Source organism: Pseudactinotalea sp. Z1739, from assembly GCF_049725055.1.
Taxonomy (GTDB): domain Bacteria; phylum Actinomycetota; class Actinomycetes; order Actinomycetales; family Beutenbergiaceae; genus CALKWS01.
The window spans coordinates 56419-113306 of sequence record NZ_JBMPQA010000013.1; the positions used below are offsets into that span (position 1 = coordinate 56419).

Sequence of the window (56888 nt, forward strand, 5' to 3'; positions counted from 1 at the left end):
TGCAAGCGTTCAACGGCCGCATCTAGAGGCAAGGACCAGCCATGACAGCCATGATCTCCACCATTTACACCCTGAGTGGCATCACCTCCAACGACGACGTGCTGGCCGTGCGCATGTCGGTCAGCAATGTCCAGGACGTGGGGGCCGTCGCTTTCGAGCGGCTCTCCGGCGATGAGACGAGAATGATCATCAAGCACAAGGACGACGTCGAGATCGACAAGGCCGCCCTGGCCAAGGCCGTCAAGGATGCCGGTCAGTACGGCTTGTCCTGACACCAGCGGGCCGGGCGTGGCCACAACCGCAGCACGCCCGGCCCCGCCCGGTTCCGAACCCGCTGCCCGCCCGTGATCGACGTGGGCCCGTCCATCGACATCCCGTCCCGAACGAGGAAGTTCTGCGATGAATGACTCCTACGGCATCCTCACCCCGGCCCAGATGGCCCGGGCCGCCGAGGACGCCGCCTACTCCAAAGCGGTCAACCGACCGCTGGCCTCGTTCCTGCTCGGGCTGACCGCCGGGGGTTATATCGCCCTGGGCTTCGTCTTCTTCGTCACCAGCCAGGTCGGCGCGGAGGCACTGCCCTGGGGCGTGGCCCGGGTGCTGGGCGGGTTGGTGTTCACCACCGGCCTGGTGCTGGTGGTGCTCACCGGTGCGGAACTGTTCACCTCCAACACTCTGACCCTGACCGCCCGCGCCTCCGGGCGCATCACGTGGTGGCAGCTGCTGCGCAACTGGGCCGTGGTGTACGTGGCCAACTTCCTCGGCGCGTTGACGATGGTGGTGCTGGTGTATGTGGCGGGCACCTGGCGGATGGTCGACGGCGGCTGGGGCACGGTGGTGCTGAACAGCGCCACCACCAAAGTCAGCCACTCCTTCGTGGAGGCGTTCGCCCTGGGCGTGCTGTGCAACCTGCTGGTCTGCCTGGCGATCTGGGCGGCCTACTCCGGGCGCACCACCACCGACAAGGTGGTCGCGGTGACGATGCCGATCGCGCTGTTCGTGGCCAGCGGCTTCGAGCACTCGGTGGCCAACATGTTCCTGATCCCGCTGGGGGTGATCATCAGGACCAGCGCCGATGACGCCTTCTGGGCCGATACGGGTCTGGCGCCGGAGGACTTCGGCGAACTGACCTGGGGCGCCTTCTACGTGGACAACTTGTTGCCGGTGACGCTTGGCAACATCGTCGGCGGCGGGGTGATGATCGGCGTGATGTACTGGACGATCTTCCACCGGCTGGTCCGTCGCTCCGCTGCGCAACCGGCGGTCGACGGCGAGTAGTCACCACCTGTCGGGGTGCTCCTGGCACCCGACGCGGCGCCGCTCATCCTGCGCCGTCGAGCGCCTCGTCGATGAACGTGGTGACCAGGGCCAGCACCTCGCCGCGATTGGTCTCGTTGAACACCTCATGCCGGGCCCCGGGCAGCACCTGTTCGGTCAGGTTCGCAGCCCCCAGCCCCTCGATCCCGAGACGGCTGTCGGCTACCGGGACCAGTGCGTCCTCGGCTCCGTGCACCCACAGCGTCGGCAACGTCCCGAGCGCTCCGCCGGCGTCGATCTGCTCGAGAGTGTCCAGGATGGCCTGAACCGTGGCGCGTTTGAACGGTCCGTGCCACACCAACGGGTCGGCGGCATAGTCGAGACCGACCTGCTCATCGCGCGAGAGTGTGGCCGGATCCAGCGGCTCGTCGGGGATCTGCTCAGCCGCTACGAGTTGCTCGGCGGCCCTCCAGCGGCCCAGTACCGGCCCGGACAGCACCAGGGCGCTGAGTTCACTGCCGTGCACCTGGGCGTAGCGAGCGGCGATCATGCCGCCCATCGAGTGGCCGATGAGAACCAACGGGATGCCCGGGTTCTCCCGCGCGGCGTGCCGGATCACGATGTGCAGGTCGGCCACGACGTCCTCGAAATCGGTGATGAGCACCCGCTCCCCGCTGCTGCGGCCGTGACCGGTGTGATCCAGGCCATAGACCTCGGCACCGGCGTTCACCAACGCACCGGCGACGTGTCCGTAGCGTCCGATGTGCTCGCCGTAGCCGTGGCACAGCACCGCGACGTAGCGGGTCGGGCGGCCCTCGACATCCCATGCCTCGGCGTGGATACGACCGCTCGTTCCGGTGAAGGACCAGGTCCGGGTGGGTTGCATCGGTGTGCTCCTTCGCGCGCGAGACCCGCAGACCCGCGGGTCTACCATCCTACCGGCCCGGGCGCACGGGGGTGAGGGGGGTGCACCACGGCGGGTTCCGCCGTCGGCCTTCCGCGGAGTGGCCTCAGCCGGACTCGACCTTGGCGCCGAGGGCGTCGAGTTTGCCGCGGAAGTCCTCGTACCCGCGGTCGATGAGTTCGATCCCGCGCACCTGGGAGACCCCGTCCGCAGCCAGGGCGGCGATCAGGTGGGAGAACCCGCCGCGCAGGTCGGGCACCTCGATGTCGGCGGCCCGCAGCGGGGCGGGTCCGGAGATCACCGCGGAGTGGTGGAAGTTGCGCTGCCCGAACCGGCACGGTCCCCCGCCCAGACACTCGCGGTAGACCTGGATCGTGGCGCCCATCCGCCGCAACGCCTGGGTGAAGCCGAACCGGTTCTCATACACCGTCTCGTGCACGATCGACAGTCCGGAGGCCTGGGTCAGCGCGACCACCAAGGGCTGTTGCCAGTCGGTCATGAAGCCCGGGTGCACGTCGGTCTCCAGCACGATCGACTTCAGCCCGGTGCCGGGGTGGTGGAACCTGATGCCCTCGTCGCGGATGTCGAACTCCCCGCCCACCTTGCGGAAGGTGTTCAGGAAGGTCATCATGTCCGGCTGGCGAGCGCCACGGACGAACACGTCGCCGCGGGTGGCCAGAGCGGCGGCGGCCCAGGATGCCGCCTCGATCCGGTCCGGAAGCGCCGTGTGGGTGAAACCGCCCAGGCGCGGAACCCCCTCGATCCGGATCACCCGGTCGGTGTCCACCGAGATGATGGCGCCCATGCGCTGCAGCACCGCGATCAGATCCATGATCTCCGGCTCGATGGCGGCGTTCCGCAACTCGGTCAGGCCGTAGGCGCGCACGCTGGTCAGCAGCAACTGTTCGGTGGCACCCACGCTGGGATAGGGCAGTTCGATCTTGGTGCCGTGCAGTCCCCGGGGGGCGGTGATCAGGATGCCGGAGTCCAGTTTGTCCACCTGAGCGCCGAACTGGCGCAGGATCTCCAGGTGGTAGTCGATCGGGCGATCCCCGATGTGGCAGCCGCCCAGGTCCGGGATGAACGCCTGCCCCAGGCGGTGCAGCAACGGACCGCACAACAGGATCGGGATCCGTGAGGTACCGGCATGGGTGTCGATGTCGGCCTTGTGCGCGGTCTCGACATTGCCCGGGTCCAGGCGCACGATCCCGTCCTCGACGTCCCACTCGACCACCACGCCGTGCAGTTTGAGCAGATTGCCCACGATATTGACGTCCCGGATGTTGGGCACGTTGCGCAACTCGCTGGTGCCCTCGCCGAGCAGCGCGGCCACCATCGCCTTGGAGACGAAGTTCTTCGCTCCGCGCACCGTGATCTCCCCGTGCAGCGGTGTGCCGCCGTGTACCTTCATCAGGCTCATCGGTACTCCTGGTCGTGTCCTGGTCGTGTCCGTGTCGTGGTGGGCAACGCGCGTGCCCGATCGATGCCCGTGGGGCACCCCTAGCGTACGGCGCCGGGCCGAGATCGGCCGTGCGGGAGACGGCGGCGTGGGCTTCGACGCAGAACGCTCACGAACTCTTCGCAGGACCGCCGTGACCGCTCAGCGTCCGGACGGTCCGCCGCGACGGGGCCGTCGCAGCAGTTCACCCGGCGTGGGTCGGCTGCAGTGCGCCGGGTACGCATCCGGCACCGCATCCACCGGGCCCGTACTAGCGGCCAGGTCATGCCGGCACGTCTTGCCGGCACGCCATGCCGGCCCGCTCACTGCAGCAGGGCGGCCGCCTCGTCGATCGTCCTCAGGATCTCCCCGACGGGTACCGGCGCGTGCCGGTCCCGGCGGTGGCCGCCACCGGGAAGCACCACCACCCGTGCCACACCCGCATCCATGTAGGCATCCCGGGTGCGCTGGTCGAACGGGACCTTCGGGGTGATGGTCACCTCCAGCGGGCCCAGGTACGCGGGCCGGTCCACCTCACCTGCCTCGGTCCGGATCAGCGTCGTCGCCTCGCGGGCCAGGTCCGCGTCGACGTTGAACACGTACCACCCCTGCCCCTTGGTCAATGCCCTCCGGCGGGCCGGCGCGCTGGCTCCGCCGATGATGATCGGCGGCCCGCCGCCCTGGTGCGGGCGTGGCCGGGCCTGGACTCCCGAGAAGGTGGTGAACGTGCCGTGGTACTCGGGATGATCGGCGGTCCACAACTCGCGCAGCACCTCCAGGTGCGCATCGACCCGGGCACCCCGGTCCGATATCGGCACGCCGGTGGCCCGGAATCCGGCCGGCAGGTACCCACCGCCCACACCGAGCATGAACCTCCCGCCGCTGACCACATCGAGGCTGGCCGCCTGCTTGGCCAGCAGCACCGGTTCGTGCTGGGGCAGGATCAGCACCCCGGTGGCCAGGCGGATGCGCTCGGTGTGCGCCGCGATCCAACTCAGGCCCACCAGCGGGTCGAGGAACGGCAGGTACGGGTCGAAAGGCACGCTCCCGGGTGCGGGATCGGGCAGCAGCAGGTGCTCGCCGGTCCAAACCGACTCCAAGCCCGCGGCCTCCGCGTGGCGGGCCACGCGCACCGCCGCCCGCGGGTCGGCGCAGGTACCGTAGGTGGCGGCAAGATCCCCAGTTTCATCTCGTGCTCCGTGCTGTCAGTGCAATCCGGTCGGGCTGAGTGCGCAACGGCTGACTCGCTTCGTGGCTGAGCGTGCGGTCACTGCGGGAACACGCAGAACTCATTGCCTTCCGGGTCGGCCATCACGGTCCACTCCGGTAACTCCTGCACGATCCGGGCACCCCGCTCGGTCAGGGTGGTCACCGCGGCAGTCCGGTCGCGGACCTCGATGTCCATGTGCATCCGGTTCTTGGTGACCTTGCCCTCGGGGACGCGGGTGAAGAAGAAGCCGGGGCCGGGGCCATCGACCGCGACACTCGGATCGGATTCCGGAGTGTGGCCGAGCGTCGCGAGCCTGTCGATCTCCGCACGGTCGTAGTCGCGGACCCGGTATCCGTCGAGTACACCGGCCCAGAACCGGGCGAGAGCGGCAGGGTGGGCACAGTCGATCACGAGGCTACGTAGCACGGCCATCACCTCAGGCTAGCCAGCCGCCGGATCCGCGGACAGGTGATTCCTCCGCCGGCTCGATCGCCGGGCCGGCGCAAACCTGTGGCGCGATCTGCTCCGGTGCGGCACGGTGAGGGCAGAGCCGACGCCGACCGAACCGAGGAGCCCCATGGTCACCATCGCCCAGAACATCGTGGACAACCTGGCTGCCAACGGTGTGCAGCGCATCTACGGCATCGCCGGGGACTCCCTGAACGGGATCACCGAGGCGATGCGCACCTCCGAGATGGACTGGATCACGGTCCGGCACGAGGAGGCCGGGGCGTTGGCCGCCGCCGCCGAGGCCGCCACGACCGGTGAGCTGGCGGTGTGCGCCGGATCGGCCGGACCGGGGAACCTGCACCTGGTGAACGGGTTGTACGACGCCCAGCGCTCGCGCGTGCCGGTGCTGGCGCTGGCCGCACACATCCCCAGCAGTGAGATCGGCTCGGGCTACTTCCAGGAGACCACCCCCACCGACTTGTTCGCTGAGTGCAGCGTCTGGACCGAGACGGTCACCAGCACCGAGCAGATGCCCCGGGCGCTACGGATCGCGATGCAGGAGGCGGTCTCGCGCCGGGGCGTGGCGGTGCTGGTGATCCCCGGGGACGTGGCCCTGCTCCAGGCCGCGGATGAGTCGATCACCAAGGTGCAGCACGCCCGGCCCCGGGTCCTGCCCACCGAGGACGACCTGGGCCGGGCGGTACATCTGCTGAACAACTGCGACAAGGTGACGATCCTGGCCGGCGCCGGTACCGCCGGCGCGCACGCGGAGGTGCTCGCCCTGGCCGACACCCTCGCCGCGCCGATCGTGCACGCGATGCGCGGCAAGGAACACATCGCCTGGGACAACCCCTTCGACGTCGGGATGACCGGACTGCTCGGGTTCGCCTCGGGGTACCGCGCGATGGCGGAGGCGGACACGCTTCTCATGCTCGGCACCGACCTGCCCTACCAGCAGTTCTATCCAGAGGACGCCACCATCATCCAGGTCGACATCCGGGGGGAGCAGCTGGGCCGGCGGACCCGACTGGATCTGGGCCTGGTGGGCGACGTGGGTGAGACGGCCCGCGCCCTGCTCCCGCTGCTGCGGTCCAAGAACCGGCGCCACCTGGAGTCCTCGGTCAAGCATTACCAGCGCACCCGCGAGCGCCTGGACGATCTGGCGACGCCGACCCGCGGCCGCAGGGCGATCCGGCCGCAGTACCTGACCCGGCTGCTCGATGAACAGGCCTCCGAGGACGCGGTGTTCATTCCCGACGTCGGCTCCCCGGTGGTCTGGGCGGCGCGGTACCTGAGCATGAACGGGCGACGGCGGTTGATCGGCTCCTTCACGCACGGCACCATGGCCAACGCGCTGTCACAGGCAATCGGGGTTCAGTTCGCCCATCCCGATCGCCAGGTGGTGGCGATGGCCGGTGACGGTGGCCTGGCGATGCTGCTGGGTGAGCTCCTCACCGTGGCCCAGCACCGACTGCCGGTGAAGATCGTGGTGTTCAACAACTCCTCGCTGAACTTCATCGATCTGGAGATGAAGGCGGCCGGCTTCCCGCCGTTCGGCACCGAACTGGTGAACCCGGACTTCGCGGTGGTGGCCGAATCGATGGGCATCCGGGGGTTCCGGGTGGAGAAGTCCGCCGCTCTGTCCGGTGCCATCGATGAGGCCTTCGCCCAGGACGGCCCGGCGTTGCTGGATGTGGTCACCGAACCCAACGAACTGACGATGCCACCGGCGGTGACCGCTGAGCAGGTCAAGGGCTTCACCCTGTACATGATCCGCACGGTGATGTCCGGTCGCGGTGATGAGTTGATCGACCTGGCGCGGGCAAACCTGCGCCAGGTGTTCTGAGGCCATGCGCGCCGCGGCAGCGGCCACGCCGCGCTTTGGCTGTGCTCAGGCCAGCGGCAGGTCCCCGTGGCCGAGCACGAACTGGTCGTGTCGCTGCAGGAGTTGCCGCTCCTGTGCTGACGGCGCTGTGCGGCCCGCGCGCAGGAGCCGGCAGACGGCGTAGTGGCCGGTGCGCTCCCGGTACCGGTCCAGCCACTGGGCGGCCGTGCCGGCCGCGCGCTCATCGAGCCAGGGCCAGCGCGGTTTGAGGGCCCGCATGCCGCACCGCCACGGTTTGGGAGTCAGCCGAGCGCGGTAGTTGCCGTGCACAGTGCACAACCGGACGTAGATCGGGTCGGACGCGAGGGCGGTGAGGATCTCGCCGGCCTCGGCCGAATCCGGTGCAGCGTGCACGCCGGTGATGAGCACCCGGAAGCCCGCGGCGGTCCGGTAGAGGTACACCCCCAGGTGCGGCCGGACCCGGGCGAACTCCTCGATCCGCGCCGGCACCGGGTTGTCCTCCGGTCCGGCCGGCTGGTCCCGCTTGCCACGGCCGAAGAGCCGGCCGAGGGTGCTCAGCAGCCCGGGTGCGGCCTGCGCGGCCGGATCGTCGACGTCGGCGATCAGGATCCGATCGGTGTTGAGGATGGCGGCGCCGTAGGCATTGCGCGTGATCACCCCGATCAGGTCGCCGCCTGAGTCGCGGATCTCCTCAAGCACCTCCTCCCGCAAGGGCGTGCGCGGGTAGTAACCTCCGCCGAGCGGCCGGCCCGTCCGGATCTTCTGCAGCACCTCCCCTAGTCGGCGGGCGGCGACCACGGCGGCATGGCTGGGCGAGGTGACCGACCACCCCCACAGGCGCAGCACGTAGGTCTTGCCCGCGGGGTCCTGGACCCGGTCCTCCGCCGGGCTCCAGTACTTCGGCAACGGTTCCATGCCAGGCATCCTGGCACGGCTGCTGCGCCATCGCCGATCACCGCACGCCACTCAGGGTGGGCCGCGCCCAGCGCGACGTCGGGCGATACCCGGCCGCCGGATCTGCCAGGTACGTCCGCCCCTTGCGCACCGCGGGTAATAGGCGCACTCTGTGCAGTAGGACGGGGACTGACCCGGAGGTGTGTCATGTCGCAGGAACGGAAGCGATCGCATTTCGGAGCGGGTCCCATCGGAGCCCTGGCCCTGTTCGTGGGTCTGGCGGTGCTGTCGGTCGACTTTCTCGGACCGAGCGCCCAACCGGTGATGGCGGAGCCGGAGACGAAGATCACCTATCCTGACGGTTCCTCGGCCACCAGGGCCGACGCCTCGGGCTTCGACACCTGTGCGGCGCCGCCCCTGTCCACCCTCCGGGCCTGGCGCCAGAGTTCCCCGTACCGCGTGGTGAACATCTACTTCGGCGGCCGCAACCGTGGCTGCGACCAGCCCAACCTCACCAAGGCGTGGGTGCGGGACGCCCACGCGATGGGCTGGCGACTGCTGCCCACCTATATGGGTGACCAACCCAGTTGCATGCACGGTGACAAGCCCTACCGTTACACCGCCTCGAACGCGACCTCGCGCGGCAACGCCGACGCCAAGGACGCGCTGGCCCGGGCACGGTCGCTCGGTCTGCTTCCGGGCAGCGCGCTGTACGCCGATGTCGAGCACTACAACCGCGCCGACGCCTCCTGCCGTACTGCCGTGCGCAGGTACGTGTCGGCGTGGACCAAGACCCTGCACGCCTCGGGCTACCTTGCCGGTGTCTACGTACACCAGGACTCCGGTCTGCGGGACCTGGCGGCCAGTTACACCTCCTCGACCTACGCGCGTCCCGATGCGGTCTGGATGGCCCGGTGGGACGGCAACTCCTCGCTGATCGGGTGGCCGACGGCGTCCAACTCCCAGTGGGCGGTGTGGCAGCGGGCCAAGCAGTACCGCGGTGGCCACAACGAGACCTGGGGCGGGGTGCGGCTCAACATCGACAGTGACCGCGTCCGGGGACCGGTGGCCACCGTCGCCCGGACATACCGGGTCACCAGCACCACCCCGCTCAACGCCCGCACCGGACCGAGCACGTCTTCCTCGGTGGTGCGCACCTACAACCCCGGCGCGACGCTGTCGGTGGTGTGCCAGGGCAGTGGCAGCAGGGTGGGCACCACCTCGGTGTGGAACCGGCTGACGTCCGGGGCCTGGGTCAGCGATCGGTGGGTCTCGACCGCCTCCAACACCGGCTTCACCTCCGCGCTGCCCAGGTGCATGTACCCCGGCCAGGTCACCACGGCCTCACTGAACGCTCGCACCGGCCCGGGTGTCACCTACCGGACGACCGGCAGCCCGCTGCCCCGTGGTGCCTTGGCCTACGTGACCTGCCAGAGGGCGGGCTCCCGGGTAGGCACCACCACGGTGTGGAACCGGCTGCGGGACGGCCGGTGGGTGAGCGATTACTACGTCTCGAACCGGTCGAACACCGGTTACAGCGCTCCCATCCCCCGGTGCCCGTAGTGGTCCGTGGCAGTCCGTCCTCCTCGACCGTCCGCACTCCCGTACATGGCCAGCGCGAGCAGGTCCTGCGTCACGTGCGCGTGAGCGGGACGGAAGGCGTACTGGCACGCCAGTCGTAGCAGGAGGAGACGGCGATAGGCGGTGGCCCGGTCCAGTTCCGCGGGGGCCGGGTCCCAATGCTCGACGACGGTGGTCCAGAAGTCCGTGGCCGAGTCGGCAGGCCAGTGGCCCAGCAGGCGCCGCAGGTCGGTGTGCGCCCACACGTTGGCGGCATCCAGCGCCCCCTCCCCGACCGCGACGGTATCCCAGTCCAGCACACCCACCGAGGCGGTGTCGTCATCGAGTGCCGGGCCGGTGGGTGTCCGGCCGGTGGGTGTCCGGCCGGTGGGTGTCCGGCCGGTGGGTGTCCGGCTGATGAGGACCTGTCCGTCATGCAGGTCGCCGTGGATGATTCCGGCGCCGGTCGCGGGCCTGCGGTCCAGGTGATCGGCGATGAGTTCCAGCCCAGCCGGGAGCCGGGAATGGATCCGGGGAAGGTGGTGCCGCACACGCTCGATCCAGACCCCGACCCAGGCCAGTTCGGCCGCCGCGTCGCGCACCGGGAGGTCCCTCGGGACCGGGGCCCCAGCCAGGTGGCGCAACAGATGGCCCAGACCAGCGGCTCCGGCGCGTAGCACCGCAGCGCCTTGTTCGGTGCCGAGCAGCGCACGCAGGCTCTCGCCGGGCAAGGAGGAGGTGACCACCACGCCGTCACCCTCCCGGTGCTCCAGCACCGCCGGGGCGGCGAAGCCTGGCAGGCCGCCGAGCACATGCACGCCCAACCGGGCGCTACGCACGACCGCCGCGGTGCGCCCGGGCCGGAACACCCGCGCGTAGGTTCCCGCGCCCGGCGCCTGGTCCGGTGCTCCGGCACCGGCAACCACCTCGGGGCCACCCGGCAGGTAGCCCACCGCGCGCCGCTCCGGACGGTGCACCAACAGGTGCGACCCCGGCTCGGTCAGCAGGTGCGGCAGTGCCTGCAGTCGCCGGTCCGCGCCGCGCGCCTGCACCAGGACCGTACCGACCTCGGCGCCGCGACCGTCCAGCGCCGGCGCCACCAGCACGTCGGCGCCCGCCCGCGCCCCGGCCGAGGTAGCGGCCATGACGCGGCGCCGGTCGCCGTCGTCCTCGATCAGCTGCCCGGCCAGCAACTCCCCCGCCGGGCCGAGCAGTTCCAGGCTCACGCTCCCCGGGCCCCGTGGCCAGATCCGGCTCACCGACAGGTCGCCGCTGATCCCCAACCCCTCAGCGTCTGGGTGCGTCGGTCTCACCAACTCCGGCAGCATGCGCTCCTCGGCCCCTCCTCAGGTCCGCGGTCCTGAGGATTCGGCCTCATCGACCCGGACCGGCTCATGCGGCGACTATCAGTGCGATCGCTCCCCGGGGTGACACCACTTCAGGTCATGCGGCTCGCTACCGGGCCGCGATCAGCCCACCGAGCGGGCTGCCTCGATCGGCACGCTCGGCAGGTGCTTGGCCGGCAGCGTCTTGGGACGCCAGTCCGCGCGCTCGGCCTCGAACGCGACGATGTCATCCTCGCGCCCCATGGTCAGGCCGATGTCATCGAGCCCCTCCATCAGCCGCCAGCGGGTGTAGTCATCGATGGCGAAGGACGCCACGATGTCGCCACAGATCACGGTGCGTTGCTCTAGGTCCACCGTGATCTCCAGGCCGGGCTGGGCCTCGAGGGCCTTCCAGATCAGTTCGATGTCCTCCTGGGCGACCTCGGCGGCCAGCAGGCCCTGCTTGCCGGAGTTGCCGCGGAAGATGTCGGCGAACCTGGCCGCCAGCACCACCCGGAAGCCGTAGTCCTTCAGCGCCCACACCGCGTGCTCGCGGGAGGAGCCGGTGCCGAAGTCCGGCCCGGCCACCAGCACGGAGCCGGAGCGGTAGACCTCGTGGTTGAGCACGAACTCGGGGTCATTGCGCCACGCGGCGAACAAGGCGTCCTCGAACCCGGTGCGGGTCACGCGCTTGAGGTAGACCGCCGGGATGATCTGGTCGGTGTCGATGTTGCTGCGCCGCAGGGGAACGCCGATCCCGGTGTGCGTCGTGAACTTCTCCATCGTTCTCCCTCTCAGACGTGCATCAACGCGTTGGGGTCCAACGGCGCCAGTGGGGTGCCGTCGAAACTGGTCAGATCCACCTCGGTGTCCCACTCCAGGTCGGCCACCGCAGACAGGGTGCCGCGTACCGCGGTCGCCGCAGCCACGAGCGGGGAGACCAGATGGGTGCGCCCACCCTTGCCCTGGCGGCCCTCGAAGTTGCGGTTGGAGGTGGAGGCCGCCCGCTCACCGGGGGCGAGCTGGTCGGGGTTCATACCCAGGCACATCGAGCAACCGGCGTTGCGCCACTCGGCGCCGAAGTCGGTGAAGATCTGATCCAGACCCTCGGCCTCGGCCTGCAGCCGGACGCGGGCCGAGGCAGGGACGACCAGGACGCGCACGTCGTCGGCCTTCTTGCGGCCCTTGATCACCTTGGCCACCGAGCGCAGGTCCTCGATCCGGCCGTTGGTGCACGAGCCGATGAACACCGTGTCCACCGCGACCTCCCGCAGCGGGCGCCCGGGCACCAGGTCCATGTACTCGATCGCCCGCTCGGCGGCGGTGCGCTCGTTGTCCTCGGCGATCTCCTCGGGCACCGGCACCGACGCGGACAGCGGCAGCCCCTGACCGGGGTTGGTGCCCCAGGTCACGAACGGCTCCAGATCCGATGCCTCGAGCACCACCTCGGCGTCGAAAGTCGCGTCGTCATCGGTGCGCAGCGTCCTCCAGTACTCCACCGCGGCGTCCCAGTCCGCACCCTCGGGGGCGTGCGGGCGGCCCTTGAGGTAGGCGAACGTGGTCTCATCCGGGGCGATCATGCCCGCACGTGCGCCGGCCTCGATCGACATGTTGCAGACCGTCATCCGCGCTTCCATGGACAGGTTGCGGATCGCCTCACCGCGGTACTCCAGCACGTAGCCCTGACCGCCGCCGGTGCCGATCTTGGCGATGATCGCCAGGATGATGTCCTTGGACGTGGTGCCCGGGGGAAGTTCGCCGTTGACGGTGATCGACATCGTCTTGAACGGCGTCAGTGGCAGGGTCTGGGTGGCCAGCACGTGCTCCACCTCGGAGGTACCGATGCCGAAGGCCAGCGCACCGAAGGCACCGTGGGTGGAGGTGTGGGAGTCACCGCAGACCACCGTCATGCCCGGCTGGGTCAGACCGAGCTGGGGCCCCACGGCGTGCACGATGCCCTGATCGGCATCGCCCAGGGAGTGCAGCCGGATCCCGAACTCCTCGGCGTTGTTGCGCAGCGTCTGGATCTGGGTGCGCGAGGTGGGGTCGGCGATCGGCAGGTCGATGTCGAGGGTGGGGGTGTTGTGGTCCTCGGTCGCCAGGGTCAGGTCCGGGCGCCGTACCTGACGCCCGGCCAGGCGCAGGCCCTCGAACGCCTGCGGGCTGGTCACCTCGTGCACCAGGTGCAGGTCGATGTAGAGCAGGTCCGGTGCCCCTGCATCGCCGCGGCGCACCACATGGTCGCGCCAGACCTTCTCAGCCAGAGTTCCGGCCATCGCCATCACCTTCCACTTCTTCCAGCGGGCGGTTCCGCCCGGTTCACCACAGGATCCTCGCCCTGCCGCGCAGCGGGACTTGCGTCTCACGTCCCGAGACGGCAGTATCGTCCTATGGACAACTCTAGCGGAGTCGGCGTGCTGGATAAAGCCGCCACCGTGCTCGGTGCCCTGGAGGCCGGGCCCGCCACCCTGGCGCAACTGGTCGCTTCCACCCATCTGGCCCGCCCCACCGCGCACCGCCTGGCGGTCGCCCTGGAGCACCACCGGCTGGTCGCGCGGGACATGCAGGGCCGCTTCATCCTGGGCCCCCGGTTGGCCGAACTGGCCTCGGCCGCGGGCGAGGACCGGCTGCTCGCCGCAGCCGGATCGGTGCTGACCGCCCTACGTGACCACAGCGGCGAGAGCGCGCAACTGTTCCGCCGCCAGGGTGATCAACGCATCTGCGTGGCCGCGGCGGAGAAGCAGATGGGGTTGCGCGACTCCATCCCGGTGGGGGCCACGCTGACGATGGAGGCCGGCTCGGCCGCCCAGGTCCTGCTGGCCTGGGAGGAACCGGATCGGTTGCACCGAGGCCTGCACGGCGCGAAGTTCACCGCCACGGTGCTCTCCGGGGTCCGACGACGTGGCTGGGCACAGTCGGTTGCCGAACGTGACGCCGGGGTCGCCTCGGTCTCCGCGCCGGTGCGCGGACCGTCGGGCCGGGTGATCGCCGCGGTGTCCATCTCCGGGCCGGTGGAGCGGATGACGCGCATGCCCGGCCGGCTGCACGCCAACGCGGTGATGGCAGCCGCAAACCGCCTCACCGACGTGCTGCGCTCCACCCCGGAGGACTGAACCGCGGCGGCGGGATCGCCGCTACGGCCTCCTGAGGTCCATACTCAGCCGCGCTTCGAGCGGGGATGCTCGATCCGGGTGGTGTCGAACAACTCGGCCACGGCATCCTTGATGGGCTGCTGACCGCCGACGACCTCCAGCACCATCCCGGCGGTGGCCGGGCTGTCCAGCAACGCGACGATCACTGCGGCCACATCGGCACGGGATACCTCGCCCCGGGCCACCGCGGACCTAAGTTCCACCAGGCCGGTGGCCTCATTGTTGGTCAGCATGCCCGGACGCAGGATGGTCCAGTCCAGATCCATCGCCTGGACCGCCTCCTCCGCGGCGCCCTTGGCGCGCAGGTAGGCGGCGAAGACCTCCTCCACGTCCGGTCCGGGGTCCCTCGTGGCCCGCATCGCCGAGATCAGCACGTGCCGGCGCACGCCGGCCCGGACGGCAGCCCTGGCGAACAACTCGGCCCCGGCCCGGTCCATCGTGTCCTTGCGAGCCGCTCCGCTCCCGGGGCCCGCCCCGGCGGCGAAAACCGCAGCATCGGCGCCGGCGAGAGCGTCGGCCACCAAGGCCTCATCGGTCTGCTCCAGGTCCAGCACCTGCGCCTGCGCGCCGATTCTCTCCAAGTCGCCGACATGATCGGGATTGCGAACCAGGCCAACTGGCGCATCACCGCGCTCAACGAGGCGGCGCAGTAGATGCATGGCGATCTGTCCGTGCCCTCCTGCAATGACTACTCGCATGTTCGCCACCGTAGGCACACCGGGCGCCGGGCGCTCGTTGAACCACCCCGGAGCCTCGGTCTCGCCGAGATCTCCGGGGTGGTCCCCTCACACGTGATCAAGCCAGATCACGCACGATCAACCGCGGTTCAGCCCCCCACCACACTGTCGGACAGTTCGGCGTAGGCCGACTCGGCGGCCTCCTCCGGAGTGGACTGGCCGAAGACCACCTCAAGGCCGATCCGCTGGATCAGTTCCTGAGCCACGCTGCCGCCCTCGGGCGGGATCGGCGGCGGGGAGTCCACGACGTCGGCGATGTCATCGATGTACTCCGACACCCGCACGTCGGCCTCGGTGAGATCATCAAGCATCGCCTCACGCACCGTCAGATTCGGCGCGATGCCCCGCTCGGCGAGGACGATCGGAGCCGCCTCCTCGCTGTTGAGCATGAAATCCAGGAACGCGGCAGCCTCCTCCTGGTGCGGGCTGGTCTCGGCGATGGAGAAGAACATTGAGGCCTTGTAGTACGTCCCGCTGGGTGAGTCCCCGGCGTTGGAACTGGGCCGCAGCGCGATCTCGATGTCGGTCCCGGAGGCGTCCTCCACCGCGGCCAACTGGTTACTCCACCAGAAACTCATCGCACTCTGCCCGGTGCCGAACAGGGACTGGTCCAAGGGTGCCGAGATGTCATCGGCCTGGGTCGCCGGGTCCGGTGCTGCGCCGCTCTCGGTGAGTTCCTCGATGTAGGCGTAGTACTCGGCCAGGTCGGCGGCCTCGAACCCGAGCCCGCCGTCGTCGGTGAACAGACTGAGCCCGCGCTGGTTGAGCCACGCCTCGGCAGCGTGGTCGGAGATGATCGGAGACGTGCCGTACCCGACTCCCGAGTCACTGATCTGCTGGCCGATCTCGAGGTAGTCGTCCCACGTCCAGGTGGTGTCATCAGGCAGGTCCACGCCGGCCTCCTCGAACACCGCCGGGTTGAGCAGGGCGACCTGGGCGTTGATCCCCGCGACCGCAGCGAACAGCCCGTCGGGCGTGCGCCCGTTGTCCACCGTGCCCTCATCCCATTCGCTGAAGTCGATCGGGAGGTTCTCCAGATCGGCCAGACTGCCACGGGCGGCGTACTCGGACAGGAACTGCAAGTCCATCTGGATGATGTCGGGCATGTCCCCGCCGGCGGTCATCGTGGCCAAGCGATCCCAGTAGGCCGACCAGTCGGCGTACTCGGCCTGAACCGTGACACCGGGGTTCTCGGCCTCATAGGCCTGGATGGCCTCCTCGGTGATCCGGTGCCGCAGGTCCGAGCCCCACCAGTACATCCGCAGTTCGACGTCCTCGCCGGAGGTTTCCTCACCGTCGGCCGCACCGTCCTCGGCGCCACTGTCCGGTTCCGGTTCATCCGAGGGCGCATCCTGGGCACACCCTGCCACGACCAACCCGGCCCCGAGCACGAGCGCGGTGGCAAACCGTAGCCGTCGTCTGCTTCTCACTGCTGTCATGACTCCATCGTCCTCTCGAAGGTCACGCTTTCATGCGGGCTGGGCGTGGCGCCGGGGTCGGTCGAGACCCAAGCCGCCGGAGCGCCCCACGTCACTGCTTCTGTTGCACCACGGGGTGTGTGGTGCTCCGCAGCATAAGCGGCTATGCACACACGCGGTAACGCTTTCGCAATCTGTGTCCGGATCGTGATGCACGGGACCGGCTGCGCGGACACCTCGAGGTGGGGGATGCGTTGACGTCGGTCAGTTGATGCCGTCGAGGAACTCTGCGACCAGCGGACCGGAGGTGGCCGCCCCGTACTCCCCGTCCTCGACGAAGGCCGCCACGGCCAGGTCGCCCTGGATGGCGATTACCCAGGTACGGATGGCTTCGCCGCTGCCGTGCTCGGCGGTGCCGCTCTTGGCCACCACCGGAGGGCCGTCGACATCGGCGAGCATCGGCGTGGTGCCATCGACGACGACGGCGCGCATCGCCTGGCGCAGCACAGCGGCTTCCTCATGAGTCAGCGGGGAGGTCTCGGTGGCCTGGGCACCCTCGCCGCCGTCGGTTCCGTCACCGTCGTCGCCGGGAACCCCGGTGGCTCCGTCCTCCTCGGACTCCCCGGCCGCTCCGTCGTCGTCGCCGGTGGCACCGGCCTGGTCCCCGGTGGCGCCGTCGTCGTCCCCGGTGGTGCCGCCCTCGTCCCCGGTGGTGCCGTCCTCGTCGTCAGCACCGCCGTCGTCGCCGTCGGTACTCGAATCCTGGGTGTCGCCCCCTTCGGGAACGTCATCGCCCTCGGCACCCTCAGCAGGGTCGGCGGTGAGGTCGGCAAGGTTGCGGATCAGGGTGGGACGCACCGTCTGCCCGGCGGACAAGGACGCGGCGACCACCGCCATGCCCATCGGGGAAGCGAGCACCTGGCCCTGACCCATCATGGCCGCCGCGTGGTTGGTGGCTCCCACCTCCTGTGGCACCGAACCCAGGAACAGCGGATACCCGAACTCCCCGGAGTCCAGCAGTCCCAGCGCCGTGGCGGCCGAGGCGAGATCGGCCGGACCGATCCGGTCGTGCTGGGCCAGGAACGTGGTGTTGCACGAGTGCGCGATCGCCTCGGTCATGGTGATGTCACCGAGCATCTCGTCCGGATAGCCCGGGTTGTTGGAGAACGTGCGCCCGTCCACCGTGAGCGTCTCGGGGCACTGCACGGTGTCCTCCAGTTCCATCCCCTCGCGCAGCATGGCCAGAGCGGTGACCATCTTGAAGGTCGAGCCGGGGGCGTACTGGCCCAGGGTCGCGGTGGACCAGCCCTGCGATCCCGGGCCGCTGGCCACCGCCAGGACGTGGCCGTCGGAGGGCCGCAGCGCCACCAGGGCACTGGCCGGCTCCACCTCGGCGAGGATCTTCTCGGCCAGGACCTGCATGTCGGCGTCCAGGGTGGTCTCAAGATCGATGCCGTCGCCCGCGTCGAAGGTGAACACCTGCGTGGGCTCGGCGCCCTCGGGCTGCCCGTCGCCGGCGGCTTCGGCGCCTGTTCCCCCGCCATCGGTCTCGCCACCGGCGCCGTCGTCGTCCTCGCCGGCACCCTCGCCGTCATTGGCACCCTCGCCGGCGTCGGAGACCGGGGCGCCGTCGACGACGGAGATGGCCACGGCAGGTCTGCCGCGCAGGACCTCCTCGTACTGGGCCTGCAGGCCGGACAGTCCGATGATGTCACCGGCCTCGATGCTTCCCTCGGAGTTCTCGATGATCTCGGCGGTGGCCTCCCCCACCCGGCCCAGCACCGGGCGGGCGAAGGACTCGGTGGGGCCCTGGATGCGCACCCCGGAGACGAAGTGCACTCCGTCCAGGGCGCGCAGGGTGTCCAGGTCCAGGCCCTCAGGGTTGTCCTGGGGGATCACCACCGCGTCCACGAACGCCCGCGGGCCGTAGGCCAGGACCCGGTCGGCGTAGGCCTGCGGGTTGGAGAAGTCCAGTTCCTCGGCCAGTGCCAGCGCGGCGTCGGCCCAGTCGTCGGACTCGATGAACGTCTTGTCGATCCCGATCCGGAAGACCGGTCGCTCCGCCACCAGGATCTCCCCGTCACCATCGAGAATGGCACCCCGGTCGGCATCGGTTCGCTCGACCACGAACACCCCGTTCTCACCGAGTTCACGGGCGATCAGGTCCCGGGACCAGGTGGCGTGCCAGGTCTCGGAGTCCTCGGCGGACAAGTGCACCGAGATCGGGTAGGACCAGGTCTGCTCCGAGCCGGGCATGCTCCAGTGCCAGCGCATCGCCGCATCGGCGGCCAGGCCCTCATCCTCCTCGTACGGGCTGGAGACCCAACTGACCTCCACCTCCCGGTCGATGCCCTCCATCTGCGCAAGGGCCGCATCGACGTCAGCCTGGGCGATCTCGCGCTCCTCGGCGCCCATCGGGGCCTCGGAGAAGTCCCCGCCGGCCATCGCCTCGGCCAGCGCCTCGGCGGCGGTCAACTCCGGGGCAGGGGCGTCGGCGTCGGCGTCCTCGCCGTCGGTCGGAGACGAGCAACCGGCCAGGAAGAGCCCGACGGCGGTCAGGGTGGCCACGAGAACCGATGCCGTTCTCCTGGGGTGCTGCTGGACCATCACTGCGTCCTCCTCCCGACCGCACAGTGCTCGCGGGCAGGCGCCGGCGAAACCATGATCCGAGGGTAGCCCGGTGCCGGCGCGGGTTTGCGGGGCACGCGCCGGAGTGGGTCACAGCCGTACCCCGCTGGGACTCCGGCAGGAGCGCCGTGAATCATCGGAGGCATGGACGCCGTCGGCCCCGAGCCGGCCACAAAGCAGAGAACCCCCGGCTTTCGCCAGGGGTTCTCGCGTGTAGCCCCGACCGGATTCGAACCGGCGTTACCGCCTTGAGAGGGCGGCGTCCTAGGCCACTAGACGACGGGGCCGAGCAGCCCGACGATCATACCGGAGCACACGGGGTGCTCTGCACATCGTCGGCGCTGGGGTACCAGGACTCGAACCTAGACTAACTGAACCAGAATCAGTCGTGCTGCCGATTACACCATACCCCAAGGGGGTATGACGTCAGAGTGTCCCGCGCGCACCGAAACAACCCCGGACGTCCTACCAGCCGGTAACTCTACCCGAGCCCGGTGGCCGCGCCCAAACCCGTGGGGGTGGGAGATCTCACATGCCCGACGGCGACTGCGTCCTGGAGCCTGTCGGCGGCGTGCGCAGGTGCTCGGGCAGCCGGGATGGGTCAGGATGGGCGAATGAATCAGATCGCCCGTCACCTGATGATCCGCGGCCACGTTCAGGGCGTGGTGTACCGCCAGAACTGCCGGTGCCGGGCCGAACAACTCGGTGTGGACGGATGGGTGCGAAACACCCCGGACGGCAACGTCGAGGCACACGTGCAGGGTCCGGCCGAGGCCGTGCAGACGTTGATCGACTGGGCCCACGAGGGACCCCGGCACGCCCAGGTGACCGAGGTGGAGACGCAGGAGGCCGAGGCCCAGAACCTGCATGGATTCGAGGTGCGCTGACCGACCGAGCAGCGCCCTGCCCGGGCGGCAAGTGCCGGACGAGCCACGAACCGAGTGCATCGGCCCGGACGCGTCCCGCCGGTCGTGGACCCGCGCTCGCTCTGCGTCCGGGTTCCTGCGGTCAGGGTTCCAGCAACACCGTGAGTTCGGACAGGCCGGCGATCACCTCGATGCCCTCCGCGCGTGCCGCCTCGGGATCCTCGGCGAAGGCTCCCCCACGCCGTCGACCGGGGCGGTCCAACCACACTCCACGCAGGCCCGCGGCGCGGGCGGCACGAGCGTCGAGGTCCAGTTCGTCGCCGACGTAGACCGTGGCGGCCGCGTCGGTGCCGAGCAGCCGGCAGGCCTCGGTGAAGACCCGCGGGTCGGGCTTTCCCACACCGAAGGTGTCCAGGGTGACCAGCAGGGGCACGTCATCGGCCAGGCCGCACCGACGCAGCTTCTGCTCCTGCATCGCCCGCTGCGCGTTGGTCACCGCGCCGACGGCCAGGCCACGGCCGGACACCTCGCGCACGCAGGCCAGGGCGTCGTCGAACGGGCGCCAGGCCGCCGCGAAGGCCTCGTTGTAGCGGGCATCCCACCGCGCGAACAGGTCATCATCGTCGTGCAAGGGCGGACCGCCGAATGCCTCGTGAAGCTCGGCGGCACGCGCCCGGCGCTGCTCGGTGTGCGTGATCTCGCCGCGGGTGAAGCGCCGGTAGTAGCCGCGGGCGTCGGCACGCCACAGGGCCAGCATCTCGGCGTGCTCCTCAGCACCGACGTGGGGCAGGTACTCCTGTGCGACGGCCTCGATCGCCGCCGCGAACGCCCCGGCGGTGTCCACGAGGGTGTCATCGACGTCGAACAGCACGGCCTCGACGCCGGGTCGGTCTGCTGCAGCCACCGCAGGCTCCCGGTCTCCCCGACCTTCCTGGTGTCCCTGGTCTGGGTCACCCGCCCGGGACGACCCAACACCCGCGGCACCGAACGCGGGATCCGCACGCACGCCGTCGGGCCTGCTAGTCATCCAGGTCGGTGCGCAGGGAGCGCAACCGCGCGAGCGACTCATCCTTGCCGAGGATCTCCATGGACTCGAACAGCGGCGGGGAGACCCGCCGCCCGGACAGCGCCACCCGCAACGGGGTGAAGGCGAACCGCGGCTTGATCCCCATGCCCTCCACGATCGCCTCGCGCAGGAGGTGCTGGGTGTGGCCGGCACCGAAGTCCTGGCTCGGCTCCAGCGCGGCGATGGCGGCATCGAGCACGTCAGCGGCCTCGGGACGCAAGGCGTTCAGCGCATCCTCCTCCCGGGGCAGGTCGGCGTGCGTGCGGAAGAGGAACCCGAGCATCCCCACCGACTCCCCCAGCAGCACCATGCGCTCCTGGATCAGCGGAACAGCCTGGGTGAGCAGGTGCTGTTCAGCCTCGTCGAGGCCCTCCCAGGTCTCCGCGCCGACCAAGCCGGCCTCGTGCAGGTAGGGCACCACCCGGGCGCCGAACTCGGTCTCGTCGAGCAACCGCAGGTGGGCGGCGTTGATGGCCTCGGCCTTCTTCACATCGAACCGCGCCGGGTTGGGGTTGACGTCGGCGATGTCGAAAGCGGCCACCAGTTCCTCGCGGGTGAAGATGTCCCGGTCCGGTGCGATCGACCAGCCCAGCAGGGCCAGGTAGTTCAGCAACCCCTCGGGCAGGAAGCCCCGCTCACGATGGGTGAACAGGTTGGACTCGGGATCGCGTTTGGACAGTTTGCGGTTGCCCTCACCGCGCACCAGCGGCATGTGCCCGAACGCCGGCACCGCCTGCGCCAGCCCCAGGTCGATCAGCGCCCGCCACAGCACCACCTGGCGCGGGGTGGAGGAGAGCAGGTCCTCACCGCGCAACACGTGGGTGATGCCCATCAGGGCGTCGTCGAGGGGGTTGACCAGGGTGTACAACGGCTGACCGTTGCCGCGCACGATCACGAAGTCCGGGACCGAGCCGGCCGCGAAGGTGATCTGCCCGCGGATGAGGTCGTCCACCACGATGTCGGTTTCGGGCATCCGGATCCGCAGCACCGGGGTGCGGCCGGCGTCGCGGTAGGACTGCTTCTGCTCCTCTGTCAGGTCGCGGTCGAATCCGTCATAGCCGAGTTTGGGGTCCCGCCCGGCCGCCCGGTGGCGCTCCTCGATCTCCTCCGCGGTGGAGAAGGACTCATAGGCGTGCCCGGCGGCAAGCAGTTGGGCGGCAACGTCGGAGTAGATGTCCATCCGCTGCGACTGCCGGTAGGGCCCGTGCGGTCCGCCGACCTCCACGCCCTCATCCCAATCCAGGCCCAGCCAGCCCAAGGCGTCGAGCAGCTGGTGGTAGGACTCCTCGCTGTCCCGGGCGGCGTCGGTGTCCTCGATCCGGAACACGATCTTGCCGCCGTGGTGGCGGGCGTAGGCCCAGTTGAACAGGGCGGTGCGGATCAGGCCGACGTGCGGGGTGCCGGTGGGTGAGGGGCAGAACCGCACACGCACATCGGCGCCGGTTGCGAAGTCTGGGGTAGCCATGATCCCCCACCCTATCGAGCAACTCGCCCCGCCTAGATCCTCATCTCAGCGCCCAGATCGCACGCCTCGTGACGACACCGGCAGCACGCCGGCGACGTCCACAGGCGAGGTGGCAGGACCGCGACTAGCGCCGCATCACCGGGTTTGCCAGGGTCCCGATGCCCTCGACCTCCACCTCCACGCGCTGACCGGCCTCGATCGGGCCGACCCCCGCGGGGGTTCCGGTGAGCAGGACGTCGCCGGGCAGCAGGGTGAACAGCGAGGAGGCGTAGGCGATCAGCTCCGGCACCTTGTGCACCATCTGGGCGGTTGAGCCGTCCTGCCGCAACTCACCGTCCACCCGGGCCTGCACCCGCAGGTCTGCCACGTCCAGGTCCATCGTGATGACCGGGCCGAGGGGGCAGGAGGTATCGAACATCTTGCCCCGGGTCCAGGTCTTGTCCTCGGACTGCACATCGCGCGCGGTGACGTCGTTGGCCACCGTGTAGCCGAAGATCACATCGCCTGCGCGCTCGGCCGGCACGTCCTTGCAGATCCGGGAGATGACGACGGCGAGCTCGGCCTCGTGATGCACCTCGCTGGAGTAGGACGGCAGCAGGATCGGGTCATCTGGTCCGATAACCGCGGTGTTCGGCTTGAGGAACACCAGCGGCCGCTGCGGCACCTCGTTGCCCAGTTCGGCGGCGTGCTCGGCGTAGTTGCGCCCGATCCCCACCACCTTCGACCGGGGGATCACCGGGGCGAGCAGCCGTACCGAGTCGATCGGCACCCGCTGGCCCGTGGGGTCGATCGGGGTGTACAGCGGGTCGCCGGAGAGCACCACCAGGTCGTTGTCGTCGACCACGCCATAGCGCGGGTCATCACCGAGGGCGAACCGTGCGATCTGCATGATCCTCACCCTACTGCCACCGCCGGAGCCCCCCACCAGCCCGCATGGGACCCGCCTGACCCGCGCAGCCCGCATAGCCCGCGCAGCCCGCATGCGCCGCGCAGCCCGCATAGCCGCGCAGCCCGCATAACCCGCGCAGCCCGCATAGCCCGCGCGGCTCTTCGTGCACACGCCGCCCCCAGCCGCCCGTCCACCACCCGATCCCGGTCGGGTGCGGTGAGACCGGATCCGCAGATCGCCGGGCTCACGGGCGCATGCCCGGTCTCGCCGCGCCATGCGCAGTCGGTACCGTGGGCGGATGCAGACGAGAGCGCGCACGCGCATCGTAGGGGTCGACACCGCCCGCGGGCTGGCGGTGCTGGGCATGTTCGTGGCGCACCTGGGGATGGAGCGCCACAGCGAGATCTGGACCACCACCGGCTGGTTCTTCCTGGGCGACGGGCGGCCCTCGGCGCTGTTCGCGATGCTGGCCGGGATCGGACTGGTCTTCATGACCCGCCGCGCCCAGGACGACCCGGCCAGGTTCGCCTTCCAGCGCGGTCGGATCCTGCGCCGGGCCCTGATCCTGTACCTCCTCGGCTACGGCCTGGTGTTCCTGGGCACCCCGGTGGCGGTGATCCTGCCCGCCTACGCGGTGTTGTTCGTCGTGGCTGTGCCGTTCCTACGAATGAGCGCCGTGGCGGTGCTCGGGTGCGCCGGTATCGTGCTCGCGATCGGACCGCAGATCCTGGTCCTGACCCGGCACGCTTTCCACGGTGAAGCCGGCCCGGTGCACGAACTGGCGCTGCTTCCCGGCTTGGCCGAGGTGTGGTCCGGCTACTACCCGGCGATCACCTGGTTGGCCTACATCCTGGTGGGCGTAGCGGTGGGCAAGACCGACCTGCGCTCCCCGAGGGTGGCTACCGCCCTCCTTGGTATCGGGTCCGTGGTCGCCGCGCTGGGCTACGGCGCCGGAGCGTTCGCCGAAGGCGCTCTGGTCGGACGGGAGGGCACGATCGCCTTCGACCTGATCACCATCGAGCCGCATGCCAACTCGACCCCGGAGATGCTGGGCAACGCAGGCTTCGCCGTGGCACTGCTGGGCCTCTGCCTGCTCGCGATGTCCCTGGCACCGCTGCGCGTGATCGCCGCTCCCCTGAACGCCGTCGGGGCGATGTCGCTGACGATCTACAGCCTGCACATCGTCTATATCGCCATCCTGGGCACCGACGCGGTCTGGTACCCGGTCTCGAACTGGCCGCTGATCTGGTTGGTGCTGGCCAGCCTGGCATTCGCCATCATCTGGCAGAAGACCTTGGGCCAAGGACCGCTGGAACGCCTGCTCGCCCGATTGATCGGTTCCCGCCGCCCCCCGGCGTCCGGACCGGGACCCACGCCCCCCGGATCGCACCATCAGGTTTCGCCGCAGTACCCGGCACCGGGGCAGCACCACGTTCCCCCTCCACCAGAGTCCGCCCAGTACCAGGCGCCGCAACGACCCGGAGCATCGACGACGCCACCACCTGCCCCTGTCCCCCACTACCAACCCCCGCAGGCAGCGCCGGTGCAGCACCCGCCCCACCAGCACCCCTACTATCCTGCGAGCCCCGACCCGCAGACCCCAGCAACACACCAGGTCCCCGTGCAGCACCAGGGTCCACCGCCATACCCACCGGCCGCACCGGCACCGCCATACCCACCGGCCGCACCGCCACCGCAACACCGGGCTTAGCCGCACCGGGCAGGCCTGGGACCCAGCCGCGGGCGGCCGGGTGCGGGGCGGGGTAGTCAGGTGTGCCAGGTGACCCCGGCGGACGTCACGGTGGCCGTGACATCGTTCGCGTGCACATAGGTGTGGTGGCGCCCGCAGAGGAGCGCGCCGTTGTCCATGTCGGTCGGGCCGCCATCGGCCCAATGCCGGACGTGGTGAGCATCGCACCATTGCGGAGGAATCGTGCAACCCGGGTACGAGCAGTGCTTGTCACGATGCCACAGCGCCCGATGCTGTCCAGGGGTGAACAACCTCTTGTCGTGCCCCATCTCGAGGATCTGACCCTCGGTGCCGAGCACGGCCGGAATGATGGAACCATCGCAGGCCAGCCGTCGCACCGTCGTCGGGGAGAGCACTTGTCCGGTCATGGTGATACCCGCACCATCGACGCCCTCGGTCAGCGCGGTGAGCGGAATCGTCACCATCACCTGCGCCTTGGTGGTCTGCGAGACGCCCTCCGGAGCGGAGACACCGCGCCGGACGATCGTCAGGAGCGCGTCGGCTCGCCGTTGGGCGGGCGTTCGCGGATCGGCGGCGCCGTCGTCGTCCTTCTCGGGCGCCGACAACGCAGAGATCGCCGCATCCACAACGGCCGCGCCTTCGGGCTCGACGACGAGTCGGTACTCCGTCAGGTCCTCACCCACCGGGAGGGAGTGCAGGGAGCGGAAGGTTCGCCCACGCCGTTCGGACTCCTCCTTCTCCCGGGCAGGTTTGATGATCTTGCGCGAGGTCCCCAGGACTACGCGCAGCTGTCGGTCGGTCCAGCCGTGCTTGCGGATCACCGACTCCGGATCCCGGTCGATCCCCAACGCATCCCGGGCCAGCCCGCGTGGGCCGAAAGTGTCGGTGGCGCCCTGATTGATCGTCGTCATCGCCGCGGCCAGCGCGTCCGGGGGTGAGTGCGGAGCCACCTCGTCGTGGAACTGCACGATCGCCGCCGCCCGCGAGGGGCCCAACTCCGCCCGATCGAATGCGGCCAGCGTGCCGCGCAGGGGCGCGTCCTGCTTTGCCTGCCCGCCGTCCTGCTCGGCCAGCCCGTCGTCGGCGGCGCCGCCCTGCGCTGGATCAAGCTGGGCGACGGCGCCACCCTCCTCCTGCGCGCCACCTGGCCCCGTGCCCAACCCGGGCCCACCGTTCAGCGTCCGGACCGCCTCGGCCAGTCGCACGGTCATCAGGGCGTGCCCCACCGGGGGCATCGGCGCTTGCCGAGCTTGCGCCTGGGTCAGGTAATCCACTGGTGTCAGGCAGCGGTCGCGCGGAATCCCTCGGTCGATCACCTCGGCCGTGGCGCGCACCTCGGCCCGCGACAACTGGTGCCGTACCCGGCCCAGTGCACCCAACACCTCCACCAGGTCACCTTCGGGAACACGCCACCACTCCCCCTGGGCCAGGGCGTCCAGGGTCAGGGCCATCTGCGCCAGCAGCGACGGCGCTTGCGTCACCGTACCGACGTCGATGGTCTGGTCGTTGGCCATGGAACAACCGTACTAACGACCACCGACATTCGGTCGCCGAAGGGTCCCGGGCCACGGCAGGCGGTCTCACCCTGGTGGACGCTCGGTGAGGCCGGTTCAAGGAACCATGCACCTCAGGCAGAGCCGGGGAGGCGACCATGGCCAAGGATCGCAAGGCGAAGCGTGCTGAACGCCGGCGTGTGCGCGCCGCCCGCAAGATGTGGGACCAGGGCCCGCGGAACCGGGCGCGGGAACGAGAGCACCTGGCCGTCACGTGCGGGGAGCGGGTGTGGTCGCATCTGCGGAGTCAGGCGGCCCTCGGGCCCCGCGCGAACCTCAGTTCGCCGAACCCGCCCGGTGGGATCCTGATCGGGCGCTACTGACCGCCGCGCCCTGCGACCACCGCCGGCGGCGTGACCAATCCCACCACCCCGGCCCCAGCGTGAGGCCTGGGGTTCGGCGATCTGTGCGTGTTACGGTGCCCGGTCCGTCCTCTCTGAAAGGAACTCGCACTGTGACGAGGAAACTGCTGGCCACCGCTGCCACCGCTGCCGCCCTGATCGCCCTGGCCGCGTGCAGCGAATCCGCCCCGCAGGACCCCGGTCCCGAGGATGCCGAGGCACCGGGAGTGGAAGAGCAGGACGGCATGCCCGAGATGCCGGAGATGCCCGAACCCGATGTCGCGGACGTCCCCGACGTGGTCGCCACCGTGAACGGCACCGACATCGCCGGCGACGAATTCGTCACGCTGTACCAGATGCAGTTCCAGCAGATGGCGATGGAGTCCCAGGCGTCCGGGCAGGAGGTCGACCAGGACGAGTTGAAGTCCCAGACGTTGAACTCCATGGTCGACAGCGAACTGCTGGTCCAGGATGCCCATGAGCGCGGATACGAGGCCAGCGAGGAGGACGTCGAGGCCCTCCTGGAGCAGACCGCCACATCCAACCAGATGGAGTCGGTGGAGGAGTTGCTGGGCGTCTACGCCGAACAGGGCGTCACCGAGGAACAGGTCCGGGACGATGCCCAGACCCAGCTGCTGGTCCAGGAACTGGTCGAGAACGACATCGAGGTCGACGAACCCACCGACGAGGAGGTCGTCGAACTCTACGAGTCCATGGGTCTGGGTGAGGACGAGGAGAACGGCTACGAACTGGAGGAGATCCGCCCGGAACTGGAGGCTCAGGTGCGTAACCAGAACCGCTCCGAGGCCGTCGGAGCCCACGTGGATGATCTTCGCAGCGACGCCGAGGTGCAGACCTACCTGTGACGCGGTCCCGGGCAACACGCCACGGACACGATCGAGACGCGGCCGACCCCGCTCGGTAGGGGCACCCGCATGGGACCAAGGCCCTCTACCGGCACCGGTATCCCTCCATAGGCTGGTGGCATACCACCCGGGGTGACGCGTACGCACGCCCCATTCCGTCCCAGTCAAGGAGGAGGCCCCTATGGCCCTGCACACCGACATCCCCACCTCGGCCGACATCGAGCGGCTCGCCGCCGTACGCGACGAGCCCTGTGTGTCGATCTACCTGCAGACCTCACCGGTCAGCGCGGACAATGAGGGCGCCCGCATCGAATTGCGCAACGCGATGAGCGATGCCGCCAACCAGTTGAGTGAAGCCGGGGTGGAGCGGCGCCAGATCGAGGCGATCACCGAACACGCCGAGGCGCTGCGCGCCGATGCGTCGTTCTGGAACTACCTGTCCAACTCCCTGGCGATCTTCCTCACTGCCTCCGAGACCCACACCTTCCGCCTGCCGAGCAGACTGACGAGTGTCCAGGAGGTTTCCGACCGCTTCCACATCAAGCCGATCCTGCGCGCAGTCACCTTCCCGCACACTGCGTTCGTGCTGGCGTTGTCGGCGAACGCCGCCCGGTTGGTGGAGATCACCGCGGACTCCCCCGCGTTCGAGGTCTCGGTGGACGAGTTGCCCGAGAGCCTCGAGGACGCCGTCGGCGGCACCGATGACCCGAACCGCCAATCCTTCGCCCGGATGTCCTCCGGGGACACCGAGCGGGTCCGGCTCACCCAGTACGCCCGCATGGTCGATCGCGCTCTGCGCCCGCTGCTTCCCGACGTGCGCGTGCCGTTGATCCTGGCCGCGGCCGAACCGCTGGCCAGCATCTACCGGTCGGTCTCCAGCTCCACGAACCTGGCCGGCCAGGGCATCGAAGGGAACCCGGATCAGCTCGACGACGCCGCCCTTGCGGAGGCGGCGCGGACGATCATGGACCGGCTCTACGCTGACGAGATCGCCGCCGTCGCGCAGGATCTGAACGAGGACTACCCGCGCGAGCGCGTGGCGCTGGACACCCAGCAGGTGGCCCGGGCCGCCACGTTCGGGGCCGTGGACACCCTGCTGGTGGACATCGACAGCCACCAGGGCGGGTTCCTGGACGAGGCCGACGGCGCGCTGACGCTCTCCGCCTCCCCCGATGCCCTGGACTACGGCGTGGCGGACGAGATCGCCCGGCGCGCCCTACGCACCGGCGCCAGGGTGCTGGCGGTACGGGCCGAGGACATCCCCGGGGACGGACCCGTCGCGGCGCTGCTGCGCTACCCGATGTGAGGCCCACCAGGGCCTGCGTGCACCCGCCAGTGCGTGCGCACCCACCCGGGTGAGCCTCCCCCACCGAAGGTGAGGCCCGACGACGGCGGGCCGGGGTGGCCGGAGAAGCGGAACCGCCCCGCCCGCTCACCTGGTGAACGCGGCGCGCGGGATCACCGGGCCGCGGCGTAGCATGCCCTGGACGTCACGCCTGCAAGAGAGGATCCATGCCCACGCCCCGGACCCCACGAGCCCGCGGCGGGCAGCCACCGATCTGGACGCGCGACTTCACCCTGGCCACAAGCACGAACCTGCTGCTGGCGATGGTGTTCATGGCCTCCATCGTCACGATGGCCCCCTACGCCGTCCGGGAACTGGGCGCGACCGAACCGCAGGCGGGCGCGGTGGCGAGCATCTTCGTGGTCGGCGCGCTGCTCACCCGGCCCTTTGCGGGGCGATACCTGGACGTGCTCGGACGGCGGCGCATCGTCGTCGTCGGGATCGGTCTGCAGGTGGGCGCACTGGCGCTGTACTTCCTCGCCGACACCCTGGCCCTGCTGCTGGTGGTGCGGGTGCTGCACGGGATGGCCTTCGGGCTGGTCAACACCGCGATGGCGGCCTCGGTCATTTCCCTGCTGCCGCCACGGCGCCGCTCCGAGGGCACCGGCTACTTCGGGATGAGCGGCGTGATCGCCGGCGCGGTCGGCCCGCTGTACGGGGTACCGGTGCTGATGGGACCGGGCCCACAGGTCCTGTTCGCCGTCTTCACCGGGCTGGCGGTGCTGGCATTCAGCCTCTCGTTGCTGCTGCGGCTGCCCAGTCCGGCCGCCCCAGCCCCTCGCCCGCGCCCGCGGGCACGGCGACGCTCGGTAGGCCCGGTGCTACGGTCCCTGCTGGAGCCGACCGTGATCCCGGTGGCCTCGGTGATGCTGGTGGCCGGGGCGGCCTTCTCCTCGGTGATGACGTACATGAGCCTGTACACCCCATCGCTGGGGATGGAGGAGATGACCACGGTCTTCTTCGTGGTCTACTCCGCGTCGGTGCTCCTGGTGCGGCCCTTCGCCGGACGCCTGCACGATTCCCGCGGGGACAACACCATCATCTACCCGTCGCTGCTCTCCCTCGCGGTAGCCCTGGCCGTGATCAGCGTCGCGCGCACGCCGGCGGTGCTACTGCTCGGTGCGGTGTTCCTCGCGCTCGGATTCGGCACCCTGATGAGTTCGATGCAGGCCATCGCGGTGACGCTGGCCCCACGGGACCGGGTGGGGGTCGCCACCGCGACGTTCTTCCTGATGCTGGACATCGGCACCGGCCTGGGCCCGATCCTGCTGGGCTTCGCGGTGGCCTACCTGGGGTATTCACCGATGTACCTGGTGATGGCGGCGATCACGCTGGTGGCGGTGGGACTGTACTACCTGACGCACGGTGGCACCCCCAACCGTCGGAGCGGACCGCTGCCGGACGATCCGCCCGAAGTCACCGACCAATAGGGTCGCACGCGCGCTCATCCGATCAGCAGCGTCGCGGCCCCCAGGATCGCCACGGCCACCGTGATCGCCCCTGCCAGCACCGCGACGTAGCGCGCGGGGAACCGCTCCCCGGCAGGCAGCGCAACCGCCGTGGCGAGCGCGATCCGTGCGGGTGAGGCGTTCATCCCGAAAGACGCGGCCACGTTCTGGGCCGCCAGGGGGACTATCGGGCTGGTGTCCAGCCCGAGGGCGGCCGTGGTGGTGGCGGTGGAGAACATGGCGGCCGAACCGGTGTTGGAGCCGGTCAGGTAACCACCCAGGGCCCCGATGGCGGGGATCGTCGCGAGAAATCCGATCCCCATCTGTGCGGCAGTGACCGCCAGGTAGTCGGCCATCCCGGTGACAGCCATCACGATGCCCAACGCCAGGAACATCACCGCCGTGCCACCGGGGCGCAGCCAGCGCCTCAGCACCTGGATCGCCATCGCCGGGCGCTCCACCCTCGGGATCCCGAGCAGCACCGGAGCCAGCATCGCGGAGGCCACCAGCCACAGCGCCGGACTGGACAGCCACGCCAGTCCCGCCGGATCCCCCGCGATCGCCAGCGCGGCGGTGGTCACCAGGATCCCGCCGACCAGCAGCAGGTAGGGCCGCACGCCCCTGCGCAGCCGGGTGGTGATCGCCGGGAGCGGCCCGTAGCTGATGCGGGTCAGGACAAGCAGCACCACGATCACCACCAGCGCGGTCAGCACACCGGTCAGCGGCGGACCCACCAGCAGGCTCGCCCCGATCAGGCCCGCCCACTGAAGCGCCACCACGACGGCGGCGAGCACCACCCGCCGTGCACCGACCCGACCACCGGCCAGGGCCAGCACCCCGACCATGCTCACCACCAGCACCGGAAGGCTCAGCAGGGCCGACCACACACCGAGGTCGGCGAAGTCCACCCCACCCAGTCGGGAGGCCACCAGCATGCCCGGGGCCAGCGATCCCCAGGGCGCGGTGACCATGCCGAGCAGCCCCACCGTCACCGCCCGCACCGGTGCCAGTCCGTGCCTGATCAGCAGCGGTGCGGAGATCACCAGCCCGATCCCGAACCCTGTGACAGCCTCCAGGAACGGGGTGAGCCCGTAGACCAGGAGCAGCAGCGACACGGTGCGGTCCTGGCCGGCCTCCGCGCGATCGAGCCAGTCGGCGATGGCGTCCTGCCCGCCGCTGCGGGCCATCGCCTCGGCCAGCCCCAACCCGCCCAGGATGATCAGCGCCACCGCGAGCACGGTCGGGCCCATCTGGGCCGCCGTCGCCGCCACTGCCTCACCCGTGGGCGCGAAGACGGTGGAACCGCCGAGCAGGGCGACCGCGAGCCCGGCGACACCGGCCCAGAGGGCGGGGATCCGGACGGCGAGCATCCCGAGGACGACGGCGAAGGGCGCCAGGGCAAGGATGAGTTCAGTCATGTTGTGGCTCGGCAGGTGCCGGGCCAGATGTCGGTGACCACGGTGATCACCGGCCTGGACGGCCCGGTCAGTATCGCCCGGCGCCGCAGACACCGGCAAATAGCGGTTGTCCACCACTGCCGTGCCCGCCCCCGGTCATCCACCACCGCCCTGCCCGCCCCCGGTCATCCACCACCGCCCTGACCCGCTCCTGCTGTCCACCGCTGCCGCAGGCGCCGAGGTGAGATGTGGGTGGCACCATCTAACGTGGACGGCGTGGACACCGGCATCGAGCTGATCGGGATCGTGGGCCCCAACACGTTCACCCGGGGCCGGGCCTACGCACGCCAGGGCCGGGCCGAGGTCCTGGAGCACGACCATCGGAACCGGTACGTGGCCGGCACCTGCCAGGGGTCGGGCGGACGCACCTATCAGGTGCGGGCCGAGTACCAGGTCACCTCGCACGGGAACGTCGATGAGATCGAGGGACAGTGCACCTGCCCGGTGCAGTTCGACTGCAAGCACGCCGTGGCCCTGCTGTTGACCGCGCGGCACCACACCCGCGAGCCCGGCCGTGCGCCCGCGCACTGGCAGAGCGTGCTCACCGAGGTCTTCGGAGGACCGCAGCCCGCCACCTCCTCACTGGCCCTGGCGGTGGAGTTCGACCCGCCGGCCGCCGGAGCACCTCATCACTTCTCCTGGGCGGGCCGCGCCGAGCTCGGCGCCTTGCGGGTGCGGCCGATGCGGCCGGGAAAGCGCAAGGCCTGGGTGAACGCCGGGGCGACCTGGTCGAGCGTGCGGGGCGGTCACATCGACGGTGCCGCCCGGTCCCAGGTGGACGCCCTGGACGCACTGCGCCGGATGGCCAACCAGTCCGACCCGTGGTCGATGGGTGAGCCGACCTGGATCAGCCTGGACCGGATAGACAACCCCGGCCTGTGGCCGACCCTGGAGCAGATCGTGGCCTCCGGCGTGGAACTGGTTGCCACCGAGTACCGCACGGTCATGATCGAGGCCGAGCCGGGTACGGCGCCGATCACCGTGACCGAGCGCGACGGCGAGATCCGGGTGGGCGCCGTGCTCACCCATCCGGACGCGCCGGAACCCGGGCAGAGCCTGGCCGCGATCGGTACCCCGCCCCACGGCCTGATCTGGACCGATGATGCAGGTCTGCACCTGGCTCCCCTGACCCGTCCGGCGAGCCCGGCCTGGTCCGCCCTGCACCGCGCCGGGACCCCGGTGCGCGTCCCAGCGGCCGACCGTCGCCAGTTCCAGCGGGAGGTGCTGCCGCACATCCTCCGGGAGGTCTGGATCAGTCCCGATGACAGTTACGTCCCGCCGCCGCCTCCTACCCCGGTGCTGCACCTGGACGTACAGATCGCAACCGGCACCGACGGCGTACCCACCGCGTGGCACGAACCGGCCACACCGCAGGCGACGCTGACCTGGTCGGTGCACTACCGGGACGAGGACGGCGAGGGGTACGGCCCACTCGACCTGCCCGGTGAGCCGACTGATCCGCGGCGCGACGCCGAGGCCGAGCGGGCGCTGTGCACCCGTGCCGCGGCGCTGCTGCAACCACTGCCCGGCACGGTCGACGACGAGGGTCCACGTTCGCGCGCACGGGTGCACGGGCTGGCCGTGGTCACCCTGATCGATGACGTCCTTCCGCAGTTGCAGGAGGCAGGGGTGCTCGTCACCGCGAGCGCGCTGCCGACGTTCACCCACGCCGGCGACCCGACGGTGCAGGTCTCGGTCACCGAGGCAGGGCGGGACTGGCTCGATCTGGACGTCACCATGGCCGTGGCCGGGCGGGAGGTGCCGATCAGTCACGTCATCACGGCCCTGACCCGCGGGCTCGATGCCCTCTTCCTTCCCGATGGCACCTATGTGCTGCTGGATGATCCCGAACTGGAACAACTCCGGGCGCTGCTGGCCGAGTCCCGCGAGCTGGGTGACCAGCGTCGCAAGGCACTGCGGGTTCCACGCGTGCAAGTGTCCTGGTGGGAGGAGTTACTGGCCCTCGGTCTGGTGTCCGCCTCGGAGCATGAGTGGTTCCGGGCACTGCGGCAAGCGGCGCAGCGCCGGCCCGACCCCCCGCCGGTCCCGGCCGGTCTGCGCGCGTCGCTGCGGCCCTATCAACAGTCGGGCTATGAGTGGTTGGCCACCCTGCGCCGCAGCGGACTGGGCGGAATCCTCGCCGATGACATGGGACTCGGTAAGACGGTGCAGGTGCTGGCGATGATTCTCGATGAGCGCACCCAGGCCGCCAACGCCGCAGCGATCACCGGAGGCGAGGAAGCCGCAGGCTCCGAGATCATCCCCTCCGCAACGGCAGTGCAGAACCCTCCAGAACCCGCAGCCACCGCCCCGAGTGGGCCGTGGCTCGTGGTCGCACCGACGTCGGTGGTACCGAACTGGGTCGCCGAGGCCGCCAAGTTCACCCCGGATCTGCGCGTGGCACCGGTCAACGCAACCGGGGCCCGCCGCGGGCGCACGCTCGCCGATGTGGCCGCCGAGGCCGACGTCATCGTCACCTCCTACGCGCTGCTGCGCCTGGAGGCGGCCGAGTACGCCGAATTGAACGTGGCCGGCCTGGTGCTCGATGAGGCCCAGCACGCCAAGAACCACACCTCCAAGGCGTTCGCGAGCGCCAAGAAGGTCGCCGCCCCGCTCACCTTCGCCGTGACCGGCACACCCCTGGAGAACACGCTCGAGGAGTTGTGGGCGATGTCGGCGCTGGTCGCACCGGGTTTGTTGGGTAGCCCCGCACAGTTCCGAGCGGTCTACCGCCGCCCGATCGAGAGCGGGCAGGCGCAGGCTCCGGACCTGATGTCCCGGCTGCGTCGCCGGATCGCTCCGTTCCTGTTGCGCCGCACCAAGGACCAGGTCGCCACCGACCTGCCGCCCAAGCAGGAGCAAGTGGTACCGGTGGAACTGAACCCTGCACACCGGCGGGTGTACGACAAGCACCTGCAACTCGAGCGCCAGCGGGTGCTGCGGCTGGTGGAGGATCTGGACCGCAACCGGGTTGAGGTCCTGGCCGCGCTCACCCGGCTGCGACAACTGGCCATCGACGCGACCCTGGTGGACCCGGAGACCACGGCACAGAGTTCGAAGCTCGAGGTGTTGCTCCCACTGCTGCGCGAGGCCGCTGCGGAAGGGCACCGGGTGCTGGTGTTCTCCCAGTTCACCCGGTACCTCGTCCGGATCGCCGAGCGGCTGCGGGCCGAGGGCGTGGGGTATGCCTACCTGGACGGGTCCACCAAGCGCCGGGCTGGTGTGATCGAGGGCTTCGCCAAGGGCGATGATCCGGTGTTCCTGATCAGCCTCAAGGCCGGCGGGGTCGGCCTGAACCTGACCATGGCCGATTACGCCGTCCTGGCTGATCCGTGGTGGAACCCTGCGGTGGAGGCCCAGGCGGTGGATCGCACGCACCGGATCGGGCAGCGCCGGCCGGTGATGGTCTACCGGCTGGTGGCCACCAACACCATCGAGGAGAAGGTGTTGGCCCTGCAGGAATCGAAACGCGAACTCGTGGCCGGGGTGCTGGCCGAGGACGGCGAAGGTGGCACAGCCGAGACCGCCGCCGACACTGGCGCCACATTCTCAACCGCGCCGGCACCGGCGCGTACCACCGGATCCGGTGCGCTCAGCGCCGCGGAGCTGCGCGAGCTGCTCGCCTGAGCACGTGCCGCATACGCCTCAGGCGCGTAGCGCCGCGATCAGCAACTCTCGCCCGTGAGCGGTGGGGGTCCAGAGCAGGTCCCCACGGGAGTGCGGAAGCACATCACAGCGTCGCAGCACCGTCAGGGTCAGGTAGCCCCCCAGGCGCACGTCCAGCCCGTCGACCAGGCCCTCATCGGTGCGCCAGCCCAGCGCCGAGACCGCATCGGCGAGTCTGTGGTCCACCCGGCGCCGCTCCCTGCGCAGCCGGTCGGATCGCTCCGCCGGCTCCAGGGCATCGAATCGCGTCACCAGTTCCGGCTCCGCCACGGGTTGCCCGGCCAGGTCGAGCATCATCACCATGGCGCAGGCCCGGTCGAACTCGGTGCGGCCCAGCGGCAGCCGGCCCACCACGTGCCGCCACAGCGCCACCGGGTCGTCCATGAGACGCTTGCCGGCGGCGGTCAGCGACAGCGTGCCCTTGGCCTTGCGCGCCAACCCGAGGGCCTGGACCGTCTCACGGAATTCGGTCACCCGGGGTGAGTGTGACTCCCGGTTGTGGGCGCCGGGACCCTCCCGGTGCAACTGCAGCCGCTGTGCCACGGCCGCCACGTCGGCCGGCCGGAGGAATCCGGCGGAGGTCAGTTCCAGGCCGTCGGTGCTCACGTGCCGCAGGAACCAGATGAGCGGGTCCATCATCGCCACGCAGGCATCCGGGTCAAGCCGGTTGGTGTGATCCAGACGCGCGAGGTGGGCCATCCGGGTCAGCAGCACCGAGCCACGCGCCTCCGCCTCGGCCATCACCTGCGACAACGGTGCACCGATGGGGGGCAGGGGCGTGGTGACGGCACGGACCCGGGCGTCTGCGGTCCGGACGTCGAATCGGTCCAGCAGGGCGAGGATCCGGGCCGGCTCCCGGGAGCCGAAGGTGAGGTGGATGACCTCCCGGACCCCCTCCTCCAGATCGGCATCGGGGTCCTGGGCCAGTGCGGTCAGGTTCCGCCGCAGGTGCATGTAGCCGGGGGCTCCGCCGCAGTCCTCCGGCGGACCGGCGCGTTCTCCGCCCACGACGTGCGCTGCGTCGTCGTCGGCTGCCTCCTCGGTGACCTCCACCACGGTGAGGCTGTGCTCCCAACCGTCCCCGAAATCATAGAGATACGTCGCCCGCGCCCCCTGGGCCGGCAGCAGATCGGCCACGGTGGCCTCGGCTTCCTCCTGCACCGAGGGCGCTTCCGGGAGCGGGGGGTCGAACACGTCCGGGGACTCCTGCCAGACCTGTACGTGCCCTCCGGCAGCGGTACGGCGGAAGGCGTGCAGATGGGCATCCATCCACCCCATCGCCTCCTGCAGCACGCAGTGCAGGACCGGGAGCGGTTTGTCGGCACCGATGCGCACCTCCCGCCAGATCGGCGGGGTGACATCGTCCAGGTCAATCCGGACACGGTAGGTGGTGGGCACCGCCCCATCGTGCCCCACCTGAAACCGGATCGTGGCCGGATCGGAACTGCAAACCGCACGCGCTACCGGCGGCGCGATTCGCTCAGCCGACGTCGCGGATGTAGCGGGAGATCACCCGCACCTCCTGGTAGCCCACCGAGCGGTAGAGACGGTCGGCGCCGGTCGGGCTGGTGGAGTCCACCTCCAGTTCACTGACGCGGTACCCGGCGTCGCGCGCCGCCCGCAGGGCCGCGATCAGCACGTCCTTGGCCAGGCCCTGGCCGCGCACCTCCCGGCGCGTTCCGACCAGGTTGATGTGCACAACCCCGGGTTGGTGCTCCCCCGCGATCGCGTAGGCCAACACCCGGTCGCCGTCGCGGATCACCCGCGAGAGTTCTGGCCGCACGGTCGACATGGTGGCGAAATGCTGCCAGTCCGAGGCGGATATCTCACTGTGGTTGCGGTGGTCACGGAAGGAGTCGTTGTGCGCCTCGCGGATCGCATCCTGCGTCGCCACGTCCGGTGCGACGGCGCGGGTCCCCGTGCCCGGGTCGGCCCAGGAGGCCAGGTCCACCTCCATGGTCAGGAAGGAATTGTCCGGGGTGTACCCGAAGGCCTCCAGGAGACGCTGGGTGGGTGAGCCGGCCAGGTCCCCGGAGGTGCGCAGCCGCACCGGAGCGCCGGGGAACCGCGCCCCGGCCAGGGCCAAGGCGCGCTCCTGCAACCAGGTGAGCAACTGCGTGCCCAGGCCCTGGCGGCGGTGGTCGGGGTGGATGTGTCCGTGCGTGCCCATCAGGGCCCGGCCCTCCACCAGCGTCTCGCGGCTGGACACCACGCCGGCACCGATCAGGTCCGTGCCCTTCCACACACTCATGGTGTCGGTGCCCCGATCGAATCTCGGTTGGTTGAGGAAGTCGGCCTGGGCGCCCTGGGTGATCACCTCCCCGGTGCCATCGGCGAGGGCCACGGTGTTGTTCAACTCCGTGGCTGCCGCAACATCGTGCAGGGTCAGAGGCCGCCAGATCAGGTCCACGGCGTCGACCTTAGCCTGCCCGCGAACCGCAGCGGACCGGGGCGTGGGTTGGGACACGCACGCGCCAACCGACGGGGTCAGCCGCCTGGGGGGAGCCCGGCGGGCGTCGACCCGGGCGAGCCCACCGGAGCGTGGTCAGACGAGCCCGCCGATCCCATGGGTTCACGCGCGCCGGCCGAGCAGGTCCCGGGAGATGATCAGGCGCTGCACCTCGCTGGTGCCCTCATAGATCGTGGTGACCCGGGCGTCGCGGTAGAGCCGTTCGGCGGGCACCCCCCGGATGTATCCGGACCCACCCAGGATCTGCACGGCATGCCCGGTGGCGCGCACCGCCGTCTCGCTCGCGAACAGCTTGGCCATCGAGCACGCGACCCCGGCCTCCTGACCGGCGTCCAGACGCGCGGCGCCGGACTCCAGCAGCAACCTGGCGGCCTGATACTCGGTGGCCATGTCCGCCAGGGTGAAGGAAACGGCCTGGAACGCCCCGATCTGCTGGCCGAACTGGCGCCGGCCCACCGCGTACTCACGGGCGGTGTCCACCGCTGCGCGGGTGATGCCGTTGGCCAGCGCACCGATCCCCAGGCGCCCCTTCTCGAGCACTGACAGGACCGCGCCGAAGCCGGCTCCCTCGGCACCGAGCATGGCGGTGGCGGGCAGGCGGACGTCCCGGAACACGAAACCGCCCACCGGGGAGGCCCGCTGGCCCATCTTGTGCTCGGTGTACGCGCGCTCCACACCGGGCTGGTCCACGTCGACCAGGAACATCGACATGCCACCGCGCTTGCGCTTGGACGCATCCGTGACGGCCAGCACCATCGCGAAGTCGGCCACCGGTGCGTTGTGGATGAAGACCTTCTCCCCGTTCAGTACCCAGTCATCGCCGTCGCGGCGTGCCGTGGTCGCCAGCCCCCCGAGGTCGGAACCGGCTGCGGCCTCGGTCAGTGCGTAACTGCAGCGCCGCGCGCCGGCAAGCAGCCCGGGCAGGTACTGCTCGCGCTGGCCGGGCGTGCCGTGCGCCACCAGCAGCGAGGCCACCAGTTCCACCAGGCCGCACTGGTCGGCCACGCTGGCGTATCCGTAGGAGAGTTCCTCCATCACCGTGATGTAGTCGGCGACTGTTCCGCCGGCACCCCCGTGGTCCTCATCGACGGTGATACCAAGGAGTCCGAGCCCACCCATCTCCTGGTAGATCTCGCTCGGGAAGCGTTCGGTCTCGTCGAGTCCGGCCACCACCGGGGCGATGCGGGCTGCGGCGAATTCGCGCACCATCTCCCGCAGGTCGTCGCTGGCTCCGGTGAGGTCGGGGGGCGCCGTCATGGGATTCTCCTTCGGGGTGACGGTCGCGTCCGCGCCGTCGGTTCGGGGCTACTGCTGCCGATCGGTTGCGCCGCGGCCACGCCAGCGCCCGCGGGCAGGTGGTTCGGGAAGGTGGACGGTCGTGGCGGCCAGCGCCCCGGCCAGCGACCGTGCGGGGGGGAGGACCGGCAGCAGGCAGGCCTGCACGGCGTGGTAGATGTCTGCCTTGCCGGGCCTGATGCGGGTGGACGGGGTCAGGTCCGGGCCGAGTTCGTGGTGCCAGGAGCCCCCGACGGTATCCATGTGGTGTTCCCGGGCGTAGCGCCACCACCGCTGCAGCCAGGTGGGGTACTCGAGCAGTTGGGTGGTCTGACCCAGCACGCTCGCGGCTGCGAGCGCCTCGCACAGCACCCAATGCAGCCGGTTGCGCACGATCGGCTCACCCTGCCAGTCGACGGTGTAGACGAAGCCCTCCTCGCCGTCGACCGCCCAGGCGTCGGTGACGGCGCGGTGGAACAACTGCTCGGCCGCAGCGGTCAGATCGGCATCGTCTCGTCCCAGGTGCACCAGCAAGCGGGCCCACTCGAAGGAGTGACCGGGCGTGGCGCCGTAGGGTTTGAACGGATCCTCGCGCTGGTCCGCGTTGTGCTCCAGGTCGGGCTGCCATTGTTCGTCGTAGTGCTCGGGAAGGCGCCAGTCGTGGTCGCGGGCGGCCGCAACCATCCGCTCGGAGATCCGGTGGGCCATCTGCGCCCAGCGCCCGTCACCGGTGGCATCGGTGGCGGCGAGCAACGCCTCCACCCCGTGCATCGCCGAATTGGCCCCGCGGTAGGGGCTCAGGGTGGTGAACGTGCGGTCCCACTCCTCCACCAGCGCGCCCTGGGCCTCATCCCAGAACCGGTCGGTCAACACCCCCAGTGCTTCCTCCAGCAGGTCACGCCCACCGCGCACGCCGGCGAGGGTGGCCGAGGCCGCCGCCAGCACCACGAAGGAGTGGGGGTAGGCCCACTTGGTCGGTTGCACCGGCTCCGCGGTGGTCTCATCGACTGCCGTGAACCATCCGCCGTGGTCGGCGTCGCGGAAGACGTCGTTCAGCGCAGCGATGCCGTGGCGCACCATCTGCGTGGCGCCGCGGTGCCCGGCGAGCGCGCCGAGTGCGTAGGTGTGGGTCATCCGGCAGGTGACGTACAGCATCCGCGGGCGCCCGGGCATCGGCACACCGGTGGTGTCGAGCCATCCGAACCCGCCATGGGGCAGCCGCGCGCCGGTACCGAAGTCCAACAGGTGGGCGGCCTCGGTGAGCATCTCCTGGCTCAGCCCCGCGATCGGCGTGGTCATGACATCACCCCGCCACCGTTGACGTGCACCGTCTGGCCGGTGATGAAGGAGGCCTCGTCGCTGAGCAGGAACCGCACCGCCGGGGCCACCTCAGCGGCGCGGCCGAACCGGCCCTGGATCATCCTCGCGGTCTTACGGGCGCGCCACTCCTCGGGGTAGCCGACCGTCATCGCCGTCTCCAGCGGTCCGGGCGCCACGGCATTGCACCGGATATTCGGGCCCAGTTCGTGGGCGAGGGCGCGAGTCAGGCCGAGCAGGCCCGCCTTGGACGCGGTGTAGGCGCTGGCCTGTGATCCACCGTTGTAAGCCAGTTGGGAAGCGATCGAGACGATCGCGGCCGAGGGTTGGCGGCGCAGGTAGGGCACCGCGATCCGGGTCACCCGGTGCGCCCCGTCCAGATTCACCGCCATCGTGCGTTGCCACACCTCATCGGCGCGGGCGTCCTCCACGCCGACCTCGTGCAGCACCCCGGCATTGTTGACGACGGCATCCAGGCGGCCCCACGCCCGCTCAGCGGCTTGCATTCCCGTGAGCACCGACGCCTCCGAGGTGACGTCCAAAGCCACGGCGTGCACGCCGTCGTCGGTGGTGGGCACGGCCTGCAGGTCGGCGGCCACCACACGGGCGCCGGCCGCGCGCAACGTGCTGATCAGTGCGGTGCCGAGGGCCCCGCCGGCACCGGTGACGAGCACCACCTGGTCGTCCAACCGGGCGAACGCATCGGGCACGTGGGAGTCGGAAGGATGACCCTCGGCAGAGGGGGTGGATCGCATCATGTCTGCATGTTACCGTCTATCTTCTACTGACCGGGAGGGCTTTCCGTCCGATGGAAACCAACAGCATGCTGGCGAAGGGGCTGCGCGTTCTGCAGCACCTGATGCAGCATCCGCACGGGCAGGGCGTCAGCGCCATCGCTCGCGCCCAGAACCTGCCGGTGAGCACCACCCACCGGATGCTGACGACCCTGGTCGCCACCGATTGGGTCACCCGTTCCCCCTCGGCCACCTACCGGCTCGGACCGCAGATGTTCCTGGCCGTGGAAGCGGTGCACGCCTCCAGTGGGCCGAGCGACATGCACGCCATCCTCACCGACCTGGCCGACAGCGTCGGCGAGACCGTGATCCTGGGCACCTTGATCGGCAAGGAGTTCATCTACCTGGACGTGATCCACGGACCCGGCATGCTCGGCATCAAGGGCAGCGTGGGTCAGCGTGGTCCGCTGCACTGCACCGCGATCGGCAAGGCCCTGCTCACGTCCCTGCCGGAGGCGCAACGGGCCGAGTTGATCGGGTCGCTGCAACTGGAGAGTTTCACCCCGCACACGATCACCAACAACGCCGACCTCATCGCAGAGGTCGACCGGAGCATCCAGCGCGGGTACACCGAGGCCAACGAGGAGAACGAAGCCGGCGTCACCTCGATCGGCATCCCGCTCTCCGTGCAACACGACCCCGATGGCCGGTACGCCATCTGCGTCTCGGCGCCGACCCAGCGCACCGCACCAGAACGCCGGCGCGACTTCCTGGCTGCTCTGACCCGCTGCCGGGAATTGCTACGCACTGCAGGAGTGAGTCCCTGATGAGTCTTGCCCCATCCGTTCCCGCCTCCTCCGAGGTCGCCCACCCCAAGGGCCAGTGGAGTCCCAAGCCGGTGCTGTCCGCGGCCGAGGTCGCCGCGCGCATCCCGACCGGTTCCACCGTCTTCGTGGGCGGTTCCGGCGGAGGTCTGCAGGAACCGGGCCGACTGTTGGCCGCGCTCGAGGAACGCTTCACCACCGAGGCCGCTCCGACGTCCCTGACCATCTGGCACTGCTCCGGTATCGGCGACCGGGAGAGCACCGGATTGAACCACCTGGCGCACGAGGGCCTGGTCAAGCGCGTGGTGGGCGGGCACTGGGGCATGGCGCCCAAGATGGCCGACCTCGCCCAGCGTGACGTGATCGAGGCCTACAACCTCCCGCAGGGAGTGATCGCCCAGTTGCTGCGCGAGACCGGCGGAAAGCGCCCCGGCCTGGTCACGGGCGTGGGCCTGCGCACCTTCGTGGACCCGAGGGTCGAAGGTGGCCGGCTGAATGCGGTGACCACCGAGCAGATCGTGGAACTGGTGGAACTGGCGGGCCAGGAATACCTGTTCTACCCGGCGCCACACATGGACGTCGCGTTACTGCGGGCCACCTGCGCCGACGAGTTGGGCAACCTCTCCTTCACCGAGGAAGCCTCGATGTTGGAGGCCTTCTCCGCAGCCCAAGCCGTCAAGGCCAATGGCGGAAAGGTCTACGCCCAGGTGAAGTACCTCACCGAGGCCTACGCCATGCACCCCCACACCGTGAAGGTTCCCGGTGCGCTGGTGGACGGCGTGGTGCTCGCCCCGGATCAGCCCCAGACCTCCCGGCAGTACTACCAACCGGCCTTCACCGGTGCGGTGCGCGCTCCGGCCACCAGCCTGCCGGGGCTGCCGAAGGGGCCGCGCCGGGTGGTGGCCGAACGGGCCGCAGAGGAACTCACCCCCCACTCGGTGGTCAACCTCGGCGTGGGGATGCCCGACGGGATCGCCCAGATCGCTTCCGAACGCGGCCTGACCAAGAAGTTGGCGTTCGCGGTCGAACACGGCCACATCGGCGGAACCCCTGCCGGAGGCGTGGAGTTCGGTGCGGTCTACAACCCCGCGGTGAGCATGGACGCGGCCTACCAGTTCGACTACTTCGACGGCGGCGGGTTGGACATCGCCTTCCTCGGCGTGGCCGAGGTGGACCAGTACGGCAACGTCAACTCCTCCCGCCCCAAGGGAGCGATCTCCGGGGCCGGCGGATTCATCAACATCACCCAGGGCACCAAGCGCGTGGTGTTCTGCGGTTCCTTCACCGCCCTCGGCGCCAGATTCGACATCGGCGGCGGCCAGTTGCGTGTCACCACCGAAGGTCAGGTGCACAAGTTCGTTGAGGAGGTCGCCCAGATCACCTTCAGCGCATCCCGGGCCCGCGAGTTGGGCCAGGAGGTTCTCTATGTCACCGAACGCGCCGTGTTCACCCTCGGCGACGAGGGTCTGGAACTGATCGAGATCGCTCCCGGGATCGATCTGCAGGCCGACGTCCTGGACCGGATGGACTTCACCCCGGTTGTCCGCGACGTAGCCCTGATGGACCCCGCGTTCTTCCAGTAGGCCCTTCCGTGCTTATCCTCTGACCCATCCAGACAGCACCAACCCAGCAGCAACCCAGCACCAATCCACGCACAACGCACCCCACAGAAGACTCACTCAAGAGAGGTTCACTCCCATGACCAAGTCCATGACCCGCCGCGCACTGGTCGCGACCGCGGCCGCAGCCGCGCTCGTACTGGCCGGATGCAACGGCGACAACGGCGACGACAACGGCACCGGTGACACCAACGGAAACGGAGGCGGCGGTGGCGCCGAGGCCGAGTTCGTCCTGACCGCCGGGCACCAACTGGCCGTCGATACCCCCTTCGACGAGGGCCTGAACCGGTTCGCCGAACTGGTGGAGGAGAAGACCGAGGGCCGTGTAGTGGTGGAGACCCACCCGAACGCGGCACTGGGCAACGAGACCGAGATGTTCCAGGGCATGCAGTCCGGCACCATCGACGTGGGCATCATCGCCCCCGGTTCGATCGGTGAGTTCGCACCGGAGATGTCCATCCTGTCGGTGCCGTTCCTGATCAACTCCCAGGAACAGCGCGACGCCGTCATCGAGGGAGACATCGCCGCCGGACTGGCCGAGAACCTGGCCGAGACCACCGGAACCCGACCGCTGACCTACTTCGGCGGTAGTTTCCGGCAGTTGTTCTTCACCGAGCCCGCCGAGTCCCTCGACGACATCGAGGGCCGGCTGCTTCGCGTGCAGCCCTCGGCCGTGCTGACCGACTCCTTCGCCGCGATCGGCCTGGAGCCCACCGTGGTGGCCTACAACGAGCTCTACAACGCACTGCAGCAGGGCGTCGTCGAGGGCGCGGACAACGAGGCGGTCTTCATCGACTCCCAGAAGTTCTACGAGGTGGCCCCCTACATCCTGCGGACCAACCACGAGGTGACCATCCGTCCGCTGCTGATCTCCCAGATGACCCTGGACAACCTCGGTGAGGAACTGTCCGCGCTGGTGATCGAGGCCGCCGAGGAGGCCGGCGAATTCGAGCGCAACCTCGAGTCCGAGGTCGATGGTGAGATGCTCGACGACCTCGCCTCGCGTGATGGCGTGGAGGTCATCGACGTGGACACCTCGGGTGTCCAGGACGCCGTCGAGGACGTCTGGTACGACTACGCCGAGCAGTGGGACGCGGTGGACACCCTCGAGCAGATCATCGCGCTGCGTTCGGAGGGCTGATGCTTCGGCGTCTCACCGACGCGCTCTACAAGGTCGCGGTCGCCCTCAGCGCCTTTGCGCTGGCGGTGATGGTCGCCGTCGTCGCGTACCAGATCCTGGGCAGGTACCTGCCCTTCCTCACCCGCGCGCTGTGGACCGAGGAGATCGCCCGGATGTGCCTCATCTGGTTGGTCTTCCTCGGCGCAGCGGTGGGGGTACGCACCTCGGAGCACTTCCTGATCGACCTGATCCCCAAGAGCCTCGGGGACCGGGCCCAGCGTGTCATCATCACGCTGGGCCTGGCCCTGGTCACCGTGATCGCGGTGGTGTTGTTCATCGGGAGCGTGTCCTTCGTCGAGACCGGCACGGGGCGGACCTCCACTACCTCGGGGATGTCGCTGGTGTATACCTTCACCGCCCCGATGGTCTCCTCGATCCTCATGGTGCTGTTCTCCATCGAGGTCTGGTGGGAAGGCATGCGCCGGCCGGACAAGGGCGGTCTTCGGCTCGACGAGGAAGCCCTGATCGAGCCGATCACGAGCGAGACCACGCACCCGAACGAGGGAACCAAGGGGGGTGAGGTGCGATGAGCGCGATGGCCGTCATGATCATCATCCTCACCATCTTCCTGCTCGCCAGTGCCCTGCGGGTGCCGGTGGCGTTCGGCCTGTTGCTGGCCTGTGCGCCGTTCCTGCTGCTGCATCCCCAACTCAGCACCGAGTTGATGGTGCAGCGGATGTATGCGGGCCTGGACTCCTTCATCCTGCTGGCGGTTCCGTTCTTCATCTTCGCCGCCTCGATCATGACCGCCTCGGGGATCACCGAGAAGCTCATCGACTTCGCCCGCGCGACGATGGGTTGGATCCGCGGTGGTCTCGGAATCGTCAACGTCGGTGCCTCGATCGGGTTCTCCGGTATGTCCGGGTCCTCCACCGCCGATGTGGCCGGTACCGGTTCGGTGCTGATCCCGCAGATGATCAAACGCGGTTACCCCGCCGGCTTCACCGTGGGTATCACCGCGGCCTCGGCCGTGATCAGTTCGGTGATCCCACCGAGCATCCAGCTCATCGTCTGGGGTTCGTTGACGAACACCTCCATCGGGGCGCTGTTCCTTGGCGGCATCGTGCCCGGGTTGATGATGGGGGTGGGCATGATGATCGCCGCCTACATCGTGGCCCGCAGGAAGAACTACCCCCGGGACTCCTCGTTCAAGGCACGTGAGGCCGGGCGCACGTTCCTGCGGGCGGTGCCCTCACTGGGCATCATCGTGATCGTGCTGGGCGGGTTCCGCCTGGGATACGTCACCGCCACCGAGGCGGCCCTGCTTGCGGTGGTCTACTCGCTCTTCCTGGCCCTGGTGGTCTACCGCACCGTAAGCCTGCGCGACCTCGGCCGGGTGCTGGTGTCGGCAGCCAAACTCACGTCCGTGGCCCTGTTCGCCCTGGCCGCGGCCACCATGCTGGCCTACGTGCTGACCCTGTACCGGATTCCGCGGCTCTTCCAGGGGCTCGTGGATGCGGTCCCGGGCTGGGCGCTGCTCGGGGTGATCGTGCTGATCCTGTTCGCGATCGGGTTGTTCATGGACGCGCTGCCGGCCATGGCGATCATGATCCCGGTCCTCGGTCCGGCCGTGGTGCTGGCCGGGATCGATCCGGTGCACTACGGGATCGTGGCGGTGATGACCCTGGCCCTGGGTCTGATCACCCCACCGGTGGGGCTGTGTCTGCTGGTGGCTTCCTCGATCGGGAAGATTTCCGTGCTCTCCGCGGTCAGACCCATGATGCCGTTCTTCTTCGTCATGGTCCTCGTGGTGGTGCTGTGCGTGGTCTTCCCCGAACTCGTGTTGTTCCTGCCGAACCTGATCGGGATGTGATGAGGTGATCGACTCCGGAACGCCACTGGTGGAGACCGAACGTAACGGCTCCGCGGTATGGGTGCGCCTGAACCGGGAGGGCAAACTCAACGCCCTGAACCGGGAGATCCTGCACGGGTTGGACCGGGTGCTGGATCAGGTCACCGAGGCCGCTGCCGGCGATGAGCCGGTACGGGCGCTGGTGATCACCGGGGCCGGCTCGCGGGCCTTCAGCGCCGGGGCGGACCTGAAACAGGTCAAGTCCGCCGGTGGCACGCAGTTCCACGCCGACAACATGGGCGGGCATCGCCTCTTTGCCCGGTTGCGTGCCCTGCCGGTGCCGGTGATCGCCGCGATCAACGGCGTGGCGTTGGGCGGCGGGCTGGAACTGGCCCTGGCCTGCGACATCCGGGTGGCGGTGGCCGGCGCCCGCCTTGGCCTTCCGGAGGTCAAGGTGGGGGTGCTCCCCGGTTGGGGTGGCACGTGGCGGTTGGCCGAGGCCGTCGGGGCGGCCAAGGCCAGGGAACTGGTCCTGACCGGGGAGTTGATCGAGGCCGATGCGGCCGCGCGGCTGGGCTTGGTCAGCAGCGTGCACGACGACGAGGCCGCCCTGGGCGCCCGGGTCGCCGAACTGACCGGGCTGCTCGAGCAGACCAGTGTGGCCGCCGTCGGGCACGCCAAGGCGCTGCTGAACGCCCGGGAGGATCCAGCCGGCGTACACGCCGCCGCCGAGACCGGATACGTGGCGGCGTTACTGGGGACCGACCACTTCGGGGCTGCCACGGCCGACTTCTGACACCCCGTGCGGGCCCTGTCCCCGGAGGGACCGCAGGAACTCCCCCGCCCGAGGCGGGGGAAGGATCCGGGGAGCCGATCCGGCCGCGAGGCCGATATGACCGCGGGGAACCCTGGCGAGGATGCGCCGGGAGCGTCCCGGAAGGAGAACGCATGGATGAGGCACAACTTCTCACCCGGCTAGAGACCTGGTGCGCCGAGCGGCTGCCGTCCTACGGCACCGATTTCTTCCCCGGAGCCTTGCACGAGCTGGCCGACCTCGGCTTGCAGTCGCTGCTGTTCGACGGCGAGGAGCTCAACCTCGACCGCGGACTGCTCGTGCACGAGACCAGCGAACGCCTGGCCCGGGTGATGCCGGGCCTGGCCGTGGCCACCAGCGTGGCCCGGCTGCACGCCTACCTGCTCGCCAAGTACGCCCAGCCCCGGGTGCGCCGGAAGTACCTGGAGGCAACCAAGCGGGCGGAAGCCTTCGGCGGGTTCGCCATGACCGAACCACATGCGGGCACCGACGTGCGGGCCATGCGCACCGTGGCGGTGCGCCGCGGAGATGAGTACGTCCTGAACGGGTCCAAGAGCTGGATCGGCCTTGCTCCGGTCTCCGACTATGTGATCGTGCTGGCCAAGGAGGGCCATGACGGGCGTGACGCCGACACGATCGCCCTCGTGGTGGAGATGGACTCCCGCGGCGCAACCGGCGCACCCGGCCCGGCGCTGTCCGGCGTGCTGGGCATGCCCAACGGCACCCTGGAGTTCACCGACGTCGTTGTTCCGGCGCAGAACCTGCTCACCTGTGACGGCTTTGCGGGGATGATGGACGGGTTGAACCTGGCCCGCATCGAGGCCGCCTCCTACTCCTGCGGGCTCATGTACCGCGCGCTGGAACTGGGCACCGGGCGCGCCGGCTCGCGCGAGGCGTTCGGCAAACCGCTCAGTGCGCTGCCGAGCATCCAGATCAAACTGGGCCGGATGTGGACCGACTACCGGGCCGCCCGCGAGCTCACCCTGGCCGCGGTGGCCTCGTTCGCCGACCAGCCCGGAGGCGACCGGGACCTGATCTCGATGGCGAAGCTGTTCGCCTCCGACGCCGCCCGCCGGCACACCGACGAGGCGATGCAGATCTTCGGCGCAGCGGGCCTGGCCCAGGACGCCCAGGTGTGGCAGTTGCACAACGACGCCAAGGTCATGCAGATCTTCGATGGCACCAGCGAGATCCACGAGACGATGCTCGGCCGCCGGGCAGTGAAGGAGTTCACCCATGTCTGAGCGCACCTGGCTCCCCCCGGTGGGGGCACGGGCGGAGTTCCGCAAGACCGTCGGGGAGACCGATGTGACGCTCTTCGCCGGCCTCACCGGCGACTTCGCCCCGCAGCACATCGACGCCGAGTACATGCGGGCCCGCCCCGAGGGCCAGCGCGTGGCGCACGGGGCGCTGACGTTGTCGCTGGCCTCGACCGCGGCGTCGAAACTGTGCGCCGACCACGGGCTGACGGCGCTGTCCTACGGGTATGACAAGGTCCGCTTCCTGGCGCCGGTGTTCCTGGGCCAGACCGTGCGGGTCCAGTACGAGGTGGAGTCGGTGAACCCCGAGAAGCAGACCGCCTACTGCCAGGTCCGGGCCAGCACCGAGGACGGCCGGTTGTGCATGGTGGCCGTGCACGTCCTGTACTGCTACCAGGACTGAGGGGCCGGTTATGCGCATCGCGGAGATCTCGACCCATGTCCTGCGCGTGCCGCTGGGCGAGCAGCGGTTCTACTCCTCCCAGGCCGCTTTCGGTGAGCGCAAGAGCCTGCTGGTGCGGGTGGTGACCACCGATGGCCTGGTGGGGTGGGGTGAGGGCGGGCAGTACGGCCCGGCCGAACCGGTGGCCGCCGCCATCGAGCACGTGCTGGGTCCGCTGCTGATCGGGCGCCGGGCCGACCAGCCGGTGCGCCTGTGGGAGGAGTTGTACGCCTTCAGCCGCGACTTCGGTCGCAAGGGCACCTACATCGAGGCGATCAGCGCGCTGGACATCGCCCTGTGGGACGCCTGGGGCAAGTCGCTGGACCGACCCGTGCACGCACTGCTGGGAGGGGCGCATCGGGACAGGGTCGGTGCCTACGCCACCGGCGGGTACTACAGCGACCGCTACGCCGACCAGGCCGCCGCGATCGCCGAACTGCGCGAGCAGGCCCAGACCTACGTGGGCAGTGGATTCAACGCGCTGAAGGTCAAGATCGGCCTGCTGCCGGTGGCCCTGGATGCCCAGCGGGTGGCCGTGGTGCGCGAGGCCATCGGCACCGACATCGACCTGCTCGTGGATGCCAACCACGCCTACAACGCCGCCACCGCCATCCGGATGGGGCGGGCACTGGAGGACCAGGGAGCGCTGTGGTTCGAGGAACCCGTGGTCCCCGAGGACCGGGACGGCTACCGGCGGGTGCGCGATGCCCTGGACGTCCCGATCGCCGGCGGCGAGGCGGAGTTCACCCGGTACGGCTTCCGCAGCCTGCTCACGCACGGGTGCGTGGACATCATCCAACCCGATATCTGCGCCATGGGCGGGTTCAGCGAGTTCACCAAGGTGCTCGCGCTGGCGAGCAGTTTCGGGGTGCTCACCGTGCCGCACGTGTGGGGTTCGGGAGTGGCGCTGGCCGCTGCCACCCACGCCCTCGCCGTCATCCCTGCGACGCCACACACCTACGCCCCGGTTCCGCTGGAGAACGCCCCGGTGATCGAGTACGACCGCAGCCCCAACGCCCTTCGCGATGACCTGCTCACCGAGGGGTTCCCCCTCACCGACGGCTCGGTCGCGGTGCCGCAAGGTCCGGGGCTGGGCGTGCAGATCGACGAGGATGTGCTCCGCCACTACACCACGGCCTCGGCCACGGTGAGTCGCTGAGCCAGTCCGCCGCCTGAAGAACGGAGCAGCACGTGCCACACCAATTCGACGGCCTGACCGCGATCGTGACCGGCTCGACCACCGGGATCGGGTACGCGGTGGCGCGAGCCTTACTGGACCGGGGCGCCCGGGTGCTGTGCAACTCCAGGTCCAGCGACTGGGAGGGCCCCGATCTCAACACGCAGTACGACGACGCCGCTTACCTGCGCGCCGACGTCACCGTGCCCGGCGAGGCTGCCGACCTGGCCCGGGCCGCGGTCCAGCGCTGGGGCCGCGTGGACATCCTGGTGAACAACGCCGGGGTGACAAGGCAGATCGCCCACGACGACCTCGCCTCGGCCACCGATGAGGTCTGGACGGCGATGTTGCAGGGCAACGTGCTCGGGGCGTGGCACATGGTCCAGGAGTGCGCGCCACTGATGCAGCAGCAGGGCGGCGGCAGCATCATCAACATCACCTCAATCGCCGGGGTGGAACTCAGGGGTAGTTCGATTCCCTATGCGGCCATGAAAGCCTCCCTGAACCACACCACGAAGTTGCTGGCCAAGGCCCTGGCGCCGACCGTGCGCGTCAACGCGGTGGCACCGGGTTTCATCGACACCCGGTGGACCGCGCGGTGGCCACAGGCCCGTGACGGTGCGGCCGCCCGCTCGCTGCTGGGCAGGACCGGTACGCCGCAGGATGTGGCGCAGGCCTGCCTGGCGCTGCTGGGGCAGGACTACGTCACCGGCACCGTGGTGCCCGTCGACGGCGGCGCTCACCTGGCGTAGCATCCGGGCCGTACCGGCGTCGTGCCGCGCAGGGGCACGGCCGGGGCACGGAGGTGAGACATGTCTGACGATGACAACACCGGACCGCGGCTCCTATCCGGTGGAAACCCGCAGATCCCCAAGGGCGAGGGTGAGGGGCCAGTACAGGACTACATCCGCGCAATGCCCGGCTGGAAGCACCAGATCGGCCGCCGCCTCGATGAGTTGATCAGCGAGGCCGTGCCGGAGGTGCGGAAGGCGGTGAAATGGAACCAGCCGTTCTACGGCAGCGGGGATGAGGGCTACTTCCTCTCCTTCCGGTGCTACACCAGGTACGTGCAGGTGCAGTTCCTCAAGGGCACCTCACTGGATCCGGTGCCGCCGAAGGCCTCGAAGCACCCGGAGGTCCGCTACCTCGACATCGGCCAGGACGAGGACGTGGACGAGGCGCAACTGCGCTCGTGGATCGAGCAGGCCAGCGCCTTACCCGGCGAGAAGATGTAAGGCCCGGGCGCCCGGAGCTCAGTAGGCCATCCACCCACCGTCGACGACGAGCACCTCGCCGTGCACGTATGAGGCCCCCGGTGAGGCCAGGAACACCACCGCGTGGCCGATATCGGCCGGGGTGCCCCACCGCCCGGCGGGGATGCGCCCGGACAACTCGGCGTAACGGGCTTCGTCGTCGCGCAACTCCGCGTTGATGTCGGTGGCGATGTAACCCGGTGCGAGCGCGTTGACGTTCACGCCTTGCCCGGCCCACTCGTTGCACAGCGACTTGGTCAGTTGCGCCACCGCGCCCTTGCTGGCGGCGTAGGCGGGGATGTTCAGCCCGCCCTGGAAGGAGGTCAGCGAGGCGATGTTGATGATCTTGCCCTCACCGCGCTGCAGCATCGGGCGCCCGAAGTCCTGGCACAACTGGAACACCGCGCGCAGGTTGATGTCGATCACCCGCTCCCAGTCCTGCATCGGGAAGTCGACCGCGGCGTGGCGGGCCTGGACCCCGGCGTTGTTGACCAGGATGTCCACCTGGTGCTCGTTCAGCACGGCCTGCACCACCTGCTCGGTGGCGCTCCGGTCGCCCAGGTCCACCCGGTGCTCGGTCAGGTTCCGCCCGAGGGAGGCGGCGTAGTCGCGATCCTCGGCGGGCACCTCCTGGCGGGCGAGGACGACGATGTCGGCGCCGGCGGCCAGGAGCGCCCGGGTGGCGCCCTGACCGATCCCGCGCCGACCTCCGGTCACGACCGCGGTGCGTCCGGACAGGCTGAAGGGATTGGTGCTCATGAGGACATTCTTGCGCAGATCACGGACACGTACTGACTCGGCTGGTCCGCTCGTGCAGGTCTCACTTGATCCCAGTCGTTGCGATCCCTTTCACCAAGAACCGCTGGCCGAAGAGGAATATAATGAATAGCGGGACCAGGGATATCAGAGACATTGCGAACATGGGTCCCCAGTGGTTCTGCCCTGTCGCGTCGAGGAACGTTCGCAAGGCAACTGGCACCGTGTACATATCGGGGTGCGTGAGGAAAATCAACTGGCTGAAGAAGTCATTCCAGGTCCAAATAAAGGTGAAGATGGCTGTGGTCGCGAGCGCTGGCACCGAGAGTGGCAACATGATCTTGAAATAGATTCTGGGATGCCCTGCGCCATCGATCCTGGCAGCTTCGTCGAGTTCGCGTGGAATACCTCGGAAGAACTGAACCATGAGGAACACAAAGAAGGCGTCAGTCGCCAAGATCTTCGGCACTATCAACGGTAGGAACGTATTGATCCAGCCAATGTTCGAGAAGAGAATGTACTGCGGAACGATGATCACATGGATCGGCAGCATGATCGACATCAGCATGATCGCGAACCACATGTGCTTGAACTTGAAGTTCAAACGTGCGAATGCATAGGCAGCGAGTGAGCATGAAATCAAATTACCGAGCACTGCGCCAGAAACCACGATCAGCGAGTTTGTAATGTACCAACTGAACGGGCGACGCATAAAGTCCCAACCAAACGCGTAATTCTCGATGGTGAACTCACTCGGAATTAGGCCCGGTTCACGGAAAATGAATATCTCTGGTTTGAAAGAACTGGCTAACATCCACAGCAGCGGGTAGAGCATGAGCAACCCGCCGAGTAGCAGTAGCACGTGCTTGCCGACTTGCCGGGATGCCAGCCGGCGGCGGTGTGCCGCCCGGGGGCTGTTCACGAGTTCCACTTCGGAACGTGTTGTGTCAATCATTGTAGAAGACCCAATACTTCGAGAGCAGGAAGTTGATGGCCGTCATCACAGCGACGATGAGCAAGAGCACCCACGCCATCGCTGAGGCGTACCCCATATTGAGGTTCGTGAAGGCCTGGATATACAGATACAGTGTGTAGAAGAGTGTTGAGTCGACTGGCCCTCCGGTTCCGCCAGAGACGATGTAGGACTGCGTGAACGTCTGAAATGCATTGATCAACTGAAGGACTAGGTTGAAGAATATGATGGGCGTGAGCAGGGGCAGCGTTATCTTGGTGAGTTGCCGCCGCCGCGAAGCGCCATCGATTGCGGCAGCCTCGTAATACATTTCAGGGATCTGCCGCAAGCCCGCCAAGAAAATTACCATTGGCGATCCGAACGTCCACACATTGAGCAGAATGAGGGTACCAAGTGCGGTATCCGGATTCGACACCCAACCCTGCGTCTGAATGTGGAAGAACGGCTGAATGTCGTTGAACCACCCGAGGATCTGATTGACAAGCCCGTTGGTCCCAAATATCTGGCGCCACAAGATGGCGATCGCCACTGACCCACCCAGAAGCGATGGCAGGTAGTACACCGAGCGATACAGGGCCAACCCGCGTACGCCCTTGTCCAGGAAAAGCGCTAGACCGAGCGCTGCCGCCAGTTGCAGCGGTACAGACACGAACACGTAGGTGAAGGTCACCTGCAGCGCATTCGCCAGTTGCCCATCGGACAGCATGGACTGATAATTCGTCAAACCACGGAATACCGGTGCCGTGAGCAGGTTGTAATCGGTGAACGACAGATAGAGCGAAGCTGCCAGCGGTCCACCTACGATGAAGATCAGCCCGAGGAACCAGAGTCCCAAGAACAGGATCGCCGCCTTGCCGTCGTTTCGCTCAGCCGGGCTCTTCGATGCGGGTGCGCCACGACGACGGAGGCGGCTGAGTTCGCTGAGGGCACTCATAGTCCTTGGTCACTTCCAGGTCGCAGATCCCAGGTCCGCTCGACCTTGAGCGCTATCTCATCGCGTTGATCGTCGCTCAGGGGCTCGTCCTTACTGTTGAAGCCCAGCGAGGCAGGCCCAACCCGGTCTTCTGGAAAGTCAATCCTTCGAGGGACGAGGCTGAAGTGCACATGTGAAACCCCCTCGGCGAATTGCATGACATACGTCTTAACTGCTCCGAAGTACTGCACATGTAGGGCGCTCGCCCGCTGAATCAAAGGGCCGAGATCCGCAGCCTCCGCCGGGGCCAACTCGTGGACCGACTCGATGTGTCGCCGCGGCATGAGGAGGAACCATCCAGGCAGGGCTGATCGGTGCACCACCAATCGCCAGCGCCCGGTTCGAACAGCGCGCTCGCGCGGCGGCGCCTCCTCCACGTCCGCCGCGCAGAACAGGCACGCATCAGCCATCAGGCTCCCCCCAGCGCTGCGGTGCTTTCCGATACGATCGCCGCCGCGGCGTCGGAAACTGACATCTCCCCATAGGCCACGGCTGTGGAGTTGCGGCCGATCGACGTGTTGACCTCCTCGGAGCCTTCCGGACGCACCGGGAATGCGCGTCGCGGGTACTCCTGCTCTCGGGAGATTTGCTCAACGAAGGCGCGCTGGGCGTCGTCTAGAAGCGGGAGGATCGTATCGCGCACCGCTGCTGAGGATGGCGCGCCCTGGTTGAGCAAGGTGTGCTCCCCGGCTTCGGTGTCGTTGACAAGGAAATTGATGAGTCCGGCCGCTATCTCAGGATGCTGGGTGTTGGCTCCTGCACTGATCAGAATCGGTGGAAAGAACCACCAGTCATCGGTGCCATCCGGCAGAATTGGCAGGCTCGTCAGCCCTATTTCGTTCTCGCTAGCGGGCACTACCTGCACGTAATGGTTTGTGCTCATCAATGCGAGCACACACCGATTCGTGGCAATCATTCCGCCGGCAACGCCAGATCCATCGAGTTCGAGCACGAGGTCGGGTGGCGTAATGACCCCATCGCTTCGGAGCTGGTGCCAGAACTCCAGCCAGGATGCGATCGTGTCCTCGGAGAATCCAATGCCTCCTTCTGGGGTGTAGACCTCTTCACCGGCCTGCCGGATGTAGGCCTCCAGGAAGCGTTGGGTGCTGTTGTCCATCGTGGGGTCATGGAGCCCTACGATGCCTTCGCGGATCCCGTGTGCTTCTCGTGCTGCATCCGCCAGGTCGTCCCAAGTGGTCAGGGCTCCTGGGTCGATGCCAGCCTCCTCCGCCATCGCGACGTCGTAGAAGAGCGCCTGGCCCACGTAGTGGGTCGGTAGAGCGTAGACACCTCCGTCGACCGTCCCGTCGCCGACAGCGGCTTCGCCGATCTCATCAGTCTGGATGATGTCACCCAGATAGGGCGTGAGATCGAGTAGGGAGCCGCTCTGCCCGTACCACCCAACGTGCGTGTCTCGCATGAAGAAGACGTCAGGGAGGTCGTTGGCTGCCGCTGTGGTGGCGAGGCGCTCCAAATAAGGACCGAGTTCGGCGAAGGACATGTCGAAGGTGACGTCCTGCTCCAGGGTATCGGCGTACATCGCGCATGCCTCTTCGTAGAGTTGCGCACGGTCGGCGTTGCCCCAGAGGGCTGTTCGCATGGTGATGGCCTCACCACCACCATTCTCGCCAGAACCGGCATCGCCACTGCTCCGCGTGGCGCCTCCGCGCCCGCATGCGGCGAGAATCATTGCCATTGCGCCCGCTCCGACGCCCGCCGTAAGGACGGTGCGCCGACTTGTAGTACTCGGGTTCGTTGTCATCGTTGACTTTCCTTCCTTGGATTGTTGCTCCAGTTTTTCTTTAATCGCAGTAGTTCGTGCCCCGACCGGCGAATCAGACTGTCAGTAGCCGTGCACCTTGTCGACAATGTTGTGTAGTGATTGGCCTGCCACGAAGCGGCGGAGGTTCTCGACGAAGATCTCGACCCCTCGCTGGGCTGTGGCGCGCGTGGTAGCGCCGTTGTGTGGTGTGATGATCGTGTTGGGCGCAGTCCAGAACGGGCTGTCACTCGGCAGGGGCTCGACGCCGTGCGCATCAATTCCTGCGCCGGCGATCCACCCCTCTCGAAGGGCCAGCAACAAGGCATCGTCGTCAGCGATGCCGCCACGGGAGATACAGATCCAGAACGCAGTCGGCTTCATCGATCGAAACACGTCGGCCGAAAACGCACCTGCGGTACTCGAGGTGAATGGTGCTGTGACAACCACGAAGTCGCACTCAGCAACGAACTCGGTCAATCGCTCGGGACTGTACATCTGGTCGATTCCCGGAACCGCCGCCTCGTGATTGCGGCGGCATCCGAGCACGCGCATGTGAAACGCTTGTGCCTTCAGTGCAAGGTCGCTGCCTGCGTGTCCCACGCCGTAGATGCCGAGCGTCTTGCCGTTCAGTTCACCGTGGGTGAAACGCTCCCACGTCCGTGCGCTTTGGTTTGACATCCAACGAGGCACGTCGCGGTTGAGCATAATCATGAGCAGGATTGAATGCTCTGCCAACGGGATCGCCCCGTTGCCCACTGATGAAGTCAAGACCACGT

At 68.9% G+C, this 56888-nt stretch carries 50 protein-coding genes, 2 tRNA genes and 1 pseudogene (2 of these 53 only partly in view); 24 read left to right on the top strand and 29 right to left on the bottom strand.

Features of this window, described 5'->3' with window-relative positions; all coding sequences use genetic code 11:
* The 3 genes from ACO0LV_RS15650 to focA form a co-directional block, all read left to right on the top strand.
* Positions 1-26, top strand: the final stretch of a protein-coding gene (locus ACO0LV_RS15650; protein ID WP_424788849.1) for a molybdopterin-dependent oxidoreductase. 1495 nt of this gene lie to the left of the window's left edge; the window shows 26 of its 1521 coding nt (coding positions 1496-1521); the start codon falls outside the window, past its left edge; it ends in the stop codon at positions 24-26.
* A gap of 15 nt (positions 27-41) precedes the next feature.
* Entirely contained in the window at positions 42-272 is a 231-nt protein-coding gene (locus ACO0LV_RS15655; RefSeq protein ID WP_424788850.1) for a hypothetical protein, read from the top strand.
* Positions 273-399: 127 nt separating this feature from the next.
* Positions 400-1278, top strand: a complete 879-nt coding sequence (gene focA / locus ACO0LV_RS15660) for a formate transporter FocA (RefSeq protein ID WP_424788851.1) — start codon at positions 400-402, stop codon at positions 1276-1278.
* 43 nt (positions 1279-1321) lie between these two features.
* Here the strand turns inward: focA and ACO0LV_RS15665 are convergent, their stop codons facing one another.
* From ACO0LV_RS15665 to ACO0LV_RS15680, 4 genes and pseudogenes are all read right to left on the bottom strand, one after another.
* Positions 1322-2143 (bottom strand): lysophospholipase, encoded by an 822-nt coding sequence (locus ACO0LV_RS15665; protein WP_424788852.1) that lies wholly within the window; start codon positions 2141-2143, stop codon positions 1322-1324.
* A gap of 124 nt (positions 2144-2267) precedes the next feature.
* Positions 2268-3581, bottom strand: a complete 1314-nt coding sequence (murA, locus tag ACO0LV_RS15670; protein WP_424788853.1) for a UDP-N-acetylglucosamine 1-carboxyvinyltransferase — start codon at positions 3579-3581, stop codon at positions 2268-2270.
* Positions 3582-3922: 341 nt separating this feature from the next.
* Positions 3923-4747: pseudogene (locus tag ACO0LV_RS15675) on the bottom strand (TIGR03619 family F420-dependent LLM class oxidoreductase); the annotation flags it as partial.
* 119 nt (positions 4748-4866) lie between these two features.
* Positions 4867-5241 (bottom strand): VOC family protein, encoded by a 375-nt coding sequence (locus ACO0LV_RS15680; protein WP_424788854.1) that lies wholly within the window; start codon positions 5239-5241, stop codon positions 4867-4869.
* Positions 5242-5386: 145 nt separating this feature from the next.
* On the opposite strand from ACO0LV_RS15680, the gene poxB reads away from it, so the two are divergent.
* Positions 5387-7105 carry a ubiquinone-dependent pyruvate dehydrogenase gene (poxB, locus tag ACO0LV_RS15685; protein ID WP_424788855.1) on the top strand — a complete coding sequence of 573 codons (1719 nt, stop codon included), beginning with the start codon at positions 5387-5389 and terminating at the stop codon, positions 7103-7105.
* A gap of 45 nt (positions 7106-7150) precedes the next feature.
* On the opposite strand, the gene ACO0LV_RS15690 is transcribed toward poxB, so the two are convergent.
* The gene (locus ACO0LV_RS15690) at positions 7151-8020 is read right to left on the bottom strand and encodes a hypothetical protein (protein ID WP_424788856.1); all 870 of its coding nucleotides are present in this window, start codon (positions 8018-8020) and stop codon (positions 7151-7153) included.
* A 186-nt stretch (positions 8021-8206) separates the two neighbouring features.
* On the opposite strand from ACO0LV_RS15690, the gene ACO0LV_RS15695 reads away from it, so the two are divergent.
* The gene (locus ACO0LV_RS15695) at positions 8207-9562 is read left to right on the top strand and encodes a glycoside hydrolase domain-containing protein (protein ID WP_424788857.1); all 1356 of its coding nucleotides are present in this window, start codon (positions 8207-8209) and stop codon (positions 9560-9562) included.
* On the opposite strand, the gene ACO0LV_RS15700 is transcribed toward ACO0LV_RS15695, so the two are convergent.
* The 3 genes from ACO0LV_RS15700 to leuC all read right to left on the bottom strand — a co-directional run bounded on the left by ACO0LV_RS15700 (position 9532) and on the right by leuC (position 13160).
* The gene (locus tag ACO0LV_RS15700) at positions 9532-10785 is read right to left on the bottom strand and encodes a phosphotransferase (protein WP_424788858.1); all 1254 of its coding nucleotides are present in this window, start codon (positions 10783-10785) and stop codon (positions 9532-9534) included. The two genes, ACO0LV_RS15695 and ACO0LV_RS15700, sit on opposite strands and share 31 nt — an antisense overlap.
* 243 nt (positions 10786-11028) lie before the next feature.
* Entirely contained in the window at positions 11029-11667 is a 639-nt protein-coding gene (gene leuD / locus ACO0LV_RS15705) for a 3-isopropylmalate dehydratase small subunit (RefSeq protein WP_424788859.1), read from the bottom strand.
* An 11-nt stretch (positions 11668-11678) separates the two neighbouring features.
* A complete protein-coding gene (gene leuC / locus ACO0LV_RS15710) occupies positions 11679-13160 on the bottom strand; it encodes a 3-isopropylmalate dehydratase large subunit (protein ID WP_424788860.1) in 1482 nt (493 codons plus the stop codon).
* 114 nt (positions 13161-13274) lie between these two features.
* Here leuC and ACO0LV_RS15715 point away from each other — a divergent pair, with 114 nt between their 5' ends.
* On the top strand, positions 13275-13997 hold the full coding sequence (locus ACO0LV_RS15715) for an IclR family transcriptional regulator (protein WP_424788861.1): 723 nt from the start codon (positions 13275-13277) through the stop codon (positions 13995-13997).
* Between the two features lie 44 nt (positions 13998-14041).
* Here ACO0LV_RS15715 and ACO0LV_RS15720 read toward each other — a convergent pair whose 3' ends face one another.
* From ACO0LV_RS15720 to ACO0LV_RS15740, 5 genes are all read right to left on the bottom strand, one after another.
* A complete protein-coding gene (locus ACO0LV_RS15720) occupies positions 14042-14734 on the bottom strand; it encodes an NAD(P)H-binding protein (RefSeq protein ID WP_424788862.1) in 693 nt (230 codons plus the stop codon).
* A gap of 128 nt (positions 14735-14862) precedes the next feature.
* Positions 14863-16212, bottom strand: coding sequence for an ABC transporter substrate-binding protein (locus tag ACO0LV_RS15725; RefSeq protein ID WP_424788863.1), 1350 nt, complete (start codon positions 16210-16212; stop codon positions 14863-14865).
* A 243-nt stretch (positions 16213-16455) separates the two neighbouring features.
* Entirely contained in the window at positions 16456-18798 is a 2343-nt protein-coding gene (locus ACO0LV_RS15730; RefSeq protein WP_424788864.1) for a penicillin-binding transpeptidase domain-containing protein, read from the bottom strand.
* A gap of 235 nt (positions 18799-19033) precedes the next feature.
* Positions 19034-19106, bottom strand: a tRNA-Glu gene (locus ACO0LV_RS15735).
* Between the two features lie 54 nt (positions 19107-19160).
* A tRNA-Gln gene (locus ACO0LV_RS15740) sits at positions 19161-19232 on the bottom strand.
* Between the two features lie 201 nt (positions 19233-19433).
* Between ACO0LV_RS15740 and ACO0LV_RS15745 the strand changes: the two genes are divergently transcribed.
* Positions 19434-19706, top strand: coding sequence for an acylphosphatase (locus ACO0LV_RS15745; RefSeq protein WP_424788865.1), 273 nt, complete (start codon positions 19434-19436; stop codon positions 19704-19706).
* Between the two features lie 121 nt (positions 19707-19827).
* On the opposite strand, the gene ACO0LV_RS15750 is transcribed toward ACO0LV_RS15745, so the two are convergent.
* The 3 genes from ACO0LV_RS15750 to ACO0LV_RS15760 all read right to left on the bottom strand — a co-directional run bounded on the left by ACO0LV_RS15750 (position 19828) and on the right by ACO0LV_RS15760 (position 23105).
* Positions 19828-20589: an HAD family hydrolase gene (locus ACO0LV_RS15750; protein WP_424788866.1), complete on the bottom strand. Its 762-nt coding sequence runs from the start codon at positions 20587-20589 to the stop codon at positions 19828-19830.
* A 115-nt stretch (positions 20590-20704) separates the two neighbouring features.
* On the bottom strand, positions 20705-22216 hold the full coding sequence (gene gltX, locus ACO0LV_RS15755) for a glutamate--tRNA ligase (RefSeq protein ID WP_424788867.1): 1512 nt from the start codon (positions 22214-22216) through the stop codon (positions 20705-20707).
* A gap of 124 nt (positions 22217-22340) precedes the next feature.
* Complete coding sequence (locus tag ACO0LV_RS15760; RefSeq protein ID WP_424788868.1) at positions 22341-23105, bottom strand: fumarylacetoacetate hydrolase family protein; 765 nt, start codon at positions 23103-23105, stop codon at positions 22341-22343.
* Positions 23106-23403: 298 nt separating this feature from the next.
* Between ACO0LV_RS15760 and ACO0LV_RS15765 the strand changes: the two genes are divergently transcribed.
* Positions 23404-24816: a heparan-alpha-glucosaminide N-acetyltransferase domain-containing protein gene (locus tag ACO0LV_RS15765; protein ID WP_424788869.1), complete on the top strand. Its 1413-nt coding sequence runs from the start codon at positions 23404-23406 to the stop codon at positions 24814-24816.
* A gap of 56 nt (positions 24817-24872) precedes the next feature.
* On the opposite strand, the gene ACO0LV_RS15770 is transcribed toward ACO0LV_RS15765, so the two are convergent.
* Positions 24873-26330 (bottom strand): DUF222 domain-containing protein, encoded by a 1458-nt coding sequence (locus ACO0LV_RS15770; protein ID WP_424788870.1) that lies wholly within the window; start codon positions 26328-26330, stop codon positions 24873-24875.
* A gap of 137 nt (positions 26331-26467) precedes the next feature.
* Between ACO0LV_RS15770 and ACO0LV_RS15775 the strand changes: the two genes are divergently transcribed.
* The 4 genes from ACO0LV_RS15775 to ACO0LV_RS15790 all read left to right on the top strand — a co-directional run bounded on the left by ACO0LV_RS15775 (position 26468) and on the right by ACO0LV_RS15790 (position 30351).
* Positions 26468-26692 carry a hypothetical protein gene (locus ACO0LV_RS15775; RefSeq protein WP_424788871.1) on the top strand — a complete coding sequence of 75 codons (225 nt, stop codon included), beginning with the start codon at positions 26468-26470 and terminating at the stop codon, positions 26690-26692.
* A gap of 131 nt (positions 26693-26823) precedes the next feature.
* Positions 26824-27576: a SurA N-terminal domain-containing protein gene (locus ACO0LV_RS15780; RefSeq protein ID WP_424788872.1), complete on the top strand. Its 753-nt coding sequence runs from the start codon at positions 26824-26826 to the stop codon at positions 27574-27576.
* Between the two features lie 181 nt (positions 27577-27757).
* Positions 27758-28882: a hypothetical protein gene (locus ACO0LV_RS15785; RefSeq protein WP_424788873.1), complete on the top strand. Its 1125-nt coding sequence runs from the start codon at positions 27758-27760 to the stop codon at positions 28880-28882.
* A gap of 206 nt (positions 28883-29088) precedes the next feature.
* The gene (locus ACO0LV_RS15790; RefSeq protein ID WP_424788874.1) at positions 29089-30351 is read left to right on the top strand and encodes an MFS transporter; all 1263 of its coding nucleotides are present in this window, start codon (positions 29089-29091) and stop codon (positions 30349-30351) included.
* 14 nt (positions 30352-30365) lie between these two features.
* Here the strand turns inward: ACO0LV_RS15790 and ACO0LV_RS15795 are convergent, their stop codons facing one another.
* Positions 30366-31787 carry an L-lactate permease gene (locus ACO0LV_RS15795; protein ID WP_424788875.1) on the bottom strand — a complete coding sequence of 474 codons (1422 nt, stop codon included), beginning with the start codon at positions 31785-31787 and terminating at the stop codon, positions 30366-30368.
* A gap of 231 nt (positions 31788-32018) precedes the next feature.
* Here ACO0LV_RS15795 and ACO0LV_RS15800 point away from each other — a divergent pair, with 231 nt between their 5' ends.
* Positions 32019-35453: an SNF2-related protein gene (locus ACO0LV_RS15800; protein WP_424788876.1), complete on the top strand. Its 3435-nt coding sequence runs from the start codon at positions 32019-32021 to the stop codon at positions 35451-35453.
* Positions 35454-35471: 18 nt separating this feature from the next.
* Here ACO0LV_RS15800 and ACO0LV_RS15805 read toward each other — a convergent pair whose 3' ends face one another.
* From ACO0LV_RS15805 to ACO0LV_RS15825, 5 genes are all read right to left on the bottom strand, one after another.
* Complete coding sequence (locus ACO0LV_RS15805; RefSeq protein WP_424788877.1) at positions 35472-36890, bottom strand: plasmid pRiA4b ORF-3 family protein; 1419 nt, start codon at positions 36888-36890, stop codon at positions 35472-35474.
* A gap of 82 nt (positions 36891-36972) precedes the next feature.
* Complete coding sequence (locus tag ACO0LV_RS15810) at positions 36973-37902, bottom strand: GNAT family N-acetyltransferase (RefSeq protein ID WP_424788878.1); 930 nt, start codon at positions 37900-37902, stop codon at positions 36973-36975.
* 162 nt (positions 37903-38064) lie between these two features.
* A complete protein-coding gene (locus tag ACO0LV_RS15815; protein WP_424788879.1) occupies positions 38065-39219 on the bottom strand; it encodes an acyl-CoA dehydrogenase family protein in 1155 nt (384 codons plus the stop codon).
* Positions 39220-39267: 48 nt separating this feature from the next.
* Positions 39268-40536 (bottom strand): AGE family epimerase/isomerase, encoded by a 1269-nt coding sequence (locus ACO0LV_RS15820; protein WP_424788880.1) that lies wholly within the window; start codon positions 40534-40536, stop codon positions 39268-39270.
* Complete coding sequence (locus ACO0LV_RS15825; protein WP_424788881.1) at positions 40533-41312, bottom strand: SDR family NAD(P)-dependent oxidoreductase; 780 nt, start codon at positions 41310-41312, stop codon at positions 40533-40535. The genes ACO0LV_RS15820 and ACO0LV_RS15825 overlap by 4 nt, the downstream gene beginning before the upstream one ends.
* A 50-nt stretch (positions 41313-41362) precedes the next feature.
* Here ACO0LV_RS15825 and ACO0LV_RS15830 point away from each other — a divergent pair, with 50 nt between their 5' ends.
* The 11 genes from ACO0LV_RS15830 (at position 41363) to ACO0LV_RS15880 (ending at position 51630) form a co-directional block, all read left to right on the top strand.
* Positions 41363-42115 carry an IclR family transcriptional regulator gene (locus tag ACO0LV_RS15830; RefSeq protein ID WP_424788882.1) on the top strand — a complete coding sequence of 251 codons (753 nt, stop codon included), beginning with the start codon at positions 41363-41365 and terminating at the stop codon, positions 42113-42115.
* On the top strand, positions 42115-43695 hold the full coding sequence (locus tag ACO0LV_RS15835) for an acyl CoA:acetate/3-ketoacid CoA transferase (protein ID WP_424788883.1): 1581 nt from the start codon (positions 42115-42117) through the stop codon (positions 43693-43695). The genes ACO0LV_RS15830 and ACO0LV_RS15835 overlap by 1 nt, the downstream gene beginning before the upstream one ends.
* A gap of 115 nt (positions 43696-43810) precedes the next feature.
* Positions 43811-44872, top strand: a complete 1062-nt coding sequence (locus ACO0LV_RS15840; protein ID WP_424788884.1) for a TRAP transporter substrate-binding protein — start codon at positions 43811-43813, stop codon at positions 44870-44872.
* A complete protein-coding gene (locus ACO0LV_RS15845) occupies positions 44872-45441 on the top strand; it encodes a TRAP transporter small permease (RefSeq protein WP_424788885.1) in 570 nt (189 codons plus the stop codon). The genes ACO0LV_RS15840 and ACO0LV_RS15845 overlap by 1 nt, the downstream gene beginning before the upstream one ends.
* Entirely contained in the window at positions 45438-46724 is a 1287-nt protein-coding gene (locus tag ACO0LV_RS15850; protein WP_424788886.1) for a TRAP transporter large permease, read from the top strand. Before ACO0LV_RS15845 ends, ACO0LV_RS15850 begins: the two co-directional genes overlap by 4 nt.
* Positions 46725-46728: 4 nt before the next feature.
* On the top strand, positions 46729-47499 hold the full coding sequence (locus ACO0LV_RS15855) for an enoyl-CoA hydratase/isomerase family protein (RefSeq protein WP_424788887.1): 771 nt from the start codon (positions 46729-46731) through the stop codon (positions 47497-47499).
* Positions 47500-47651: 152 nt separating this feature from the next.
* On the top strand, positions 47652-48761 hold the full coding sequence (locus tag ACO0LV_RS15860) for an acyl-CoA dehydrogenase family protein (protein ID WP_424788888.1): 1110 nt from the start codon (positions 47652-47654) through the stop codon (positions 48759-48761).
* The gene (locus ACO0LV_RS15865; protein WP_424788889.1) at positions 48754-49179 is read left to right on the top strand and encodes a MaoC family dehydratase; all 426 of its coding nucleotides are present in this window, start codon (positions 48754-48756) and stop codon (positions 49177-49179) included. Before ACO0LV_RS15860 ends, ACO0LV_RS15865 begins: the two co-directional genes overlap by 8 nt.
* Before the next feature lie 10 nt (positions 49180-49189).
* Positions 49190-50377 (top strand): mandelate racemase/muconate lactonizing enzyme family protein, encoded by a 1188-nt coding sequence (locus ACO0LV_RS15870; RefSeq protein ID WP_424788890.1) that lies wholly within the window; start codon positions 49190-49192, stop codon positions 50375-50377.
* Positions 50378-50409: 32 nt separating this feature from the next.
* A complete protein-coding gene (locus ACO0LV_RS15875) occupies positions 50410-51147 on the top strand; it encodes an SDR family NAD(P)-dependent oxidoreductase (protein ID WP_424788891.1) in 738 nt (245 codons plus the stop codon).
* Between the two features lie 60 nt (positions 51148-51207).
* Positions 51208-51630 (top strand): DUF1801 domain-containing protein, encoded by a 423-nt coding sequence (locus tag ACO0LV_RS15880; RefSeq protein WP_424788892.1) that lies wholly within the window; start codon positions 51208-51210, stop codon positions 51628-51630.
* An 18-nt stretch (positions 51631-51648) separates the two neighbouring features.
* Here ACO0LV_RS15880 and ACO0LV_RS15885 read toward each other — a convergent pair whose 3' ends face one another.
* The 6 genes from ACO0LV_RS15885 to ACO0LV_RS15910 all read right to left on the bottom strand — a co-directional run.
* On the bottom strand, positions 51649-52407 hold the full coding sequence (locus tag ACO0LV_RS15885; protein ID WP_424788893.1) for an SDR family oxidoreductase: 759 nt from the start codon (positions 52405-52407) through the stop codon (positions 51649-51651).
* 61 nt (positions 52408-52468) lie between these two features.
* Positions 52469-53359 (bottom strand): carbohydrate ABC transporter permease, encoded by an 891-nt coding sequence (locus ACO0LV_RS15890; RefSeq protein WP_424788894.1) that lies wholly within the window; start codon positions 53357-53359, stop codon positions 52469-52471.
* Positions 53352-54311, bottom strand: a complete 960-nt coding sequence (locus ACO0LV_RS15895) for a carbohydrate ABC transporter permease (protein ID WP_424788895.1) — start codon at positions 54309-54311, stop codon at positions 53352-53354. Before ACO0LV_RS15895 ends, ACO0LV_RS15890 begins: the two co-directional genes overlap by 8 nt.
* A complete protein-coding gene (locus ACO0LV_RS15900; protein ID WP_424788896.1) occupies positions 54308-54760 on the bottom strand; it encodes an HIT family protein in 453 nt (150 codons plus the stop codon). The genes ACO0LV_RS15895 and ACO0LV_RS15900 overlap by 4 nt, the downstream gene beginning before the upstream one ends.
* The gene (locus tag ACO0LV_RS15905; RefSeq protein ID WP_424788897.1) at positions 54760-56046 is read right to left on the bottom strand and encodes an ABC transporter substrate-binding protein; all 1287 of its coding nucleotides are present in this window, start codon (positions 56044-56046) and stop codon (positions 54760-54762) included. The genes ACO0LV_RS15900 and ACO0LV_RS15905 overlap by 1 nt, the downstream gene beginning before the upstream one ends.
* A 147-nt stretch (positions 56047-56193) precedes the next feature.
* Positions 56194-56888: the 3' portion of a D-2-hydroxyacid dehydrogenase gene (locus ACO0LV_RS15910; protein WP_424788898.1), read on the bottom strand. Its footprint extends 265 nt past the window's final position; 695 of the gene's 960 nt are visible here — the last part of the coding sequence; its start codon lies beyond the right edge, outside the window; its stop codon occupies positions 56194-56196.

Coding starts and splice junctions, on each gene's coding strand:
- ACO0LV_RS15655 (WP_424788850.1), top strand. CDS start 42: ATGACAGCCATGATCTCCACCATTTACACCCTGAGTGGCATCACCTCC.
- focA (WP_424788851.1), top strand. CDS start 400: ATGAATGACTCCTACGGCATCCTCACCCCGGCCCAGATGGCCCGGGCC.
- ACO0LV_RS15665 (WP_424788852.1), bottom strand. CDS start 2,143: ATGCAACCCACCCGGACCTGGTCCTTCACCGGAACGAGCGGTCGTATC.
- murA (WP_424788853.1), bottom strand. CDS start 3,581: ATGAGCCTGATGAAGGTACACGGCGGCACACCGCTGCACGGGGAGATC.
- ACO0LV_RS15680 (WP_424788854.1), bottom strand. CDS start 5,241: ATGGCCGTGCTACGTAGCCTCGTGATCGACTGTGCCCACCCTGCCGCT.
- poxB (WP_424788855.1), top strand. CDS start 5,387: ATGGTCACCATCGCCCAGAACATCGTGGACAACCTGGCTGCCAACGGT.
- ACO0LV_RS15690 (WP_424788856.1), bottom strand. CDS start 8,020: ATGGAACCGTTGCCGAAGTACTGGAGCCCGGCGGAGGACCGGGTCCAG.
- ACO0LV_RS15695 (WP_424788857.1), top strand. CDS start 8,207: ATGTCGCAGGAACGGAAGCGATCGCATTTCGGAGCGGGTCCCATCGGA.
- leuD (WP_424788859.1), bottom strand. CDS start 11,667: ATGGAGAAGTTCACGACGCACACCGGGATCGGCGTTCCCCTGCGGCGC.
- leuC (WP_424788860.1), bottom strand. CDS start 13,160: ATGGCCGGAACTCTGGCTGAGAAGGTCTGGCGCGACCATGTGGTGCGC.
- ACO0LV_RS15715 (WP_424788861.1), top strand. CDS start 13,275: ATGGACAACTCTAGCGGAGTCGGCGTGCTGGATAAAGCCGCCACCGTG.
- ACO0LV_RS15720 (WP_424788862.1), bottom strand. CDS start 14,734: ATGCGAGTAGTCATTGCAGGAGGGCACGGACAGATCGCCATGCATCTA.
- ACO0LV_RS15725 (WP_424788863.1), bottom strand. CDS start 16,212: ATGACAGCAGTGAGAAGCAGACGACGGCTACGGTTTGCCACCGCGCTC.
- ACO0LV_RS15730 (WP_424788864.1), bottom strand. CDS start 18,798: ATGGTCCAGCAGCACCCCAGGAGAACGGCATCGGTTCTCGTGGCCACC.
- ACO0LV_RS15745 (WP_424788865.1), top strand. CDS start 19,434: ATGAATCAGATCGCCCGTCACCTGATGATCCGCGGCCACGTTCAGGGC.
- gltX (WP_424788867.1), bottom strand. CDS start 22,216: ATGGCTACCCCAGACTTCGCAACCGGCGCCGATGTGCGTGTGCGGTTC.
- ACO0LV_RS15760 (WP_424788868.1), bottom strand. CDS start 23,105: ATGCAGATCGCACGGTTCGCCCTCGGTGATGACCCGCGCTATGGCGTG.
- ACO0LV_RS15765 (WP_424788869.1), top strand. CDS start 23,404: ATGCAGACGAGAGCGCGCACGCGCATCGTAGGGGTCGACACCGCCCGC.
- ACO0LV_RS15770 (WP_424788870.1), bottom strand. CDS start 26,330: ATGGCCAACGACCAGACCATCGACGTCGGTACGGTGACGCAAGCGCCG.
- ACO0LV_RS15775 (WP_424788871.1), top strand. CDS start 26,468: ATGGCCAAGGATCGCAAGGCGAAGCGTGCTGAACGCCGGCGTGTGCGC.
- ACO0LV_RS15785 (WP_424788873.1), top strand. CDS start 27,758: ATGGCCCTGCACACCGACATCCCCACCTCGGCCGACATCGAGCGGCTC.
- ACO0LV_RS15790 (WP_424788874.1), top strand. CDS start 29,089: ATGCCCACGCCCCGGACCCCACGAGCCCGCGGCGGGCAGCCACCGATC.
- ACO0LV_RS15795 (WP_424788875.1), bottom strand. CDS start 31,787: ATGACTGAACTCATCCTTGCCCTGGCGCCCTTCGCCGTCGTCCTCGGG.
- ACO0LV_RS15815 (WP_424788879.1), bottom strand. CDS start 39,219: ATGACGGCGCCCCCCGACCTCACCGGAGCCAGCGACGACCTGCGGGAG.
- ACO0LV_RS15820 (WP_424788880.1), bottom strand. CDS start 40,536: ATGACCACGCCGATCGCGGGGCTGAGCCAGGAGATGCTCACCGAGGCC.
- ACO0LV_RS15825 (WP_424788881.1), bottom strand. CDS start 41,312: ATGATGCGATCCACCCCCTCTGCCGAGGGTCATCCTTCCGACTCCCAC.
- ACO0LV_RS15830 (WP_424788882.1), top strand. CDS start 41,363: ATGGAAACCAACAGCATGCTGGCGAAGGGGCTGCGCGTTCTGCAGCAC.
- ACO0LV_RS15835 (WP_424788883.1), top strand. CDS start 42,115: ATGAGTCTTGCCCCATCCGTTCCCGCCTCCTCCGAGGTCGCCCACCCC.
- ACO0LV_RS15840 (WP_424788884.1), top strand. CDS start 43,811: ATGACCAAGTCCATGACCCGCCGCGCACTGGTCGCGACCGCGGCCGCA.
- ACO0LV_RS15845 (WP_424788885.1), top strand. CDS start 44,872: ATGCTTCGGCGTCTCACCGACGCGCTCTACAAGGTCGCGGTCGCCCTC.
- ACO0LV_RS15850 (WP_424788886.1), top strand. CDS start 45,438: ATGAGCGCGATGGCCGTCATGATCATCATCCTCACCATCTTCCTGCTC.
- ACO0LV_RS15860 (WP_424788888.1), top strand. CDS start 47,652: ATGGATGAGGCACAACTTCTCACCCGGCTAGAGACCTGGTGCGCCGAG.
- ACO0LV_RS15865 (WP_424788889.1), top strand. CDS start 48,754: ATGTCTGAGCGCACCTGGCTCCCCCCGGTGGGGGCACGGGCGGAGTTC.
- ACO0LV_RS15870 (WP_424788890.1), top strand. CDS start 49,190: ATGCGCATCGCGGAGATCTCGACCCATGTCCTGCGCGTGCCGCTGGGC.
- ACO0LV_RS15880 (WP_424788892.1), top strand. CDS start 51,208: ATGTCTGACGATGACAACACCGGACCGCGGCTCCTATCCGGTGGAAAC.
- ACO0LV_RS15885 (WP_424788893.1), bottom strand. CDS start 52,407: ATGAGCACCAATCCCTTCAGCCTGTCCGGACGCACCGCGGTCGTGACC.
- ACO0LV_RS15890 (WP_424788894.1), bottom strand. CDS start 53,359: ATGATTGACACAACACGTTCCGAAGTGGAACTCGTGAACAGCCCCCGG.
- ACO0LV_RS15895 (WP_424788895.1), bottom strand. CDS start 54,311: ATGAGTGCCCTCAGCGAACTCAGCCGCCTCCGTCGTCGTGGCGCACCC.
- ACO0LV_RS15900 (WP_424788896.1), bottom strand. CDS start 54,760: ATGGCTGATGCGTGCCTGTTCTGCGCGGCGGACGTGGAGGAGGCGCCG.
- ACO0LV_RS15905 (WP_424788897.1), bottom strand. CDS start 56,046: ATGGCAATGATTCTCGCCGCATGCGGGCGCGGAGGCGCCACGCGGAGC.